Annotated in this window: 59 protein-coding genes and 2 tRNA genes (2 of these 61 cut by a window edge); 35 read left to right on the top strand and 26 right to left on the bottom strand. The window is 67.7% G+C overall.

Annotated features, from left to right (window positions below; all coding sequences use genetic code 11):
- On the top strand, window positions 1-755 hold the 3' portion of the coding sequence (locus ABZ382_RS09380) for a deoxyguanosinetriphosphate triphosphohydrolase (RefSeq protein WP_357086197.1). Its footprint begins 514 nt before the window's first position; 755 of the gene's 1,269 nt are visible here — the last part of the coding sequence; the start codon falls outside the window, past its left edge; it ends in the stop codon at window positions 753-755.
- Window positions 756-786: 31 nt separating this feature from the next.
- Complete coding sequence (locus ABZ382_RS09375; RefSeq protein ID WP_357086195.1) at window positions 787-1,491, top strand: hypothetical protein; 705 nt, start codon at window positions 787-789, stop codon at window positions 1,489-1,491.
- 81 nt (window positions 1,492-1,572) lie between these two features.
- Here the strand turns inward: ABZ382_RS09375 and ABZ382_RS09370 are convergent, their stop codons facing one another.
- From ABZ382_RS09370 to ABZ382_RS09360, 3 genes are read right to left on the bottom strand one after another with little or no spacing between them, the layout of a single operon-like run.
- Window positions 1,573-2,250: an ABC transporter ATP-binding protein gene (locus ABZ382_RS09370; RefSeq protein ID WP_357086193.1), complete on the bottom strand. Its 678-nt coding sequence runs from the start codon at window positions 2,248-2,250 to the stop codon at window positions 1,573-1,575.
- A complete protein-coding gene (locus ABZ382_RS09365) occupies window positions 2,247-2,795 on the bottom strand; it encodes a biotin transporter BioY (protein ID WP_357086191.1) in 549 nt (182 codons plus the stop codon). The genes ABZ382_RS09370 and ABZ382_RS09365 overlap by 4 nt, the downstream gene beginning before the upstream one ends.
- A 34-nt stretch (window positions 2,796-2,829) precedes the next feature.
- Entirely contained in the window at window positions 2,830-3,420 is a 591-nt protein-coding gene (locus ABZ382_RS09360) for an energy-coupling factor transporter transmembrane protein EcfT (protein ID WP_357086189.1), read from the bottom strand.
- A gap of 98 nt (window positions 3,421-3,518) precedes the next feature.
- Between ABZ382_RS09360 and dnaG the strand changes: the two genes are divergently transcribed.
- The gene (dnaG, locus tag ABZ382_RS09355; protein WP_357086187.1) at window positions 3,519-5,432 is read left to right on the top strand and encodes a DNA primase; all 1,914 of its coding nucleotides are present in this window, start codon (window positions 3,519-3,521) and stop codon (window positions 5,430-5,432) included.
- Between the two features lie 111 nt (window positions 5,433-5,543).
- On the opposite strand, the gene ABZ382_RS09350 is transcribed toward dnaG, so the two are convergent.
- A complete protein-coding gene (locus ABZ382_RS09350; RefSeq protein WP_213560124.1) occupies window positions 5,544-5,789 on the bottom strand; it encodes a hypothetical protein in 246 nt (81 codons plus the stop codon).
- Window positions 5,790-5,976: 187 nt separating this feature from the next.
- Here ABZ382_RS09350 and ABZ382_RS09345 point away from each other — a divergent pair.
- A tRNA-Asn gene (locus tag ABZ382_RS09345) sits at window positions 5,977-6,049 on the top strand.
- Window positions 6,050-6,119: 70 nt separating this feature from the next.
- On the opposite strand, the gene ABZ382_RS09340 is transcribed toward ABZ382_RS09345, so the two are convergent.
- Together ABZ382_RS09340 and ABZ382_RS09335 are read right to left on the bottom strand one after the other, a co-directional pair.
- Window positions 6,120-7,241 (bottom strand): tyrosine-type recombinase/integrase, encoded by a 1,122-nt coding sequence (locus ABZ382_RS09340; protein WP_357086185.1) that lies wholly within the window; start codon window positions 7,239-7,241, stop codon window positions 6,120-6,122.
- Between the two features lie 193 nt (window positions 7,242-7,434).
- A complete protein-coding gene (locus ABZ382_RS09335; RefSeq protein ID WP_357086183.1) occupies window positions 7,435-7,839 on the bottom strand; it encodes a hypothetical protein in 405 nt (134 codons plus the stop codon).
- Window positions 7,840-7,998: 159 nt separating this feature from the next.
- Between ABZ382_RS09335 and ABZ382_RS09330 the strand changes: the two genes are divergently transcribed.
- On the top strand, window positions 7,999-8,373 hold the full coding sequence (locus ABZ382_RS09330) for a hypothetical protein (protein ID WP_357086181.1): 375 nt from the start codon (window positions 7,999-8,001) through the stop codon (window positions 8,371-8,373).
- Window positions 8,374-8,807: 434 nt separating this feature from the next.
- On the opposite strand, the gene ABZ382_RS09325 is transcribed toward ABZ382_RS09330, so the two are convergent.
- The 5 genes from ABZ382_RS09325 to ABZ382_RS09305 all read right to left on the bottom strand — a co-directional run bounded on the left by ABZ382_RS09325 (window position 8,808) and on the right by ABZ382_RS09305 (window position 13,968).
- Window positions 8,808-11,144: an N-6 DNA methylase gene (locus ABZ382_RS09325; RefSeq protein WP_357086179.1), complete on the bottom strand. Its 2,337-nt coding sequence runs from the start codon at window positions 11,142-11,144 to the stop codon at window positions 8,808-8,810.
- Window positions 11,141-11,401 carry a hypothetical protein gene (locus tag ABZ382_RS09320; RefSeq protein ID WP_357086177.1) on the bottom strand — a complete coding sequence of 87 codons (261 nt, stop codon included), beginning with the start codon at window positions 11,399-11,401 and terminating at the stop codon, window positions 11,141-11,143. The genes ABZ382_RS09325 and ABZ382_RS09320 overlap by 4 nt, the downstream gene beginning before the upstream one ends.
- 222 nt (window positions 11,402-11,623) lie before the next feature.
- Entirely contained in the window at window positions 11,624-12,502 is an 879-nt protein-coding gene (locus tag ABZ382_RS09315; protein ID WP_357086175.1) for a cytochrome P450, read from the bottom strand.
- Between the two features lie 66 nt (window positions 12,503-12,568).
- Window positions 12,569-13,396, bottom strand: coding sequence for a hypothetical protein (locus ABZ382_RS09310; protein ID WP_357086173.1), 828 nt, complete (start codon window positions 13,394-13,396; stop codon window positions 12,569-12,571).
- Window positions 13,396-13,968 (bottom strand): YdcF family protein, encoded by a 573-nt coding sequence (locus ABZ382_RS09305; protein WP_357086171.1) that lies wholly within the window; start codon window positions 13,966-13,968, stop codon window positions 13,396-13,398. Before ABZ382_RS09305 ends, ABZ382_RS09310 begins: the two co-directional genes overlap by 1 nt.
- Window positions 13,969-14,113: 145 nt before the next feature.
- Between ABZ382_RS09305 and ABZ382_RS09300 the strand changes: the two genes are divergently transcribed.
- Entirely contained in the window at window positions 14,114-15,325 is a 1,212-nt protein-coding gene (locus ABZ382_RS09300) for an FAD-dependent monooxygenase (protein WP_357086169.1), read from the top strand.
- Window positions 15,326-15,391: 66 nt separating this feature from the next.
- On the opposite strand, the gene ABZ382_RS09295 is transcribed toward ABZ382_RS09300, so the two are convergent.
- Window positions 15,392-15,910, bottom strand: coding sequence for a hypothetical protein (locus ABZ382_RS09295; RefSeq protein ID WP_357086167.1), 519 nt, complete (start codon window positions 15,908-15,910; stop codon window positions 15,392-15,394).
- A 218-nt stretch (window positions 15,911-16,128) separates the two neighbouring features.
- On the opposite strand from ABZ382_RS09295, the gene ABZ382_RS09290 reads away from it, so the two are divergent.
- From ABZ382_RS09290 to ABZ382_RS09280, 3 genes are all read left to right on the top strand, one after another.
- Window positions 16,129-17,139 (top strand): GAF domain-containing protein, encoded by a 1,011-nt coding sequence (locus tag ABZ382_RS09290; RefSeq protein ID WP_357086165.1) that lies wholly within the window; start codon window positions 16,129-16,131, stop codon window positions 17,137-17,139.
- A 380-nt stretch (window positions 17,140-17,519) separates the two neighbouring features.
- Window positions 17,520-18,377 (top strand): ParB/RepB/Spo0J family partition protein, encoded by an 858-nt coding sequence (locus ABZ382_RS09285; protein ID WP_357086163.1) that lies wholly within the window; start codon window positions 17,520-17,522, stop codon window positions 18,375-18,377.
- A 110-nt stretch (window positions 18,378-18,487) separates the two neighbouring features.
- On the top strand, window positions 18,488-19,456 hold the full coding sequence (locus ABZ382_RS09280) for a helix-turn-helix domain-containing protein (RefSeq protein WP_357086161.1): 969 nt from the start codon (window positions 18,488-18,490) through the stop codon (window positions 19,454-19,456).
- 253 nt (window positions 19,457-19,709) lie between these two features.
- Here ABZ382_RS09280 and ABZ382_RS09275 read toward each other — a convergent pair whose 3' ends face one another.
- The 8 genes from ABZ382_RS09275 to ABZ382_RS09240 all read right to left on the bottom strand — a co-directional run bounded on the left by ABZ382_RS09275 (window position 19,710) and on the right by ABZ382_RS09240 (window position 26,721).
- A complete protein-coding gene (locus tag ABZ382_RS09275; RefSeq protein ID WP_357086159.1) occupies window positions 19,710-19,976 on the bottom strand; it encodes a GlsB/YeaQ/YmgE family stress response membrane protein in 267 nt (88 codons plus the stop codon).
- Between the two features lie 143 nt (window positions 19,977-20,119).
- The gene (locus ABZ382_RS09270; protein ID WP_357086157.1) at window positions 20,120-21,346 is read right to left on the bottom strand and encodes a cytochrome P450; all 1,227 of its coding nucleotides are present in this window, start codon (window positions 21,344-21,346) and stop codon (window positions 20,120-20,122) included.
- A complete protein-coding gene (locus ABZ382_RS09265) occupies window positions 21,343-22,626 on the bottom strand; it encodes a cytochrome P450 (protein WP_357086155.1) in 1,284 nt (427 codons plus the stop codon). Before ABZ382_RS09265 ends, ABZ382_RS09270 begins: the two co-directional genes overlap by 4 nt.
- Entirely contained in the window at window positions 22,623-23,177 is a 555-nt protein-coding gene (locus ABZ382_RS09260) for an ATP/GTP-binding protein (RefSeq protein ID WP_357087303.1), read from the bottom strand. The genes ABZ382_RS09265 and ABZ382_RS09260 overlap by 4 nt, the downstream gene beginning before the upstream one ends.
- 28 nt (window positions 23,178-23,205) lie before the next feature.
- Window positions 23,206-23,559, bottom strand: coding sequence for a DUF742 domain-containing protein (locus ABZ382_RS09255; RefSeq protein WP_357086153.1), 354 nt, complete (start codon window positions 23,557-23,559; stop codon window positions 23,206-23,208).
- Entirely contained in the window at window positions 23,556-23,969 is a 414-nt protein-coding gene (locus ABZ382_RS09250; RefSeq protein WP_357086151.1) for a roadblock/LC7 domain-containing protein, read from the bottom strand. The genes ABZ382_RS09255 and ABZ382_RS09250 overlap by 4 nt, the downstream gene beginning before the upstream one ends.
- Window positions 23,966-25,792 carry an ATP-binding protein gene (locus ABZ382_RS09245; RefSeq protein WP_357086149.1) on the bottom strand — a complete coding sequence of 609 codons (1,827 nt, stop codon included), beginning with the start codon at window positions 25,790-25,792 and terminating at the stop codon, window positions 23,966-23,968. Before ABZ382_RS09245 ends, ABZ382_RS09250 begins: the two co-directional genes overlap by 4 nt.
- A 215-nt stretch (window positions 25,793-26,007) precedes the next feature.
- On the bottom strand, window positions 26,008-26,721 hold the full coding sequence (locus tag ABZ382_RS09240) for a hypothetical protein (RefSeq protein WP_357086147.1): 714 nt from the start codon (window positions 26,719-26,721) through the stop codon (window positions 26,008-26,010).
- Between the two features lie 297 nt (window positions 26,722-27,018).
- Between ABZ382_RS09240 and ABZ382_RS09235 the strand changes: the two genes are divergently transcribed.
- Both ABZ382_RS09235 and ABZ382_RS09230 read left to right on the top strand, forming a co-directional pair.
- On the top strand, window positions 27,019-28,008 hold the full coding sequence (locus ABZ382_RS09235; protein ID WP_357086145.1) for a zinc-binding dehydrogenase: 990 nt from the start codon (window positions 27,019-27,021) through the stop codon (window positions 28,006-28,008).
- Between the two features lie 81 nt (window positions 28,009-28,089).
- Window positions 28,090-28,833 (top strand): hypothetical protein, encoded by a 744-nt coding sequence (locus ABZ382_RS09230; RefSeq protein WP_357086143.1) that lies wholly within the window; start codon window positions 28,090-28,092, stop codon window positions 28,831-28,833.
- Window positions 28,834-28,881: 48 nt separating this feature from the next.
- On the opposite strand, the gene ABZ382_RS09225 is transcribed toward ABZ382_RS09230, so the two are convergent.
- Complete coding sequence (locus ABZ382_RS09225; protein ID WP_357086141.1) at window positions 28,882-29,970, bottom strand: family 20 glycosylhydrolase; 1,089 nt, start codon at window positions 29,968-29,970, stop codon at window positions 28,882-28,884.
- A 148-nt stretch (window positions 29,971-30,118) separates the two neighbouring features.
- Between ABZ382_RS09225 and ABZ382_RS09220 the strand changes: the two genes are divergently transcribed.
- The 11 genes from ABZ382_RS09220 (at window position 30,119) to ABZ382_RS09170 (ending at window position 43,674) form a co-directional block, all read left to right on the top strand.
- Window positions 30,119-30,781: a TetR/AcrR family transcriptional regulator gene (locus ABZ382_RS09220; RefSeq protein ID WP_357086139.1), complete on the top strand. Its 663-nt coding sequence runs from the start codon at window positions 30,119-30,121 to the stop codon at window positions 30,779-30,781.
- A gap of 164 nt (window positions 30,782-30,945) precedes the next feature.
- Window positions 30,946-32,196, top strand: a complete 1,251-nt coding sequence (locus ABZ382_RS09215; RefSeq protein ID WP_357086137.1) for a helix-turn-helix domain-containing protein — start codon at window positions 30,946-30,948, stop codon at window positions 32,194-32,196.
- A 142-nt stretch (window positions 32,197-32,338) separates the two neighbouring features.
- Entirely contained in the window at window positions 32,339-34,030 is a 1,692-nt protein-coding gene (locus tag ABZ382_RS09210; RefSeq protein WP_357086135.1) for an alpha/beta fold hydrolase, read from the top strand.
- A gap of 11 nt (window positions 34,031-34,041) precedes the next feature.
- A complete protein-coding gene (locus ABZ382_RS09205; protein WP_357086133.1) occupies window positions 34,042-34,875 on the top strand; it encodes an alpha/beta fold hydrolase in 834 nt (277 codons plus the stop codon).
- A 184-nt stretch (window positions 34,876-35,059) separates the two neighbouring features.
- On the top strand, window positions 35,060-36,436 hold the full coding sequence (locus tag ABZ382_RS09200; RefSeq protein ID WP_357086131.1) for an MFS transporter: 1,377 nt from the start codon (window positions 35,060-35,062) through the stop codon (window positions 36,434-36,436).
- Window positions 36,426-36,845, top strand: coding sequence for a MarR family transcriptional regulator (locus ABZ382_RS09195; protein WP_357086129.1), 420 nt, complete (start codon window positions 36,426-36,428; stop codon window positions 36,843-36,845). Before ABZ382_RS09200 ends, ABZ382_RS09195 begins: the two co-directional genes overlap by 11 nt.
- A 60-nt stretch (window positions 36,846-36,905) precedes the next feature.
- Window positions 36,906-37,682: an N-acetylmuramoyl-L-alanine amidase gene (locus ABZ382_RS09190; protein WP_357086128.1), complete on the top strand. Its 777-nt coding sequence runs from the start codon at window positions 36,906-36,908 to the stop codon at window positions 37,680-37,682.
- Between the two features lie 212 nt (window positions 37,683-37,894).
- Complete coding sequence (locus ABZ382_RS09185; RefSeq protein ID WP_357087301.1) at window positions 37,895-39,760, top strand: amino acid transporter; 1,866 nt, start codon at window positions 37,895-37,897, stop codon at window positions 39,758-39,760.
- Between the two features lie 96 nt (window positions 39,761-39,856).
- The gene (locus tag ABZ382_RS09180; protein WP_357086126.1) at window positions 39,857-40,762 is read left to right on the top strand and encodes a metal-dependent hydrolase; all 906 of its coding nucleotides are present in this window, start codon (window positions 39,857-39,859) and stop codon (window positions 40,760-40,762) included.
- On the top strand, window positions 40,759-41,886 hold the full coding sequence (locus ABZ382_RS09175; protein ID WP_357086124.1) for a PDR/VanB family oxidoreductase: 1,128 nt from the start codon (window positions 40,759-40,761) through the stop codon (window positions 41,884-41,886). Before ABZ382_RS09180 ends, ABZ382_RS09175 begins: the two co-directional genes overlap by 4 nt.
- Before the next feature lie 24 nt (window positions 41,887-41,910).
- On the top strand, window positions 41,911-43,674 hold the full coding sequence (locus ABZ382_RS09170) for an SDR family oxidoreductase (protein ID WP_357086122.1): 1,764 nt from the start codon (window positions 41,911-41,913) through the stop codon (window positions 43,672-43,674).
- A gap of 383 nt (window positions 43,675-44,057) precedes the next feature.
- Here the strand turns inward: ABZ382_RS09170 and ABZ382_RS09165 are convergent, their stop codons facing one another.
- The 3 genes from ABZ382_RS09165 to ABZ382_RS09155 form a co-directional block, all read right to left on the bottom strand.
- The gene (locus ABZ382_RS09165; RefSeq protein WP_357086120.1) at window positions 44,058-44,543 is read right to left on the bottom strand and encodes a hypothetical protein; all 486 of its coding nucleotides are present in this window, start codon (window positions 44,541-44,543) and stop codon (window positions 44,058-44,060) included.
- 535 nt (window positions 44,544-45,078) lie between these two features.
- Window positions 45,079-46,116: a TerC/Alx family metal homeostasis membrane protein gene (locus tag ABZ382_RS09160; RefSeq protein WP_357086118.1), complete on the bottom strand. Its 1,038-nt coding sequence runs from the start codon at window positions 46,114-46,116 to the stop codon at window positions 45,079-45,081.
- Between the two features lie 179 nt (window positions 46,117-46,295).
- The gene (locus ABZ382_RS09155; protein ID WP_357086117.1) at window positions 46,296-46,724 is read right to left on the bottom strand and encodes a nitroreductase family deazaflavin-dependent oxidoreductase; all 429 of its coding nucleotides are present in this window, start codon (window positions 46,722-46,724) and stop codon (window positions 46,296-46,298) included.
- 132 nt (window positions 46,725-46,856) lie between these two features.
- Between ABZ382_RS09155 and ABZ382_RS09150 the strand changes: the two genes are divergently transcribed.
- The 4 genes from ABZ382_RS09150 to ABZ382_RS09135 all read left to right on the top strand — a co-directional run bounded on the left by ABZ382_RS09150 (window position 46,857) and on the right by ABZ382_RS09135 (window position 49,030).
- Window positions 46,857-47,234, top strand: a complete 378-nt coding sequence (locus ABZ382_RS09150; protein ID WP_357086115.1) for a DUF4234 domain-containing protein — start codon at window positions 46,857-46,859, stop codon at window positions 47,232-47,234.
- A gap of 72 nt (window positions 47,235-47,306) precedes the next feature.
- Window positions 47,307-47,380 (top strand) — tRNA-Ile (locus tag ABZ382_RS09145).
- 99 nt (window positions 47,381-47,479) lie between these two features.
- Window positions 47,480-48,415, top strand: coding sequence for a tyrosine-type recombinase/integrase (locus ABZ382_RS09140; protein WP_357086113.1), 936 nt, complete (start codon window positions 47,480-47,482; stop codon window positions 48,413-48,415).
- Window positions 48,416-48,481: 66 nt separating this feature from the next.
- Window positions 48,482-49,030: an HD domain-containing protein gene (locus tag ABZ382_RS09135; RefSeq protein ID WP_357086111.1), complete on the top strand. Its 549-nt coding sequence runs from the start codon at window positions 48,482-48,484 to the stop codon at window positions 49,028-49,030.
- Here the strand turns inward: ABZ382_RS09135 and ABZ382_RS09130 are convergent.
- Both ABZ382_RS09130 and ABZ382_RS09125 read right to left on the bottom strand, forming a co-directional pair.
- Window positions 49,021-49,491, bottom strand: coding sequence for an NUDIX domain-containing protein (locus tag ABZ382_RS09130; RefSeq protein ID WP_357086109.1), 471 nt, complete (start codon window positions 49,489-49,491; stop codon window positions 49,021-49,023). The genes ABZ382_RS09135 and ABZ382_RS09130 overlap by 10 nt on opposite strands.
- Window positions 49,488-50,246: an XRE family transcriptional regulator gene (locus ABZ382_RS09125; protein WP_357086107.1), complete on the bottom strand. Its 759-nt coding sequence runs from the start codon at window positions 50,244-50,246 to the stop codon at window positions 49,488-49,490. Before ABZ382_RS09125 ends, ABZ382_RS09130 begins: the two co-directional genes overlap by 4 nt.
- Before the next feature lie 169 nt (window positions 50,247-50,415).
- On the opposite strand from ABZ382_RS09125, the gene ABZ382_RS09120 reads away from it, so the two are divergent.
- The 9 genes from ABZ382_RS09120 to ABZ382_RS09080 all read left to right on the top strand — a co-directional run.
- Window positions 50,416-50,688, top strand: a complete 273-nt coding sequence (locus ABZ382_RS09120) for a hypothetical protein (RefSeq protein WP_357086105.1) — start codon at window positions 50,416-50,418, stop codon at window positions 50,686-50,688.
- Complete coding sequence (locus tag ABZ382_RS09115) at window positions 50,688-50,993, top strand: hypothetical protein (protein ID WP_357086103.1); 306 nt, start codon at window positions 50,688-50,690, stop codon at window positions 50,991-50,993. Before ABZ382_RS09120 ends, ABZ382_RS09115 begins: the two co-directional genes overlap by 1 nt.
- Window positions 50,990-51,331 (top strand): hypothetical protein, encoded by a 342-nt coding sequence (locus ABZ382_RS09110; RefSeq protein WP_357086101.1) that lies wholly within the window; start codon window positions 50,990-50,992, stop codon window positions 51,329-51,331. Before ABZ382_RS09115 ends, ABZ382_RS09110 begins: the two co-directional genes overlap by 4 nt.
- Window positions 51,328-51,726 (top strand): hypothetical protein, encoded by a 399-nt coding sequence (locus tag ABZ382_RS09105; protein WP_357086099.1) that lies wholly within the window; start codon window positions 51,328-51,330, stop codon window positions 51,724-51,726. Before ABZ382_RS09110 ends, ABZ382_RS09105 begins: the two co-directional genes overlap by 4 nt.
- A 215-nt stretch (window positions 51,727-51,941) precedes the next feature.
- A complete protein-coding gene (locus ABZ382_RS09100; protein ID WP_357086098.1) occupies window positions 51,942-52,667 on the top strand; it encodes a hypothetical protein in 726 nt (241 codons plus the stop codon).
- Window positions 52,664-53,746: a hypothetical protein gene (locus ABZ382_RS09095; RefSeq protein ID WP_357086096.1), complete on the top strand. Its 1,083-nt coding sequence runs from the start codon at window positions 52,664-52,666 to the stop codon at window positions 53,744-53,746. Before ABZ382_RS09100 ends, ABZ382_RS09095 begins: the two co-directional genes overlap by 4 nt.
- Window positions 53,743-55,737 (top strand): hypothetical protein, encoded by a 1,995-nt coding sequence (locus tag ABZ382_RS09090; RefSeq protein ID WP_357086094.1) that lies wholly within the window; start codon window positions 53,743-53,745, stop codon window positions 55,735-55,737. The genes ABZ382_RS09095 and ABZ382_RS09090 overlap by 4 nt, the downstream gene beginning before the upstream one ends.
- Window positions 55,738-55,777: 40 nt before the next feature.
- Window positions 55,778-56,275, top strand: a complete 498-nt coding sequence (locus tag ABZ382_RS09085; RefSeq protein WP_357086092.1) for a hypothetical protein — start codon at window positions 55,778-55,780, stop codon at window positions 56,273-56,275.
- A gap of 37 nt (window positions 56,276-56,312) precedes the next feature.
- A protein-coding gene (locus ABZ382_RS09080) for a hypothetical protein (protein WP_357086090.1) crosses the window boundary here: on the top strand, window positions 56,313-56,328 show its 5' end (the start). It continues 356 nt past the right edge of the window; the window shows 16 of its 372 coding nt (coding positions 1-16); it begins with the start codon at window positions 56,313-56,315; the stop codon falls past the right edge of the window.

The following is a 56,328-nucleotide window of genomic DNA, read 5'->3' as shown; positions in this document are numbered from 1 at the left end:
ATCCGTGGGGCAGAACGGGTCCCGGCTCCAAGTTCGGGGCCTACGGGGTGGACATGGACCGGCTGGACTGGGTCCGCAAGGACGCGCCCGAACGCCGACAATGCCTGGAATCCCAGATCATGGACTGGTCCGACGATGTCGCCTACTCGGTGCACGACGTCGAGGACGGTGTCATCGCCGGGCGCATCGACCTGCGCGCCCTGGCCGATCCGGCCGAACAGGTGGCGCTCGCCGAACTCGGCGCGCGACGGCACAGCTCGCACAGCGTGGACGATATGGTGGCCGCGGCGCAGCGGCTCTCCGAACTGCCCGTGGTGACCGCCGCCGCCGAATACGACGGCTCCCTGGCCGCCTCGGTCGCGCTCAAACGGCTGACCAGCGATCTGGTGGGCCGCTTCGCCACCGCCGCCGTCGAGGCCACCCGCGCCGCCTGGGGCGGCCGTCAATTGTCCCGCTACGCCGCCGATCTGGAGGTGCCGCGCATCGTGGCCGCCGAGGTCGCGGTCCTCAAGACCATGGCGTTGCGGTACGTGCTCTCCGACCCCATCCACCGGGTGCGGCAGGCCGGGCAGCGCGAACGCATCCTGCTCGTCGCCGACCGGCTGCTCACCGCCGCCCCGCACGGACTGGACCGGCTGCTGCTGCCGTGGTGGGAGGAAGCCGCCGACGACACCGCCCGGGTGCGGGTCATCGTCGACCAGATCGCCTCCTACACCGAGAGCCGCCTGGAACGCATCGCCGCCGCGATACCCTGATTCCGGTGAATCCGGCGGCAGGGGGCGCGCGATGACACGCGAGGTGGACGACCTGGTCGACCTCGAGCGATATCCGCTCGACCGGCGGTCCGTGACGCGGCTGCGCGAGGTGATCGAGCGGTCCCAGGCGGACTTCCTGGTCAGCGGAGTCACCGTGCTGCCCGAATTCCTGCGGCCCGCAGCGGTCACCGAGATGGCCGCCGACGTGCTCTCCGACGGACTCGGCGACGCCATGCGCTTCGAATACACCGTGGCCTGCGACCGGATCCCGGACTCCTCGCCGTTGAAGGCGCTCTACCACTGGGAACCCTTGCGGGAGTTCGTCTCCCACCTGGTGGGGGAGCAGGCCTACCGGTCCGCCGACGAACTGGGCGCGATGACGGTGCAGATCCACGAGAACGGGGACGCGCAGGACTGGCACTACGACATGTCCGATTACACGGTCATGCTGCACATCGTCGCCCCGGAGCGGGGTGGGGCGCTCGAATACATCCCGCTGCCCGGGGCTTTCATCGAGCGCGGGGGCGGGCTGCCGATGCGGCACCGGCACATGGTGAAGATGCTGCCGACCGTGCCGGGCACGCTGGTGCTGCACGCCGGGCGGCGGTCCCGGCACCGGGTGACGCCGGTGCAGGGCGAGATTCCGCGGGTGAGCGTGCACATGGCGTTCAACGCGCGGCCCGGGCAGCGGCTGAACGCGCACGTGCGGCGGCATCTGTTCGGGCGTGAGGACTGAGGACTTCGAGCGGCGACGGCCTCGGTCCGCTGGTGTGGGGGCGAGCCATGGGGCCAGGTGCCCGCGGCAATCGGCGCAGGCTCAGTCCGAGTGCATGGCCACGTAGCGCGGGATGGTCTCCGCAGGCGGGCCGTCGGCCACGACGCGGCCCTCGTCGAACACCAGCACCCGGTCGAAATCGGCGAGCAGGTCCAGGTCGTGGGAGACCACGACCAGTCGCTGCGGGAGGTCGCGGAGCATCCGGGTGATGCGGCGGGTGTTGCGCAGGTCGAGCAGGGTGGTCGGTTCGTCGAACACCACGTACTCGGGTCGCACCGACAGCACCGCGGCGATGGCGAGCAGCTGCTTCTGGCCGCCGCTGAGCAGATGCGCGGGATGGTCGCGGAACTCGGTGAGGCCGTAGGTCGCGAGGGTTTCGGTGACCCGGTGCGGGATGTCGGATTTGGCGACGCCGTGGTGTTTGAGCCCGAAGGCGAGGTCCTCGGCGACCGTCGGCATGACGATCTGGACGTCCGGATCCTGGAAGACGAATCCGACCCGTTTGCGCACGGCCCGGCCCTGTTTGCGGGTGTCGAGGCCGTCCACCCGGACCGTGCCCGAGGTCGGCACCTGCAGGCCGTTGAGCAGTCGCGCGAAGGTGGACTTGCCCGAACCGTTCGCGCCGACCACGGCGATGCGGCGTTCGCTCAAGCGCAGATCCAGGTCGCGCAGGACCTCGCGCTCGCCGAATCGGTGTGAGACGCCGTCGAGTTCGATCATGCCCGCGCCGGAATCATCGGATACGCCTTGCGCACCGCCACCGCGGCCAGCGACCCGATCACCGTCTTGACCACGTCGCCCGGCAGGAACGCCACCGAGGTCGTGACGGCCTTGCCCAGCGAGATGTGCGCGGCCGCGGCCATCCACGGAATCCCGATGGCGTACAGCACGATCGCGCCGCCGAGGAAGTTGATCAGCAGCGCCAGCGGCAGGTTGTAATGCTTCCACACCCGTTCGGTGAGCAGGCCGATCACCAGCGCGCCGATCGGGTAGGCGATCACGAAGCCACCCGTCGGGCCCATGATCACCGACAGGCCGCCGCGCCCGCCCGCCAGCACCGGCAGCCCCGCGAAGACCATGACGTCGAAGAGCAGCATGGCCAGCGCGCCGCGCTTGGCGCCCAGAATCGAGCCCGCCAGGATGACGCCCAGAGTTTGCGAGGTGAACGGTGCGAAGGCTCCCGGCAACTGGATCAGCGGGAAGAATCCCAGGACGACCATGATTGCCGCGAACAGCGCGATCTGCGCCAAATCCCTACTACGCACCCGAGGCATCCTAAATGGCCGCCGGACCGACCGGTCAGTCCAGGCCGCGAGCGTCCAGGGCCTCGCCGACCCCGTCGGCCATGCGCAGTGTGCGGATCAGTAGCGGGACCAGGAAGACCGTGCTGCGCTCGATGCCACGAGCCCGCTGCGCCGCGCGCACGAGTTCGGCCTGCTCACGGATGACCGGGATGAATCGGATGGTCATGGCGACCAGCAGGCCGACCCGTTCGGGGCGGACGCCGAGCGGGCGCAGCGGGGTGAGCGCGCGCTCGATGGTGTCGACCATGGCCGAGGTGCGGGTGGTCAAGGTCACCAGATTGGCCAGCAGGACCAGGGTGAGCAGGCGTTCCCCGACCAGGACCGCCGTGCGCGCGTCGGTGAAGATCACCTGCGCGATCACGATCAACGCCAGGAACGGCAGCAGCGCGAGGACCTGCCGCCCGGTCGTCCGCCACGGAATCCGCGCGAGCGCGTACAGGCCGAGTACGACGATCAGCGCGCCGGTCAGCACGGTGATCGACGACACGAAGAACAGCGCCGTCCCCGCGACCGCGAGCCCGGCCAGCTTCACCCCCGCGGGCACGACGTGCACCGGCGTCCGGACGTCGTGGTAGAGGCTGAGCACGGATCGATCCTGGCACGTGCCGGAAAGGCCATTCGGTCCGGCGTCCAGCCGTGCGTCCCGGTCGAGCGTGTCGGCTGCCCGGGGCTAGACTCGCTGGCGTGGCTGGCCGACTTCCGGACCGCGATATCGCGGCGATTCGTGAACGTGTCCGGATCGAGGATGTCGTGGGGGAGTACGTCGCCCTCCGCCGGGCCGGCGCCGACTCCATGAAGGGCCTGTGCCCGTTCCACGACGAGAAGTCGCCGTCGTTCCACGTGCGGCCCAATCACGGCGTGTTCCACTGCTTCGGCTGCGGTGAGGGCGGCGACGTCTTCGCGTTCCTGCAGAAGATCGAGCACGTCGGTTTCGTCGAGGCCGTCGAGCAGATGGCCGACCGGCTCAACTACAAGATCAACTACGAGGGCGGCGGCACCTCGGTCCGCGTCGACCGCGGCACCCGCGCCCGCCTGGTCGCCGCCAACGCGGCCGCGCACGAGTTCTACATCTCACAGCTCGGCGAGCCCGGGGCCGAGGCGGCCCGCAAGTACCTCACCGACCGCAATTTCGACCACAATGCCGCCCACCAGTTCGGCTGCGGCTACGCCCCCGGCGGCTGGGACACTCTCACGAAACACCTGCTGCGCAAGGGTTTCGAGTTCAAGGAGCTGGAGGCCGCGGGCCTGTCCAAGCAGGGCCAGCGCGGCCCCATGGACCGCTTCAACCGCCGCCTGCTGTGGCCGATCCGCAATCTCGGCGGCGAGGTGATCGGCTTCGGCGCGCGCCGCCTCTACGACGACGACACCATGACCGCCAAGTACATCAACACCTCGGAGACGTTGCTGTACAAGAAGTCCCAGGTGCTGTTCGGGCTCGACCACGCCAAGCGAGAGATCGCCAAGGGCCACCAGGCGGTGGTCGTGGAGGGCTACACCGACGTCATGGCCATGCACCTGGCCGGCGTCAAGACCGCGGTCGCCTCCTGCGGCACCGCCTTCGGCGACGACCACCTCGCGATCCTGCGCCGCCTGCTCATGGACGACAACTTCTGGCGCGGCGAGATCATCTACACCTTCGACGGCGACGCCGCCGGCCAGGCCGCCGCCCTCAAGGCCTTCTCCGGCGACCAGAAGCTCGCGGGCCAGACCTACATCGCCGTGGCCCCCGACGGCCTCGACCCCTGCGAACTGCGCCAGCGCAACGGCGACGGCGCGGTCCGCGACCTGGTCGCCCGCCGAGTCCCGTTGTACGAGTTCGTCATCCGCGGCCTGCTCGCCGAACACAACCTCGACGCCCCCGAAGGCCAGGTCGAGGCCCTGCGCCGCGCCGTCCCCGTGGTCTCCCAGATCAAGGACTTCGCCCTCCGCAAGGCCTACGCCACCAAACTGGCCGGTTGGGTCGGCTGGGACGACATCCAGCAGGTGGTCCGCCGCGTCGGCGAGGAGGCCCGCAAGGGCGCCCGCACCGGCGCCAAGCCCGGCATCCCCGAACGCCAACCCCACCACGAGGTTTCACCCGGCCCCGCCGCCCGTCCCAACCCCACGGACCCGGCCCTGCTGCCCCAACGCCAAACCCTCGCCGCCGCCCTGCAATACCCCGCCTTCGCGGGCGCGGTCTTCGACTCCCTCGAGCCCGAAGCCTTCACCCACCCCGCCTTCGTCGCCGTCCGCGCCGCCATCGCCGAAGCCGGCGGCACCGCCGCGGGCCTCACCGGCGCCGAATGGGTCACCGCCGTCGCCGACAACACCGACGACCTCACCCTGCGCGCCATGGTCTCCGAACTGGCCGCCGAACCCCTCCCGGTGAAATCCGCCGACGACATCCCCCGCTTCGTCGCCGGCGTCCTGGCCCGCACCCAGGAATCCTGGGTCGGCCGCCAGATCGCCGAACTGAAGTCCAAACTCCAGCGCATCTCCTCCACCGAACAGCCCGACGCCTACATGGCCCTGTTCGGCGACCTGGTAGCCCTGGAGCAATACCGCAAGAGCCTCCTCACCCAGGCCATGGGCAACTCAGGCGACTTCGCAGGCGTCTGACCCCCACCCCACGCACACATCACCGACCTGGCAGGCGGCGAAGCTCGCCGCCCCAAGGCAGGGGTGTGGGGGCGCAGCCCCCAAGGGGGCAAGGGGCAAAGCCCCAATCCCTCAGCGCCGCAGCTGGTCCTGCGGCACCAGGATCGTGGTCCGCTCGTCGAGCGGCACCATCGGCTCCAGCTTCGGCTGGGTGTTCAGCTTGTCCGCGAGCTTCTGCCGCCCCATCAACACGACCTTCCGCGTGACAGGGCTCTCGCTGATCGCGCGGGTCGTCTTACTGATCTGCTCATACCGAACCCGCCCGGCCTTGGCGCCCAGCACATACCCAGCCGCCACACCGATGATCAACCGCAGCATCCCGAGAAGCTCCTCCCATAGACCAGTCCGCCCCCACATCCTGCCCGACCCCACCCCACCCTGTCGATCCGGCACCCCGTCCCCTCCCCACCCATATTCCCGCAGGTAGAGCCGCGATTTGGGAACTGTACAACCGATACGCTAAAGTTTTCTCCGGCCGGTCCGGAAGGGCCAGCCAGGGAAACAATCCCCTATAGCTCAATTGGCAGAGCAGCCGACTGTTAATCGGCAGGTTTCTGGTTCGAGTCCAGATGGGGGAGCAAAAGGCCCCTGACCAGCGGTTCGCCCCGCAAGGTCAGGGGCTTTTCCCGTTTCAATGGGCCAAAAGTCTCAACTAAATCGCGCAAAAGTCGGGGCCCGTCCATTTCCGTCATCGTCGGCATTCGGCCCCGTGACGACCTTGTGCAAAATCGCCGCGGCGTTGTGATGGACTCGGCCGCGGGCCATGTACTTGCGCTGGGTCATTGCCGGATCGGCATGTTGGAGGATGTCGGCAACCACCCGAGCCGACAGCCCCGCATCATCGAGCACCACCGCCATGAACTTCCGGAATGTGTACGGCACCAAGTTGTCCGGAAGCTCCAGCGCTTCCCGCACCCGTTGCCATTGATGATTCACGTTGACCGGATCGCGCAAAGTCCAGTCGAACGACGGGAAGATCAGATCGACCGGGTACTCTTCGGGCGGCGGATTGTCGCGCTTGCGGTCCTGCAACCGCTCCCAGCGGCGATCGAGGACATCCACAGCGAACTGCGGCAGCGCAAGGGTGCCCTGCGGGTTTTTCGGATCGCCTTCTTTCGCCACTCGGACCAGACCCTCACCCGGGACCCGGACGACCTTGCCGACCGTGCGGATCTCCTTCTTGGTGCGGTTGTAGTCGGGCCAGGCCAACCCGAGTACCTGACTGGGACGCTGGCCCGTGGCCACTTCCAGGACAACCAGGTCAGCGAGATCGGCATCGTCGCAGTACTCGGCCACCGTCGGCGGTGTGTAGGAACGGATTCCGTGCGCCTTCTCGGCCTTGGTGAGCTTGCGCGGGCCCGGCACCGTCGACCAGTACACCGAGGACAGCACGAACCGCAGATACTCGGTCTCGATGTGGGCAGCGCCGCCAGTACGGGCCTTGGGCGCCACATTCTCTGGAATCTCGGCTTCCCGTACGGGATTCACGCCGAGCGGTCCTTTGCGCACCGCGTAACGGAACATGCCCGACAACATCGATCGCGCATTCAGCATCGCCGCCCGGCCGTGTTCCTCGGCGACCCACTCCAAGAGCTCCTCGGCATCCCCGGTGGCAAACTCGGCCGGCATATGGCGTCGGAAGCCGTACTTCTCGACGAGCAACGCCGCCCAGCGATCGTAGAGCCGCAGGGTGTTCGGAGCGCGTCCCTTCTTCACCAGGTGAACGCGGTACAGCTTCCACAGCTGTGCAAGAGTCGTCGCCCCGGTCACTTCGCTGCGTGTATCGGGAGCCAACTCGGCCGCCGCGGCCCTCACCGCCGCCTCAGCGCGACTCCCATCCCGGTCGGGAATCCGGCGCCGATGCTGTCAAACCGATCGGGTGAGACCCGCAGGACGCGCCGCCGCTTCCCGCTACGATCACGGACCACGGTGTCAGCCTCCCAATGCCCGGGACGCAACTCCTTCAGCCGCACCGATCCGGGGGCGCCCAAAGGGTTCGGCGGTCGTCCGGTCCTAGCCACGATGTCCCCTGATGTGATCGGGCTCGATTTCCTCCATAGCACGCATCAACTCCTCGACATCCCACAGGAATTCGCGTCCCCGCCGCTTCGGCTCCGGCAGCCGGAAGGGTGCCGTTTTTGCTGATCAGCCCGACCGTGGTCAGGTAGTCCGGCTCCTGCCCCATTTGCTCGCGCCACTGATTCAGAGCCCGAGGCTGGCTCGCCACGATCCGGCGGTCGATCTCGCTGCTGATCGTGGCCGTCGCCGTCGCCAGGAAGCTCTCGATTTGACTGCTGGTCCACTCCGTCGGCAGCCCGATGTGTTCGCGCCAGGCGACCTCGACGATCGTGCGTATCTGCTGGGACATCGGATTCCTCCTCGTCGATTATTTTCTGCGATGGCGGCACGCAGCCGAAGGGCATGAACTGTCCCTCGCCGAATTTCTTGCTATGGAGTTCCATTTCGCCTCCGATCGTGTGCTGGAGAAGTTGTCAGGTCGTGGACGGCCTTCCGGATCGATATGCACGTGTCGGATGGCCACGATGGTGCGGAAGGTGATGGCGTCGGCGAACCGCACCTCGTCCGCCTCCGGATCCGTATGCGGGCAGGCGCTTTCGATGGAGCGACGCACCCCTCAACCGGACGAGGCGGCCACTGCGAGCTACCAGGGCAGCAGTGCGTTCGGGAAGCACTCGATCTGCACATTGCCAAGATCTGTGCGGAATCCGCGGCCAAAGTCGCCGACAACGCAAAATCTCTGTCTGACAGTGCCTTTCGGGCACTTGTCGAAGCGGCAGGCGAAAACGAGATCGTCGGCCCTCAGGATGTCGAAAGCGCGCGGCTCGTCGCCGACGACCTCGACCTCACCGAGCTTCGCCAGGCCCGCTTCCGCTATCAGTAGAAGCTCGGACAACTACAGCGCCTCGGGATCGAACCAGCCTTGTCGACCGCAAACACGACCGAAACCGTCCGAACGAGCCATGCGGCCATGGAGTTCGAACCATCGGCACTCCATCATGATTCAGGTAGCGGTAAGGATCTGAGGCATTTGACCGCCGCTGAACTCGACGAGCGAATCCGACACCTTCGAACAGTCGTCGGGATCGGAGACCAGGCCGATGCTGTCCTATTCCGGTGGGCCCGTGTGGGTCCGAATGACTTCGCCCGCGACTGCAACGACACCGCCGCGCCGCCGAAAAACGCCGCCAGAATGCGGAACTCAATGCGGCACAGCATGAGTGGGAGCGTCGCGAACGCCTCGATCCCGGAGGAGCTTGCCGCCGAGGATCACCTCCGGGCCCGGAATGCACAGGAGTCCGAACAGGATCGGCCCGCTCACGCCGACCCGACAGCAGGAGCGGAGCCGGTGGAGCTCGACCCTGAAGTTGGCTTGTAAGGCCCGACCGCGCCTGCCGTCAGTCCCTCGGTCAAGGAATTCTGCAGCCTCTCCTCGGCCAGCATCGCCTCTCTCAACGCGGCCGTCCGGCGCTCCTGCTCCACAAGGATCTCCACTATCTCCGCTTGCTCGGTGAGCGGAGGCAGTGTGACGACGAAGTCGGCGAGCTTGCTACCGCTCATCGATGGGGCGACGTTGACCGTGGCGGCTGCTCGGATCTGGTTGATACTCGTACCGCGCAGCAGGAATTCCAGGAGGAACCGAGGCACGATGGTTTTGGGATCCACTCGTAGTCGGGTGAGGTTGGAATCGATCAACCAGCCGTGATGTTCCGGACTGGCAATTGCTGCCCTTTCTACCGGGCCGACGCGAACGAGCAGCAGGTCATCTGCTTCTACCCGCCAATCCGAGAAGATTGCCGCCTTCTCGGATGGCGTCCGCAACATCTCGTCGGTGATGATCCGGCGCGGTTGAAGATTGCTGGGCCGCAGTACCGGGACGACTCCGTCGTCGCCGTGGGTGAGATCGGATTTCTTGAGCTTGGATGGCCCGACCTTGATGTCGCAGAAATCCCCGAGACGCACCGCTTCCCAGCCCGCGGGCAGACCCGCGGAGACGAGCTCCCTCTTCACCATGGTTATGGGGTTGGTCGGTAGTTCGATCACCCGCTTCCGGGCATCCTCCGCGGCGTGGGAATCACTCTGGATCCGCCGTAGATGCGCATCACCTTTTTCAACGACCGGACCAAGGTAGGTATGGGGTGCAAGCAGATATCCCTGTGCAACAACCTCACTCACGGGTACCGCTACCGCCCGACCAGTCGCCCTACGGTTTCCGACTTCGACGGACAACTCGCGGATCTCGCCCGGCACTAGGCTGCCGGAAGTCCGAATCAAGTTGGCCATCACCGACATTCCAACGAGCCGTGGCCGGAATCGTTCGCTTTCCTTATGTTTGAGCTGGGTCGCATCGACGAAAACGATGGGCGCGATGCCGCTGCGATCGGTACGCGGACGCTCGAGCACCCATACGGTTGTGTCGACGGAAGACGCTGGGAACAGATCGCTCGACAATCGAACGATCGCCCGCAACGCGCCGCTGTCGACCAACTTCCTACGAGGTTCCTCGCTCCTTCGGTCGGCTCGGTCGCCGCCCTCGGAGACCGGCATCAGCACCACGGCCCGCCCGTGTTCCGAAGTGGCGGCCAGCGCTGCTTGCACCCAGGCCATGTTGCTGTTGTGCGGTGGTGGGCTGCCGTATTCCCAGCGGAAGTGCTTCTGGACGAACCCCAACGCTCGGTTGAAGGGTGGATTGGTCACCACGGCGTCGAAAGTCTCCGCCCGCTGCCGGGAACGCCAGGGTACGCCGCCTGGCACTGCTGTCCCGGCCCGCCCACGCACGATGAGGTGCATTTGGGTTCGCCATGCCGCAGCCGGATCGTTGCCGACCGCGTAAACCACGGGCGGCTCCTCACCGGGCGTGGTCGGCACCGCCAGCACGAGCTCTCCGTGCCTGTTGTGCAGGTCGGCCACCGACTTCAGCGGCGTCGCGATCGGCACCGCACACGCGCCCATGAGCTCGGCGACCTCGCGGGGAGTCCGGTAGGTCTCCGAAGTCCCACCGAAGTCTCCGGCGAACACGGTCAAGATCGCCTCGAATCCCTTGATACCGAGGCAATTACACTGGCCGACCAGCCGCTTCAACGAGTCACCGTTCCCCGACCACAACGGCCGGAGCACCGCGCCGGCGCTGATGACGAAACCGAACCGGCGCAACACCTGATCGACCTTGACGGTGATGGTGTCCAGACGTCCATTGGCGGACTCGATTGCTTTCCACTCGTCTTGTGAGGTGATCCATGTGAAGGTCAATACGAGAGCGGCGTCGAGCACGTCTGCTCTCGTGACACCGATCGGTCCAAAATGCCTGCCGTACAACGAGTCCAACTGGCTCATCGCCCCCAATGGCAGTTCATCGACATCACGCAACACGACCTGGGACGCCGCTGCGGACAAAAAATGACTCAGGCGTGCACCGTAGGTGTTCGTGGGCCCGTCCGAGGCTCGGCGTTGACGCTTTGGAATCTCGCGCGCACTCAACCAGGTGAGCACCTCACCGAACGAATAGGTGAGCACGCCGCCGGCCCTTCGACCACGGGGGAATCCGACCTTCCGCCGACGCCAATTGCTGATCGTTGAGGCGTCGACACCGATCGCGTTGGCCAGCTCGTCCGTCGTCATCCGCATGCCGAGCTGACTGGCTACCACCGGGTTCACCGCGCCAACCACAGGTGGCTCACCAGTGGCACGGTCGCGAGGGTCGCGATCGTGACCACCACGATGATCACCAGACGAGCCGTTCTGGCCCAATCCAATCGGCCGTCGATTACCGCGTCGATGACGGTACCGACGAGGCTGAGGATGGTTCGCGGACGTTCAGGCTGGTTCGGCGTCGGTCGTTTGGAGCTGGGCATGGTCCCCTCGAAGCTTCGATGTGGCGTCGTGTTGATGAGATCAGATTGCCAGCGCAACACCGACAATCCTAGATGTCACATGTCAGCTATCGCGCCTTCCTGTCACGACCACACGCAGCGGTGGTTACCCAATACATGCGTCTGAGCTGCACTTTGGTTCGTTCTAGAGTCATGATCCGAACTCTCTCCGACGTCAGGCTGTTCCGTACGTAGTATCTGTACGCACTGCTCTTCCGTCCAAAATATACTCTCCCACAACGACATCGGGAGTGCAGCGTCAACTCAGCGCGGTCCGCACCGTCTCACGTGTGAGGGACACCGGCAGTGACTCCAGCCGCCGAAAGAAGATGCTGCGTCGCCACCGAAGGGACTCGGATGGGACTGCCAAGCCGATGTGCGGAAACCGGTGGAGCAGCCCGCTGACGCTGTCATCGCTTCGGCCCTCGCGAGCCGCGCTCCCAGACAGTGATGGATGCCTACACCGAAGGACATGTGGTGAGCGGTACGATCAGCGTCGAATATGTATGGGGTATCAACTGTTTCGGGATCCTGATTCGCCGCGAGCGGCAAAACCATCAGCAGTTCGCCACGTTTGACGCCTTGCCCTACGAGATCGAGATCGGTATGCGCCTGGCGCAGCGTCGTCACTGGCAACGGTGGGTCGGTGCGCAAGGTTTCATCGATGACCGCCGTGATCCTGGCGGGATCCGTTCGTGCGCGATCGAGTTCGTCGGGATCGCGCAGCAACGAAAGCGGTGTCCCCAGGATCGGATTCGATGTGGTCTCGTGCCCTGCGATCAACAGCAGGGCCACTGTCGACAGGGTCTCCTTGAGGTTCATGTCCCCGGTGGCCATCTGCCGCGTCAAGGACGTGATCAAGTCGTCACGCGGCAGCATCCGTCGAGCCGCGATGTACGGCAGAAATAATCGGGCGAAATCAATGCTCGCCTTGCGTAACTCACGAGCTTCCGCGACTGTGACGTCGGACAGTATGGCCGACGACCTTTCGATGCGCTGCCGGTATCCGCTCGGGATTCCGGTGATGTGACAGATGACGGCGACTGGCTGCGGACAGGCCAGCGCGGGCACGAGATCGACTGGTGCGGTCGGATTCATCGCATCGAGGAACTCTGTCGTGAAATCTCGGGCGGAGGATGACATGGATCGGCATTACGGGGTGAGGCATTCTCATCTGCCGCCGGGCGGGACGATGGTGATCCGGATGAACTAGTGGCGGATCCAGGATTGGGCGGCGTCGGTGAGGTTCCACCATGAAACGTGTTGGGGGTCGGTGGATTCCAGCTTCCAGTGGGCGTGGATGAGGTCGAAGAAGGGGTCGTCGCCGGTCTTGCCGCCCTGGGGTTCGCCGATGAAGACGAGGTGTTGGCCGCCGTGGTCGGCGAACCGCTCCAGTGCGCGGGAAGCCATGGGATCGCCCCAGCCCGGCGGCCAGCACAGGAGTAGTACGTGATCGGTTCGGTCGGCGGCGAGTTCGTAGCGGCTGAGGTCGGCGACCTCGAACCAGGTGTCCGGTTGGCCGACGGCGGTGGGGAACGAGGTGTTGTCGGTGGTGTGCGGGGGATGTGAATCGTAGGCCCGCACGGTCACGCCGGCTCGGGCGAGCTGGGCGGCCCAGTAGCCGCGGCCCGCGCCGAGTTCCACCACCGTTCTGGTTCCGCAGAACTCGCGCATCCACGCGATCGTCTGTGGTGAGGGAATCGCGTACGCGTAGGCCGCTTGCAGGATCGTCTGCGCGTAGGCGAGACGTCCGCTGCCGGAGGGACTGCCGCCGTTCACCACTCGGTGGCCGTCGTCCTCGCCGACGGATGCCGCGACGATGTCCCAGTACGGGTTCTGGGACTCGCCGCCGGTGAGGTAATGCACCAGGCGAAGGTCGAAGGCGGCGTCCGCGGTGTCGTCGCCGGTGCCCGACAGCATCGGCGCTGTCGTCAAATATTCGGCGACCCGAGGGAATTGCGTTCGCAGCCGACGTTCGTCGCCGAGGAGGGCGGCTAGCTGGTCGCGCCGTTCCGGCGTGAGAACGAGATCGGCCATCACACCAGTTTTCCCCGGCCGTACAGGGCGAGTAGGGGTTTCAGTGGCATCCATTCGCCGAAGCGGTACTCGGCGCCGCGCACGAGCCGCTCGGCGAGGTCCGGGCGCTGGCGGACTAGGTAGGACCGGCCTCGCTCGGCGTGGTAGGGGAGCGAGACGATTTTGATCCGGTCGACAGTCTCCAGGTAGGGGAGGGCGAAAGCGATGTTCTCCCAGGTGCTTCGGCTCTGCCGTTCGACCGTGAGGGGCCCGCGATAGCCGTTCGCGGTGGCGTAGTCGGCCATCAGCGCGGCTTCGGGGGTCGGGCCCGCGCACGCGCCGCCGCACAGGACGAGCCGGCTGCTGACCGCGGCCGGGTCGACGGACCGCAGTCCCGCTCGCACCCGCCAACGGTTCATCACATTGGCCCGGGTGCCCGCGTTGCGATAGCCCAGCACGACGATCGCCTCCGTGGTGCCGGGAGCGGACCCCACGAATCTGCGTGAGGCACGCCAGTTTTCCCACTCGCCCCAGAGGCTCACTGCCACGACTGCCCCGATCGACAGTCCGATCCGTCCCTTACGGGTCGTCACGTTCACGTCCTCCCACCTGCGTCGATTCCCGTTCGAGCCTACGCTCGCCACCTGTGTTAGACATTTGTTCTAGACAAACGTGTCAGACCTCGTGTAGACATATGTCTTAGACAAACGTTCTTCACCACGAACCGGGAGACACCCCATGAGCACCACCGCCAACACCCTCCGCGTCCTGGTCGCCGGCGGCGGCATCGCCGGCAATGCCGTTGCCCTGCAGTTGCTTCGGGCCGGTATCGCGGTCACCGTGGTCGAGCGGGCGGCCGAGCCGCGGCCCGGTGGGCAGGCGGTCGACCTGCGTGGGCCCAGCCGCGAGGTGGCCGAGCGGATGGGGCTGATGGAGGGGATCAAGAAGAGCCTGCTGCACGAGAAGGGGATGGCCCTGGTCAAGGCGGACGGGTCGTCGGTGTACCGGATGTCGATGGAGATGTTCGACGGTAAGGGTCCGGTGGCCGACATCGAGATCAGCCGGGGCGACCTCAACAATGTGCTGCTCACCGAACTCGCCGGTGCCGCAGGCGAACTCGACTACCGCTACGGCGACTGGATCGAGACCATCGACCAGGATGCCGACGGCGCCACGGTCGGATTCGCCTCGGGCCGCGAGGAGCGCTACGACCTGGTGATCGGCGCGGACGGCGTGCACTCGCGGACCCGCAAGCTGGTGTTCGGCCCGGAGGAGGAGTTCACCACCTACCTGGGCGGCTACATGTCCTTCTACACCATCCCCACCCCGGCGGGCGTCGAGAAGGACTGGATGTCCATGCACGTGGTGCCGCGCGCCTCCCTCGGCCTGCGCCCCGATTTCGACCCGGCCACCTCGAAGGCCATCATCACCCTGCGCACCGACGCCGACCCGACCCTGCGCCGCGATGTCGCCGCCCAGCGCACGCTGATCCGCGACATGCTGGCCGAGGCGGGCTGGCTGGTCCCCGAGGCGCTCGAGCACTTGGAGACCACCGAGGACTTCTACTTCGACGAGCTGGTCCGCGTCGACATGCCCACCCTGTCCAAGGGCCGCGTCACCCTGCTCGGCGACTCCGGTTTCTGTGGCTCCCCGATGACCGGCATGGGTACTGCGATGGCCATCGTCGGCGCCTACCTGCTGGCCGGCGAAATCGCCGCAACCCCCACCGATATCGACGGCGCCCTGGCCCGCTACGAGGAGCAGGTCACCCCGTTCCTGGAGAAGGCCAAGGAACTCCCCGGCGGCGGCATCCAGATGATGCTCCCCACCTCGAAGCTCGGTCTGAAGATGATGCAGCAGGTCGGAAAGCTCATGACCACCAAGCTGTTCCGCCCCATCATGATGAAGATGCTGGACCAGACCCAGGACTACGTGCTCCCGACCTACTGATCCGCCGCGGCGAAAGGCCTTCATCGACCGACCTGGTCGATGAAGGCCTTTCGCGTGCCCGGCCTGTTAGCTCGAGCCGCTGGTCGCCGCGCCGAGCAGTCCCGACAGGATGCTGGATATCACCGCACCCGGCAGGTCGCTGGTAGCCGAGCCGGAAGCGGACCCGGCGGCGGAGCCGGTCAGGTATCCGCGGCCCGGACCGGTCGTCGAGCCGAGGAAGGCGTCGCCGCCCCCATTGGCCAGCTCGTCGAGGGCACAGGTGGCGAGTCCGCCGCCGGAGCCGCTGGCCAGCGCAGTGATGATGCCGTTGGCCAGGCCCGCCGCGGATCCGCTTTCGGGTCCGGCGGCGGACCCGCCGAGGAATCCGAGCGCGAAGCCGGTGACCGAGCCGGTGGCCGCCGAACTGGCCCAGCCTTTGAGAAACCCTTCCAGGCAGGGCATTCCGGGTGGAGCCGCCCCGGTGGCGGTGGGATCGGCCTGGACGACTCCCGGGTCTTCCACGGTGACCGGGTCAGCGGCCGCCGGCCCGGTCGCGATGGCGAATGAGATGCCGATTGAAGCGGTGATCAGAATGAATTTTCGCATCGAAGTACTGCTTTCCCCGAAAACTTGGACGCACGACCAAGTTAACTCCGCCGCCGATCCTTCGCGGGCTGATCGTGAAACTTGGCGGGAACGGCTCAACACCGGCGGTTCAGTGAAAAGCCTTGGGGGAAAACTCAACTCGAGTTAACGATCCGCTACGGTGTCGCGCTGGGGAAGACTCGTGTACTCATGGTCAGGGGACGAGAGGGGAGTATGCGGTGAGCGGTACACGGTGGCTGTTGATCGAGACGTTCGGCGGCGGGGAGCCGACCGTGATCGGACTCGGGAGCGCACCGAGGAAATTCGTCCCGCTCACCCAGATGTTCCGGCAGCGCGAGACCCTCTCGGCCATTCGCGGCGCGGTGGCGTCGACGCTGGCCCGCCTGGAACCGGTGGATGTCGTGAGCGAGGACGGGCGGCGCCGGACGGTGACGATCCCGCTGCACATCACCTCGGAGCGGGTGCACGCGGTGCTGCTGTGGTCGGGGCCGGTCGAGGAGCAGATCCCGCCGCGCGATCGGGTGGGGGCGTGGTACTTCAACCTCTCGACGTCGAAGTCCACGCGATCGGACGATCTGCTCGATCTGTACGGGGTCGCGCCGGAGAACCGGGCGCGGGAGCATGCCATCGCCGGGGTGTTCGCCCGGGTCATCACCAACAGCGACGAGTCCGATGCGCTCGCGAAGATCGTGCGGTCGGCGCCGGGGACCGAGCATCAGGCGGTGTGGACCGTGCGGCGCGATGACGGGGCGTTGCGGGCGGCGCACTTCTCCTGCCGGATTCTGGAGGAGCGCAGCTCCGCGGACGGGTGCGAGATCTTCATGCGAGGGGTCACCCATGACATCGGGGATGCGACGGAGGTGAGTTCGGCGCCGCCGCCGGTGATTCTGGAGCATCGGGTCTTGGACGCGGCCGCGGCGGCGGGGGATTATCGGGCGATCGTGGATCTGCGGAACCTGCGGTTGTTGCGATGGATGGGTCCGGCGATGCCGGGGATCGCGTGGCAGTCGCTGGCGGGGGAGCCGGAGCCGGGGATCCATCCGGAGGATCTGGGGATCGCGAAGGCCATGAGCCGGGATCTGGCGCAGTCGCGGACGTCGGGGGTGTTGCGGTTGCGGACGCTGGACGGCGGGTGGAAGGTGGTGCGGGCGCGGGCGGTGTTGATGGCGCTGGATCAGTACACGACGGCCGCGTTGGTGACGGTGCGGGACCCCGACCTGGTGGATTAGTCGGCCAGCAAACAAACCATCAGTAATGTTTGTTGGGTATATAACAGCGGTTGACCGCGCGTCGCGGGTTTGCGGCAGGTCAGCGTGATCAAGGGGGAAATACGCAGGTGGGCGGGGGATTTGCTCAATTGATCACGGAATGTCCGGATCGCTACACTGCCGCCAGTACGCACCCGCGCAAGCGGGAATCTTGCCGGTTCTCCCCGTGAGACCGCCTGGCGCGTCGTTGACAGGCCCTGCCCGGAAACGCTTCTGCGGCTCCGGCGGTCGTGGCTGCTCGGCGTAGGGAGGCGGCAACAGTGCTCGGACCGAACAATGTGTGGTGGCTGCGTCTTCTCACCGGCATCCGGCTGTGGTTGGCGGCTCGAATGGTGCGATCGATGGGGTTGCGCACCTCTCGGGGCGCGAATGTCCGCGGGCTCGAACCGAATCCCGCCGAGATCGTCCGAATCCCCCTGGACCGCGTGCACATCAGCGCGACGTTGCGGCAATCCGGGGAGAACGCACGGCATGTGGCCGCGCTGTCGGAGGTCGCCGCGGCGCTGCCGCCGATCGTGGTGCACCGGCCGAGCATGACTGTCATCGACGGCGCCCATCGTGTGCGGGCCGCGCAGTGCAGTGGGTCGCAGTGGATCGACGCGGTCTACTTCGACGGCGACGACGGGCAAGCCCTGCTGCTCGCCATCCGGCTGAACTCCGCGCACGGCCTGCCGCTGTCCGCCGCCGATCGCAAGGCCGCCGCCGAGCAGGCGCTGATGTACTACCCGGACTGGTCGGATCGCCGCCTGGCCACGACGCTCGGCCTGTCCGAGCGCACGATCGCGGCCATCCGGCGCAGAACCGCAGTGCTCCCGGCCTGCGCACCGCGCCCGTGCCCGACCCCGGCGGCCGCGCCGGACGAGGTCCTTCGCCGCCCGGAGCGCGTCCACCTCACCGATCCCCGTCCGATGCAACGCCGTTCGGACTCGGCCGCCGGTGACCGCGCCCAGCAGGCCGCCGCCTTGCGCACCCTGTGCCCGGACCCCGCGTTGCAACGCACCGAATCCGGCAGGCAGCTGCTGGCCCTGCTGGCCGCCCTCCCCGCCGATCCCGCCGCCTGGGCCGATCTCGCCTGCGAGCTCTCGCCCTGTCACGCCGCGCTGATCGCCGAACTGGCCGCCGAACAGGCCGAGAACTGGGCGACCCTGGCGCGTGCCGCGACTCGGCACGTGGTGACGGAGGAGAACACCGCGGCGTGATCGGCGCCGCCCGCGGCGAGCCGGACGGCGTCGAAGGGCTTGGCGCGCTTCGGGGCTCGAATCGGGGCCCATGAGAAAATGGCGGGTACCGCGGTGGTGGATCGATCGGAGTGGGTGTTTTGCAGGGGGTTCGGCGGGTCGAGGTCCGCGGCGGCGAGGGGGTCAAGGCGGGGGAGTTGTTCGAACAGTGGGAAGCGGGTCTCAGCGAAGCGTATGTGCCGCTGGCGGTGTCGCCCGGCGAGCAGGAGCGCTTCGAGGGCTGGATCGTGCACGGACGCTACAACGAGGTCGAGTTGTCGACGCTGGGCGCGAGCAAACAGCGGGTGCATCGCACCCGCACCCTGATCGCCCGCACCGATGACGAGTTCCTGCACACCAGTATTCAGATCGCGGGCCGCGGCTGGTTGCATCAGGACGGCCGGGTCGCGGAGGTGGGTCCGGGCGAGATGGTGTTCTACGACAGCACCCGCCCGTACCACTGGGAATTCGAGGGCGCGTGGGAGATGTCCGCGGTGCAGGTGCCACTGAGCCGACTGCGGCAGCGTTCCGGCATCGCCCCTTCGGAGATCCCGACCGCGACCACGGTGGTGGGGAAGAGTCCCGCCGGCGTGGTCACCAGCTTCCTGCGTGAGCTGACCGAATTGCAGAACATCGATCCCGCGCAGGCCGCGGTGCTGGCCGGTTCGACGGTGGATCTGCTGTCCTCCGCCATCGCCCTGACCTCCGGTCGCACGATCCCGGGCGAGGCGTCGGAGAGCCTCACCCGCCGTCAGGTGCTGGATTTCCTCCGGAAGCACTGCCTCGACGCGACACTCACCGTGGCGGCGATCGCGGCGGGCTGCGGGGTGTCGCGGCGCACGCTGTACCGCGTGCTCGAGGAGTTCGAGGAGGGCCCGGCGACGCTACTGCGCCGGATGCGGGTCGAGTACGCGTGCGGATTGCTCACCGCGCGAAGGGATCTCCCGGTGGCGGCGGTCGCGCACAGTTCCGGCTTCACCAATGAGCGGCAGTTCTATCGCGCGTTCCGGGTCGAGATGGGCACCACCCCGGCCGCCTTTCGCGAGACCGGCTGCGGTTGATCGCAACCCGCCCGCGGACGAAATCCGCCCGTTGATCCGGTCGCAACCTTCTGCTAACTTCTACGTATCTACTAAGTAGGTACGTAGAAAGCTTGGGGCGTAGACCACCTGCGACCCGGGGGCGCCGTGGGGACGGCGTCGTGGCGGCGGCGGCCTTGTGCGGACCCCTCATCGCGTGCAACGCCGCCGAAACCACAAGGGGCGGGACCGCGTTCCAGCGGCCCCGCCCCGAGCGGTGGTCTTCGATATGCGCTCAGACGCGTGCGCGGATCCACTTGTAGATCGCCAGCACCACGATCGCGCCGACGATCGCGCCCAGGAAGGCGTGCTTGACCGGCGGATGCACGCTGAATTCGTGCGGCGAGAACAGCAGACTGCCGAGCGTGCCGCCGACATAGCCGCCGACGATGCCGAGCACCGCGGTCCAGATGATGCCGAAGTCCTCCTTGCCGGGGACGATCAGCCGGGCGATCGCGCCCGCGATCAGGCCGATGATGATCATCGTGATGATGCCGCCCATGACATTCTCCTTGTCGTTGGGTTCCGCTGCATCGACGGTAGCAGGGCGAAGGTCGGTGATGAGCGAGCCGAAACACCCCAATTCGCCCGTGGCGGACACGGCCGCACGCGCCGGAAACGGGGTTCCGGCGCGTGCGCGAGCGGTCAGACCAGGTGCAGCGGCAGCGCCGCGATGTCGTTCTGCGTCATGACCGGAAGGTTCACGATATCCGAATCCGCGCCGGCCAGCCGCAGCGCCGGGAAGCGGTCGAACAGCGCGGGCAGCGCGATGGCCGCCTCCAGCCGCGCCAGCGCCGCGCCGGGGCAGATGTGCGGGCCGTATCCGAAGGAGATATTGCGGTGCGCGGTCGGCCGGGTGATGTCGAATTCGTCGGCGTCGTCGCCGAATACGGCGGTGTCGCGTCCGATCGCGCGGTACGACATCACCACGCCCTCGCCCTGCTCGATCACGGTGTCGCCGACCGTGATGTCCTCGGTGGCGAACCGCATCAGCAGGTGGGTGACCGGGCCGTCGAAGCGCAGCGACTCCTCGATGACCTGCTTCCACTCCACTTCCTCGGACCGCACCCGGGCCAGCTGCTCGGGCCGGGCCAGCAAGGCGCGCACCGTGTTCAGGATCAGGCTGACGGTGGTCTCGTGCCCGGCGGCGACCAGCGCCTTGAGGTTGCCGACCACCTCTTCCTCGGTGAGCGGCTCGCCGCCCTCGTCGGCCAGGATGAGCGCGCTGGTGAGATCGTCGGTGGGGGCGGCGGTCTTGCGGCGGACCATCTCGGTGAAGTAGACGTCCATGTCGTCGATGACCCGCAGCCGCTCGTCCTGCGGGGTCATCATGGAGAAGAACTTCTTGTACCAGTCCAGCAGCATGGGGTGGTCCTCGCGCGGCACGCCCATCAGCTCGGAGATCACGCGCATGGGCAGCGGGTAGGCGAAGACCTGCTTGAGGTCGACCACCGCGCCCTCGCCGCCCGCCACGTCCAGGTCGTCGAGCAGTTCCTTGGTGAGCCGTTCGACGGTGGGGCGCAGCTCTTCCAGGCGCCGCGGGGTCAGTGCCTGGGTGGTCTTGATGCGCAGGCGGCGATGTTCGGGGCCGTCCACGGTGAACATGGACCGCCCGGCGTCGATCATGCCGATCAGCGGCCACTGCCGGGTGATCACGCCCTCGCTGAACAATTTCCAGGCGTTGATGTCCTTGACCAGCCGGGCGTCGGTGAGCAGCTGCCGCGCCACGGTGTGATCGGTGATGGTCCAGGCGGGTGCGCCCAGCAGGTCGATGCGGGTGATCGGTCCGGCGGCGCGCAGACGGGTGGTCTCACCGGCGAGGTCGCCGACCATCGGATCGATGGCCATGGCATGCGGGCAGGGGGAACTCACTGGAAACCTCCGAGAGCACGAACAGGTGTGAAAACAACGGGCAGAGAAGTCATTCCGCACAGGAACGGGGAGGGCCGGCGCACCAGGCTCGCGGCCGGCACCGCCAGATCGATGTCGGGCAGCCGGTCCAGCAGCACCTCGATGCCGGTGCGCGCCACCGTCTCCGCGATCTGCTGCGCAGGGAACGGGCACCGGTACTCGCCGTGACTGAACGCGAAGTGGGCGTTGTTGCCGCTGTTGATGCCGTCGCCGACCGATTGGCGCACATGCGGATCGGTGTTGGCGGCGGCCAGCCCGAGCAGCACCAGGTCGCCGGCGCGAATCTGGGTGTCGGCCAGCCGGGTGTCGCGGGCGGCCCAGCGTCCGGCCAGGATCGAGTTGGGGGAGTCCTCCCACAGCACCTCGTTCATGGCCTGGTCCACGCTGCGCCGGCCACCGCCGAGCGCGGCCGCGAACCGGTCGTCGGTGAGCATCAGCCGCACCGAGTTGATCAGCCAGTCCGCGGTGGGCAGATGCCCGGCGGCGGTGACGGCCATCAGGTCGTTGACGTATTCCTCGTCGGTGAACTGCCCCGGCTGCGCGAGCATGCGCGAGACCAGATCGTCGCCGGGCGCGGCCTTCTTCATGGCCAGCAGGTGCTGCATGTACTGCATGAATTGCAGGTGCGCGGTCTGGGCGTCGGCGCCGCCGTCGGCCATCACCTTCATGGCGCGCGCGAGTCCGGGGCCCTCGACCTCGGGGATGCCCAGGAGTCCGGCGAGCACCAGTACCGGCAGCGGTTCGGCGAAGTCGGCGACCAGGTCGGCGGTGCCGCGCCCGCAGAAGGCGTCGATCAGCTGGTCGGCCAAACCCTCGGCGACCCTGCGCAATTCGAAGTTGTCCACCGATTCCAGCGCCGGTTCCACCATGGCCAGGTGGCGGCGGTGCTCGGCGCCCGCGGTGAAGTAGATCGAGGGCATCGGCGTGCCGACCATGGGCAGCAGCGGCCAGTCCGGGGGAATGTTGGGCCACTGGTTCCACAGGCTCACGTCGCGCGGGAACAGTTCGGGCGAGCTGGTGACCTGGTGCATCTCCCGGTAGCCGAGCACCAGCCAGGCCGGGATCCCGCCGATCAGCTCGACGGCGGCGACCGGGCCGTGGTCGCGGCGGATCTCGCGGTAGAGGGAGTTGCGGTCGGTGTGGAAGCGGGGGCCGCTCAGCGGCACCACCGCTGAGCGGTTGAACGGCGCCGCCGCGGTGGCGTGGGGCACCGGGCAGCTGCCCTGCGCGGGCGAGGTCATGAGACGGTCTCCGGGTGGTAGAGGTACTCGACCAGGGTGATCAGGACGTTCTTGCAGGAATCGCGCAGGCGGGCATCGCATTCGACCAGCGGGATGTGCGGGCCCAGATCCAGCGCCTCCCGCACCTCCGCCATGGACAGTCCGGGCCCGAAGCTGTTGCAGGCCACGATGAACGGCGTGCCCTGATGTTCGAGCCGGTCGATGGCGTACCAGGAGTCGGCGATCCGGCGCTGATCCACCAGCACGATCGCGCCGAGCGCGCCCGTGAACAGCCGGTCCCACAGGAACCAGAAGCGTTCCTGGCCGGGCGCGCCGAACAGGTAGAGCACGTGTTCGTTGTCGATGGTGATGCGGCCGAAGTCGAAAGCCACCGTGGTGGTGGACTTTCCGGGTATCCCGGCCGGATCGTCGACGTCCTGGCCGACCTGGGTCATGGTGGCCTCGGTGTCGAGCGGGCGGATCTCGCTGATCGAGCGCACCATGGTGGTCTTGCCGACGCCGAAGCCGCCGACGATGACGATCTTCAGGCCCTGACGGGCGTCGGCGGGCAGCGGAGCCTCGGCCCGGGAGGGGCGGAGGTCAGAGTTTGCGGAGTCCAACGAGCACCTTTTCCAGCGTGTCGGTAGTGGGCAGCCAATTCCATTGCCGCGACGCGTGATCCGGATGACGCACCGTGATCTTGCCCGCGTGCAGCAGGTCCGACAGGAGGATGACGGTGATGCCCACCGGCAGGCGCAGCTCGGCCGCGATCTCCACCACCGCGGTCGGCGCGCGGCACATATCGAGGATGGCGGCGTGCTCGGACTGCATGCCGCGCACCGGAGCGCTCTCGCTGACCACCAGGGTGACCAGGTCGAAGGCGTCCGAATCCGGTTGGCTGCGACCGCCGGTCAGTGTGTACAGCCGATCCGGATCCTCGTCTGGCCTGGTCACGGCACGCTCGCCCCCGGTACTCGCGGGGCGGCGGCCAGATGCTCGCCGAGCTGCTCGACCAGCTCGCGCATATTGTGGCCGACCAGTCCGGCGTCGGCGTCCTCGGCGGCGACCACCGCGATGTGTGCGCCCACCCCGGCTTCCACGATGAACAGGATGCCCCCGTAGAACTCGGTCATCGACTGCCGTACGCCGCCGCGCCCGTCTCCGAACTCCACCGAGGCCCCGTGCGACAGGCTCTGGATCCCGGCCGCGATCGCCGCCAGCTGATCGGCGCTGTCGTTCCCCAGTCCGGGCGTATGACAGATCTTCAAACCGTCCCCGGACAGCAGCAGTGCGTGCCGCGCCCGCGGCGTGCGCACCAGCAACTGCTCCAACAGCCAGCCCAGATGTGTGGCGGACGGTGTCATCGATCGGTCTCCCAGGGGTTCGCAGGGGCAGGGTAAGCGCCGGTGCCGGGCTCGCGGCCGCTCTCGCCGTCCGGGAGCTGCGCGGTCCGGCCGGTGGAATGCGATGCCGCGGTGGCGTTGTCGCGCAGATCGATTCCGCGCCGGACCGCGTCCATCAGTGACCTCGGCAGCAGGGAGGCGTCGCTCGAACCGTCGAGGCCGAGCGGATCCGGCCGGGTCGAGACGGTGGGGATGCGGCCGCCCGGGGGCGGATCGAGATTGGTGAGCGGCGAAGACCCGGCGTCGGCGGGGGTCTCCCGACCGGAGACGGCACGCTGGAAGGCGGCCATCGACGACGGCGCGGCCGGAGGGCGCGGCGGGGGCGGGGCCGCCGGGACGGCCAGGCCCTCGGGGTGGACGGCGGCGAGGGTGCTGCCGCGCTGCCGCTTCGGCAGGCCGCTGGAAGTCGCTGCGTGCGTGCTGGATTCGTCCTGCTGACGACCCTGGCCGCTGTCGTCGGCAGCGAACTGCGCCGGACCGCTCGGGGCGGTGCGGGCCGACCCGGCGCGCTCGGTTCCGCGCGCTCGGTCGGCGGCGGCGTCGGAAGTCGTGAGCTCGGGTCCGCGTCCCGGCGTGGTGGCCGAGCCCGCCCACGCGGGTTCGGCGACCGAGTCATCCGACCGCGGTGGAACGCGGGCGATCTGGGGTTCGGCTGTTTCGGCGGCCGCACCGGCAGTCACCGGGGTGAGGTGGGACAGGGTGCCGGACTGGCGTTCCAGGCGGGTGGTCAGTTCGCGGGGGATGACCACCACGACGGCGGTGCCGCCGATGGCGGACGGCCGGTAGCTGACGGTCAGGTCGTGCTTGCGGGCCAGGTGCCCGACCACGGCCAGGCCCAGTCGGGTGCCGGAGAGGGAGGAGAGGTCGGTGTCGGCGCGCGGGCCCGCCACCGCGGATTCGGCTCTGCGGAGGGCGGATTCGCTCATGACGAGGCCGCTGTCCTCGATGGTGATCACCACCCCCGCCGGGACCTCGGCGGCGTAGACGTGCACCTCGGTCGTGGGCGGGGAGAAGTTGCAGGCGTTGTCGAGCAGCTCGGCCAGCGCGTGCATGACGCCCTCGGCGGCGTGGCCCGCGACGGCGATCTCGGTGACCGCGCGCAGCCGCACCCGCTGGTATCCGGCGACGCGGCCCATGGCCCCGCGCAGGATCGACTCCATGGCAATGGGTTTCGCCCAGCGGCGGCCGGACCGGGCGCCGCTGAGCACCGCGATGCTGTCGGCCAGTCGTCCGGCCTGGGCGGTGCGGTGGTCGAGTTCGAGCAGGTCGGCCAGCACCTTGGGGTCGGCGTGGCGGTGTTCCATCTCGCGCAGCTCGGCCAGCATGGAGGTGCTCATGGCCTGCATGCGTCCCGCGGCTCCGGCGAAGGCGGCCATGGCCGCGGCCCGGCGGTGCTCGTTGTCCTTGGCGGCGCGGGCCTGTTCGGCGGCGTGTTCACGGATGTCGTGGACCCGGGCCTCGGACTCGGTGATTCGCGCCTGGGCGGCCGACATGGTCGCGGCCACATGGGCATCGGCCTGCGCGGTGTAGGCCAGGGCCTCGCGGCGTACCGCGTGCACCCGGTCCCGGTAGTAGGCGGCCGCGGTCAGCGCGCCGGTCAGCAACAACGCCGCCACACTCGCTCCGGCGGCCAGCGGTATCCGGAATCCGGTGGGGGACAGCAGGACCGCGACCGCGACCACGATCGCGGTGGCTACCAGTGAGACGGCCGTCGTCACATACGGCGGGCGCTGACTCCGAACGGTGTGCTGTTCCCCGTTCGGCGGATTGACTGATTCCGACACGCTCCGCACTTCCGAACTACGTCCATCAGGGCGGACGCCCCGATGCCCCCGACCGCGCCCGCCTCGCGAAATACCGTGCCAAATGCCCGGACCGCCAAGCGGATTCGGTTCTGCCGGACGCAGCATAAGCGCCCCCGGTCAGCGGCGCTACCCGAGCGCGTACCCACGGGCAAACATCCGTCCCACCCGCTGGGACGGCGGATCGACAGTGCAGGTCAGAGGTCGAGGTCGTCGAATTCCTGTCGGCGCAGCCGGGTGCCGGCGAGGAGCGACCCCAGGGCGAATCCGAAGATGGGAATACTGACCATCGGCGACCACGAATGCACCTGCGGCCCGGCCGGTCGCACCAGGGTGATCACCCGCAGCAGCGCCAGCGCCGCACCACTCAGCCCGCCGAACATGAACAGCCACAACGGCAGCCGGAACGGCTCGGGTGCGATGCGCTGGCTGCGCGCCACCGCGGCCACCACCGCCGCGTTCACCACGACGCCCGACAGGGCCAGGATCCATTTGTGCGTCTCGATGGTCATGTACGACGGGTGCAACGGGTCGTAGGTGAACAGCAGCGCCGCCGCGAGGGCGCCGAGCCCGACGTAGAACGCGCGCTTCAACAGCGCCCGCCCCCAGAGGTCGGCCACCGTCACCCCGATCAGCGCGCCCGCGCCGACCAGCGCCAGATCCGCGGCCAGTCCGGGGAAGCCCTCGAAATGCCCGCTCGGCAGCGCCAATTCGTCGGCCGAGCTGTTGACGGCGGGCGTGCGTAGCAGTGCCCACAGCGCGAGCAGCGCCAAAGCGATGGTGAACGGCCGGGATTCGGCGGAACGCCAGCGCGGTAGCCGGGCGATCGCTGCCACGAGCGCACACGCTGCGGCCAGTAGCGGCACGAGATTGCCCGCCGCGGCGATACCGCTCGCCGCTGTCTCGCTCACCGACCCGGGGATCCTCATCGACGCGATAGCGCTCACCTGAACAGCCTGGCCCGGCCATGCCGCGCGTGTGTTTTGTTCCGCGGCGTGTCTCCGGGTTCATTTTTCCCGGCGCAGCAGTTCGCCGGGCAATTGCGGTGCAGGTCAGGGCTCGCCGCGTGTCTCGAATACCGAACTCCCTTGTTCGCCCCGAGCGAACGTTCTTCACCTGGCCTTGACCTCAACATAAGTCGAGGTTCGATGCTGGGTGCAGCGACGGCCGGTCGAAGCGGTCGTCGGAAGTGAGAGGGAGGCAACGAGATGCGTGCAGTGCAGGTCGAAGAGTTCGGCGGGCCCGAGGTGCTGAAGGTCGACGAGGTTCCCGACCCCGTCGCCGGACCCGGCGAAGCGGTGGTGCGGGTCGCCGCCGCCGACGTCATGTTCCTGGACACGATGCTGCGCAGCGGCGCGGCGCGTGACTACTTCCCGGCCGAACCGCCGTTCATCCCCGGCGGCGCGGTCACCGGCACCGTCGAATCCGTCGGCCCCGATGTCGACGCCGCGTGGGTGGGCACGCGGGTGGCCACCCCCACCGCGGCCAGCGGCGTCGGCGGCGGCCTGCCCATCGGCGGCTACGCCGAACGAGCCCTGGCCAAGGCCGACACTCTCGTGGCCATCCCCGCGGAGCTGAGTTTCGAGCAGGCCGCCGCCCTGGTCCACGACGGACGCACCGTGCTCGCCATCGCGGACCGGGCCGCCATCGAACCGGGGCAGTGGGTGCTGGTCACCGCCGCCGCGGGCGGATTGGGCACGCTGCTGGTCCAATTGGCCCGCACCGCCGGAGCCCGGGTCATCGCCGCCGCCCGTGGTGCGGCGAAACTGGCGCTGGCGCAACGACTCGGCGCGCACGAGGTGATCGACTACTCCGAGCCCGGCTGGGCCGAGCGGGTGCGCGAACGCACCGGCGGCGTCTCGGTGGTCCTCGACGGCGCGGGCGGCGAGATCGGCCGCGACGCGCTGGCCGCCGTCGCGCCGGGCGGCCTGCTCATCGCCTACGGCAATGCCGCCGGCGGCTTCGCCGCGGTGGACGCGGAATCCGCTGCGGCCCAGCGGGTCACCGTCGTGACGCTGTTCGAGCTCACCACCCCCGACACCGACTGGCTCGCGCTGCACCAGCGCGCGCACGCCGAAGTCGCCGCCGGACGCCTGGAAGTCGTGATCGGCCAGACCTTCCCGCTCGACCGGGCAGCCGCGGCGCACACCGCCATCGGATCGCGCGCCGCGCTGGGCCGCACCCTGCTCACGGTCTGACCGTCATCGGCGTGTCGTGAGCATCCGCCCAGCTCCGCGGAGCAAGGTGACACCGGGTGCAACGCGACGCGGAGGTGGGCGATGGGCAGGCGGGCAGGTGTGGTCGAGACCGTGGCGACCGGAGTCGGACTGGCACTGGGCGTCTGCGCCGGCGGAGCCGCGAGCGCGCAACCCGCGCTCGACCCCGGCGCCTTCGACCCGTCCCGCGTCCCGCCCCGCACCTCGCTCTCGGTGCGCACCCTGGTCCCCGGCGCGGGCTGGGGCACCGCCAACCAGCACGAGGAGCGCGCGGCCCTGTCCCTCGCCAAGCTCTACCTCGCCGACTACGCGCTCAAACACGGCGACGGCTCCGCGGAGGACCGCGACCTGGGCGAACGCATGATCCGCAAATCCGACGACGGCGCCGCCGACCGGATCGAAGCCAAATACCCCTACGCCATCGACGCCGAGGCCGCCGAATACCACCTGCGGTCCACCCACAGCCAGGGCGACTGGGAATTCTCGACCACCAGCACCGCCGACGTGGCCGACTTCCTCGCCGCCAAGATCCGCGACGAACCCGACAGCCCCATCCTGGCGTGGATGGAACAGCCCGCCGACCGCGCCGTCGACGGCACCCGCCAGGACTGGGGCACGGCTCGACTACCGCAGGTGTACGGAACCAAGTGGGGCTGGGCCGATGTCGGCGATCCGGAGGTGTCGTCGGTGTCCTTCGGCCCCGGTTTCACCGTCGCCGCCCACACCTACGGCACCCCCGAACAACAGACCGAGGACGTACTCGCGGCCTGGTCGGCGCTGCTGCCCGAGGTCTCGCCGAAGCACTGACTTCGGGTCCGCATCGCCTGAATTCCGGTGTCGGGCAGGCGGGCCCGGCTACTGCCCGCGCAGCTTGGCGGCCATGATGGCCAGGCGTTCCGACAGGGGAGTGGTGATCTCGTCCGGGGTCATGGCCGTGGGGTCGTCGCACCAGACGAAGACGCCGGAGCCGATCAGTTGGGATCGGGTCGCGGCGGGCAGCGTGCTGAGGTCGACGAAGACGCCGGGGTTCCACAGTTTCAGCAGGGCGGGCGGAGTGTTCAGGCCCGCGGCGGGGCCGCCGGTGACGAAGTAGGTGGGGGTGAAACCGGCGTTGACCAAGCGGTTTCCATTGGCGGCGAGTTCGGCGGGGCCGCGGCCGGTGCGGATCCAGGGCGCGGTGCCGGCGGACCAGTAGTCGATGATGATCGACGGGTCGAGGCCGAGGGCGCCGGGCCAGTCGAGACCGTCGTTCCAGACGATCGGCGTCTTGCCGGTCTCGGCCAGAATGGTTGCGGCCCAGGTGATGTAGTCGCGCACCGCGTACGGACTCAATTGGGGATACCGGCCGAAGTCGCTGACGTATTCGTCCGCGCCGAGATGCCAGTACGGGCCGGGGAACAGCGGGAGGAACTCGCGCAGTAGGTCGCCCATGAGCTGATACGCCGCCGGATTCGACAGGTCGATCTTGGTCTCCGGTCCGCCGAGCAGCGCATCCTGCTGGGCCTCGGCCGGTGTGGTGTGCGCGGGGACCAGCTGGAGTTCGGGGTGGTGGGCGAGGATCTGCCCCATGTGGCTGGGCATGTCGATCTCCGGCACCACGGTGATGCCGTAGCCCCCGGCGTAGGACACCAGCGCGCGGATCTCGTCCTTGGAATAGGTCTGCGCCGAGTTCACCTCCGGATGGGTGTCGCTGCGCAGCCGGAAGCCCTGGTTGTCGGACAGGTGCAGGTGCAGCGTGTTCATTCCCAGCGCCGACAGCTCCCGCACCCGCGCCTCGAGCCAGTCGATCGGGAAGTACTCGCGCCCGGTGTCGACCATGAGCTGACGCCACGGGTACTCGGTGGCCGCGGCGGGTGCGGGCCGCGCCGCGGCCGGTGTCGCGGTGACCAGTCCGGCGGTGAGCAGCGCGGTGATGACCACCCGTCGCTTCACGTTTCCCGTCATGGGTGTCGAGTGTGCAGACAATCCGGAACCTCGGCGTGCGAATCGACCGGATTGAGTTAGTGTTAACGAACATTCGTTCGTTCAGGTGAGAGGGAAGGTCGAGTTGCCCGACGTGACCAGCGGGGCGGTCGCTGACCATGCTTCGGATATGGACGACGCGGCCGTGGAACGCCTTCAGGTCTTGATCGGGGAGATGGATCGGCGGGTTGTGGAGACCTCGCCGGCGTCCGGGCGATCGGACACCCGCGAACGGATTCTGGAGACGGCGATCGGCCTGTTCGCGCAGCGCGGGTTCGAGGCGTGCACGGTTCGCGATCTGGCGGACGCGGTCGGGATCAAACCTCCCGGCCTGTACAGCCATTTCAAGTCGAAAGAGGACATCCTGTCCGAGGCGATGCTGAGGGCGTTACGCGGTTTCCTCGTCCACGTCTGCGCCCCCGCCACGACCGTCGGAGCGGCGGCGAGGCTTCGCGAGACAGTGCGTCGCCACATCGCCTACCAGCTCGAGAACGCGCAACTCGCTCGCGCCCATGATTTGCTGTTGAACTCGGACTCGGTCGGACGGTTCCTCTCCGAAGCGGAGCGTCGGCTCCTGTACGACGCGCGACGGGCGTACTACGAACTGATCAAAGCTCGCGTCGCCGCCGCATCCGGCATCGCGAGCGACCCCGATCTCGCCACCGGCACATTCGCGGTACTGACGCTGTGCGACGGCGTTGTGAACTGGTACCGGCCGGAACGTGAGCTCACGGTCGCCCAAGTCGCCGACCGCTACTGGGACCTGATCCGCCTGATGCTTCAGATCGCCTGAATTTCCGCCACGGCCGAGGCCGGGGCGGGCCCGCGGGGACAGTCCACGCAAACGACATCCGACGCCAAAGGTGTTGCCGGAGAACAATTCACACGCAACCGCGGCCGAGACGCGGTTGCCCGGCGTTGGGAGGTGACGACATTTTCCGTCACGACGACTTGGATGTGGGCAACCGCGTCGCATCGATCGCCGCCCGGATGGCCGAGCGGGCATCGGAGATCAGCGGGCTCATCGAGGATGGTCTGGAGTGTGAGATCCCGGAGCTGGGATCGGATATTCGCACCACCGAACTGCTCGGCGCGAGCGTGCGCGGCAGTGTCACGACCATCCTCCACGCACTGCGCGACGGCGCCGCGGTAGGTCGGGTCCGGGTTCCGGACGCCGTCGCCGAGTTCACCAGACGCCTCGCCCGGCAAGGGTTTCCGCTGCATGCCATGATCCGCGCGTATTGGCTCGGTCAGCGCCGTCTGAACGAACTGCTCTTCGCTGAACTGCACGCGACCGACATCACGCCCGCCGCCCGGATCGCGGTCATGGAAGCCGCGGCGAAGACCCTGTTCGACGGCGTCGACTCGGTCACCAGGCAGGTGGTGGTGGTCTACGAGCAGGAGCGCAAGCGGTGGCTGGTGGATCAGGACAGCCGGCGCGCGGCGGGGGTACGGGCGGTCCTGGAGAACCAGGGGCGCGTGGACGCGGCCGCGGCGACCGAATGCCTCCGCTACCCGCTGCGCTGGCATCATCTCGCGCTGATCCTGTGGCATCCCGAATGCAGTGCCGAGGATACGAAGCTCCCTCGCCTGCAGCGATTCGTCCGCGAACTCGCCGAGGCCGTCGGCGCCGACGCCCAACCACTGTTCGCCGTCGACGCGGGGACAGGCTGGGCATGGTTGCCGTTCCGGGCGGCCCACCTGGAAGCGGTGGCCCAGGTCCGGAAGTTCGCGCGGTCCCGGCCCGACGGCCCGAGCGTGGCGATCGGCGCGATGGCGGAGGGGGTCGCCGGATTCCGCCGTTCGCATCGATCGGCGCTGGCCGCGCACTCGGTCGCGGTCACCGGCGACAGCATCGGACCGAAGACCGTCGCTGCCACCGATCCTGGACTGACCGCGGCGGCACTGCTGAGTGGCCGGGTCGACGAAGCGGGTGAATGGGTGGGCGAGGTCCTGCGCGATCTGGCCACCGACAGTGAGAACGACGAGCTACTGCGCGAAACGCTGCGCGTGTTCCTGCGGGCGGGGTCCAGTTACAAGGCCGCCGCCGCTGAACTCGATCTGCACTTCAACTCGGTGCGATACCGGGTGGGGCGTGCGGTTTCCCGTCGGGGCGTGCCCATCGGAGACGATCGGATCGATGTGGAACTCGCCCTGCTCCTGTGTCACTGGTTCGGCTCGACAGTCCTTCGGCCACGCCAGGCGTAGTCACACGCCGACACAAACCGGACCAAGAATTTCGTGCTCCGCGAACAATGGCGCGGCGGTGCCGCCGGATTACGGTTACAGGGATCAATTCTGTTGTAGCGCAACGTAACTCGCATTCCCGATTCCGCCGAGGGGAACAGCAATGACATCCACCATCGAGGGCGCCGACGAACTCGGCGCCCCGCTCGATCTGATCCTGACCAGTTCCGCGCTCGGCATCGGCAAACGACTGCTGCCCAATGTCTCCTGGACCAGGCTCGCACTCGACCTCGCCCGCAAACCACACGCTGTCGCGGGACGAGCCAGTGTTCTCGCACTCGAACTGGGGGACATCGTGCGCGGCCGCTCCGAACGCGCGCCCGCCCGCGGCGACCGCCGATTCGACGATCCGGCGTGGCAGGGAAATCCGTTGTTCAAGCGGTCGATGCAGGCGTATCTCGCCGCTCAGGACACCGTCAAGGGGCTGTTCGACGACGCCGATCTGGACTGGCGAGACGCCGAATGGATGGGATTCCTCCTGGACAACCTGATGGAGGGCCTCTCGCCCAGCAACAACCCGCTACTGAGCCCCCTGGCATGGAAAGCCCTGGTAGACACCGGCGGGCTGAGCGCGGTACGCGGGCTGCGGCACTTCATCGACGACATGTCCGAGGCGCCGCGAGTGCCCTCCATGGTCGCGCCCGACGCCTTCACGGTCGGTGAAACCCTGGCCACCACACCGGGTTTCGTCGTCCTGCGGACGGAGATGTTCGAACTGATCCAGTACACGCCGAACACCGAACAGGTCCACCGGGTGCCGTTGCTGATGGTGCCGCCGGTGATCAACAAGTTCTACATCATGGACATCGCACCCGGACGCAGCATGATCGAGTACCTGGTGGGATCCGGACAGCAGGTCTTCGTGCTCTCCTGGCGTAATCCCACTGCCGCGCAGAAGGATTGGGACCTCGATGCCTATGGTCAGGCGATCATCGACGCGCTCGGCACGGTCGAGCGGATCACCGGCTCCGTCCGCACCCATCTGCAGGGTTCCTGCTCGGGCGGCATCCTCGCCGCGATGACCGCGACCCATCTGACCGCCATCGGCCAGGCGGAGCGGGTGGCCGGGCTGTCGTTGATGGTGACGGTGCTCGATCAGACCCGAGCCGGATTCGCCGTTGCCGCGATCGACGAGGACATCGCGAAGATCGTCATCGCGCTCTCCGCCCGCAAGGGCTACCTCGACGGGCGCTCGCTGGCCGAAGTGTTCGCCTGGCTGCGCCCCACCGATCTCATCTGGCGGTACTGGGTCAACAACTACCTACAGGGCCGCACCCCCGCGCCGTTCGACGTGCTGTTCTGGAATTCCGACACCACGCGCATGCCGGCCGCGCTGCACCGCGACATGGTGCTCATGGGCGTGCACAACGCGCTGGCCACTCCCGGCGCGACGCGACTGCTCGGCACCTCGATCGACCTGTCCCAGCTGACCATCGACACCTATGTCGTCGCCGGAATCGCCGACCACATCTCACCGTGGCAGGCCTGCTACCGCAGTGCCCGGCTGCTGGGATCCAAGGACCAGCGATTCGTGCTGTCCACCAGCGGACACATCGCGGCACTGGTGAACCCGCCGGGCAATCCCAAGGCCTCCTTCCGCACCGACACCGCCGAACAGGCCGACCCCGCCGACTGGTTCGAAGGCGCCACCCTGGAAAAGGGCTCGTGGTGGCCCGATTACGCGACGTGGCTCGCCGAACGCGGCGGCCCGGACATCGACGCGCCGTCCGAAGCCGGCGTCACCCGGCTGCGCCCGCTGGCGGCAGCACCCGGCACGTACGTGCTCGAACCGTGAAAGACCAGGCGATGCCCGCGCGGCGGGGACGGTCGCCGGGCACCGTGGAAGAACGGCTGGTATCGGTGCTCGGACAGCGGATCTGGGTGCGGGTACGGTGGGGCGAGGGAGCGCCGCTCGTGCTGTGCAACGGTATCGGCGCCGCCCTGGATGAACTCGATCCCCTTGTCGCACAGCTGAACCCGATGACCACAGTCGTGCGCTTCGACGCTCCCGGCAGCGGGCTGTCTCCGAAATCGGCGATTCCCTACGGGTTCCCGTACCTGGCGGTGACGCTCATGCGGCTGCTGCGCAAACTGGAGATCCCCGAACCGGTGGACATCCTCGGATTCTCCTGGGGCGGCGCCCTGGCTCAGCAATTCGCCTTCCAGTATCCCCGGCGCTGCCGCAAACTCATCCTGGCCGCCACCGCCACCGGGGCGATCATGGTCCCGGCCCGCCCCGCCGTCCTCCGGAAGATGCTGACCCCGCGTCGTTTCCGGGACCGCCGCTACGCCGCCGAGATCGTCGGCGACCTCTACGGCGGTCGCGCCCGCACCGACCCGGCCGTCGTCACGAACCGCTTCGACCGGCAGCCGGTCGAGCGATCCGGGGCCGGCTACCTGCACCAGTTGCTCGCCGGCTCGGTCTGGACCAGCATCTTCGCGCTGCCATTGATCCGGCAGCCGACGCTGATCCTCGCGGGCACCGACGACCCGATCATCCCCACCATCAACGCCCGCATCATGCACCGCAGATTCCCCCACTCGACCCTCCACCTGCACAGCGGCGGACACATCGACCTCATCACCAACGCCGGAGAACTGGCTCCCGTCATCGAGAGATTCAGGCAGGACCGGCCCTGACGGAGATCGAACCCCGGCGGGAGCTACCAGGACTCCCCGGCGACCCACACTGCGATCTGCGCCCGAGAATGCGCTCACCGACGAGCGGGACCGCTGGGTGACGGCTACGACTTGCTGTCACATGTGACCGGGGCCACAGTCTGAGTTCTTGCGTCCGGAACAGTTGTGAACACACAATGATTGTGTGCTTACAACTGTTGAGGAGCTCGACGCGCGGCGTAAGAAGATCATCCTGGTCACCTGCTGCCTGAGCCTGCTGATCTCGTCCATGGACGCCACGATCGTGAATGTCGCCATCCCGACAATTCGCGACGATCTCGGCGCGCCGCTGTCGCGGCTGCAGTGGATCGTCGACGTCTACACGCTGACGCTGGCCAGCCTGCTCATGCTCTCGGGCGCGGCGGCGGACCGGTTCGGGCGCAAGCGGGTGTTCCGGATCGGGCTGCTCACCTTCGCGGCCGGATCGCTGCTGTGCAGCCTGGCGCCCAGCATCGAGGTTCTCATCGGCGCGCGGTTCGTGCAGGCCGTCGGTGGATCCATGCTGAATCCCGTTGCCATGTCGATCATTACGACCACCTTCACCGGGCGGATGGAGCGGGCGCGGGCGGTCGGGGTGTGGGGCGCGGTGGTCGGCATCTCGACCGCGCTCGGGCCCATGGTCGGCGGCGTGCTCATCGACAGTCTGGGCTGGCAGTCGGTGTTCTGGATCAATCTGCCGATCGTGGCGGTGGCCTTCGCGCTCACCACGATCTTCGTGCCCGAGTCGAAGTCGGCGAACCCGCGCGGCATGGATCCGATCGGGCAGGTGCTCGCGATCGCCGTGCTGTTCACCCTGGTGTTCGGGCTGATCGAGGGCAAGCCCGCGGTGTTCGTGATCGCGGCGGCGGCACTGGCCGGATTCCTGTGGCACGAGTCGCGGCACCGGTCGCCGTTCATCGACCTGCGCTTCTTCCGCAGCTTCCCGTTCTCCTCGGCCACCGTGATCGCGGTCTGCTCGTTCGCCGCGCTGGGCGCGTTCCTGTTCAGCATGTCGATGTATCTGCAAGGGACGCGGCACTTCTCGGCCGTGCACACCGGGCTGCTGTACCTGCCGATGGCGCTGGGCATGCTGTTCTTCTCGCCGCTGTCGGGACGACTGGTGGGCCGCTACGGCACCCGGCCGTCACTGCTGGCCTCCGGATCCCTGATGGGCGTGGCCGCGGTCCTGCTCACCCTGCTGCGCGCCGACACCCCGATCTGGCAGCTGGTCGTCACGTTCACGCTGTTCGGCATCGGATTCGGCATGGTCAACGCGCCCATCACCACCACCGCGGTCAGTGGGATGCCGCTCGATCGGGCCGGGGCCGCCGCGGCGGTGGCCTCCACCAGCCGCCAGGTCGGCGTGAGTCTCGGTGTGGCACTGTGTGGTGCGCTCACCGGCGCGGGATTGTGGTGGACCATCAGCGGATTCGCCGTGGCCGTCACCGCGCTCGGCGTCGCCGCCAATACCGACTGGGCGTACCGTTCGCGAGATCGGATCGCGCCCCTGCTGGAACAGAAGGTCCCCGTTCATGCCGGATGACACGCCCACCACCGACCAGGTCTGGCGGCAGCTCACCCACCTGGTGATGGACACCCGTGACGGCTGGAAGCGCGCGGTGACCGAGCGAACCGGCATGCCCTTCAGCCGGATTCGGGTACTGCGGCGGCTGCGGCCCGGACCGCTCAGCGCCAAGGACCTGGCCCGTGCCGCCGCCATGGACGCGCCCGCCACCACCGTCGTGGTCAACGACCTCGAGGAGCGCGGACTGGTGACCCGCGAGATCGATCCGACCAACCGGCGCAGCAAGCTGATCTCGCTCACCGACGCCGGCGAGCGGGTGGTGGCCGAAGCGCTCGCCACACCCGACCCCGCGCCCGCGGAATTGGCCGGCCTCACCCCGGCCGACCTGCGCACCCTCCACGAGATCCTGCGCAAACTCGAACACTGACTTACGGGTTCGTGATTCAACCGTTATCGTCGAAGTGTGCGACACCGACACTGGAAGTCCATGGCGGCACTCTGCGGCGCGCTGCTGCTCGCGGGCTGCGTGCAGAGCCAAGCCGTCCCGGTCTCGCAGTCGCGCCCGGCGCAGGACGCCCCCGCGAAAGCGGATCTGCCTGCCCTCCCGATCTTTCCGATCGCCAACCGGACCGTGGTGATCGACCCCGGCCACAATGGCGGCGGCGCGTCCCACGCCGACGAGATCAATGCCAAGGTGCCCGACGGGCGCGGCGGCATGAAGCCCTGCAACACCACCGGCACCAGCGGTGACGACGGCTACACCGAGCACGAATTCAATTGGGCGGTGGCCCAGCTGGTGCGTGATCAGCTCGCCGCCCGCGGCTTCCAGGTGATCATGAGCCGCGACAGCGACACCGGCGTCGGCCCGTGCGTGAACGATCGCGGCACCCTCGGCAATCGGGTCGGGGCGGCGGCCGTGGTGTCGATCCACGCCGACGGCGCGCCCGCCGGGGCGCACGGCTTCCACGTCGCCTACTCCTCGCCCGCGCTCAACGACGCCCAGTCCGGGCCGTCGGTGCAGCTGGCCACCCGCTTGCGCGACACCTTGTCCGGGGCGGGCTTCACGCCCTCGACCTACGTCGGCTCCGACGGTATGAACCCGCGTCCCGACCTCGCCGGGCTGAACTTCTCCGAGCGGCCGACGGCTCTCGTCGAATGCGGCAATATGCGAGATCCCGGCGATGCCGCCCTGATCGAATCCCCGGACGGCCGTGCCCGATTCGCGCGGGCCATCGCCGACGCCATCGCGGCCTATCTCGGCTAGCACATTCGTTCATCTCACTCACGGCGCGGGGTCGCTCTGTGCCCGGTTTGCCGTGAGTACATTCATCACGTCATTTCGGAAGATTTACGGGAAACCGGACGCTGCGTTCCGGGGAGGACTCCTTGACCACGACCGATGTACGGCCGCGCTCGCGCTTCGCGAACTGGCTATTGGAAGACGCGGGGGAGCACCACTCGCAGATTCCGGGCCCGATGGCGAAGAAGCCGCCCAAGGAGCATCAGCACTCCTGGTGGAAGGTGATGTGCCTGACCGGTGTCGACTACTTCTCGACACTCGGATATCAGCCGGGCATCGCGGCGCTGGCCGCGGGCGTGCTGTCCCCGCTCGCGACGATCGTGCTGGTCGCGCTCACCCTGCTGGGCGCGCTGCCGGTCTACCGGCGGGTGGCCAAGGAGAGTTTCGACGGCGGCGGCTCGATCGCCATGTTCGCCAAGTTCATGCCGAACTGGTGGGGCAAGGTCTTCATTCTGGTGCTGCTGGGCTTCGCGGCGACCGACTTCACCATCACCATGACGCTCTCGGCCGCCGACGGCGCGGCCCACATCGTCGAGAACCCGTACGTGCCCGAGTTCCTGCACGGCCAGAACATGGCCATCACGCTGGTGCTGCTGGCCCTGCTGGCGGCGGTGTTCCTGAAGGGATTCAGTGAGGCCATCGGCATCGCGGTCGGACTGGTCGGCGCGTACCTGGCGCTGAACCTGGTGGTCGCCGTGGTCGGCATCGCGAAGGTGCTGCAGGCGCCGCACCTGGTGACCGACTGGCAGCACCTGCTGACGGCCAAGCACGGCAACATCTTCGCGATGATCGGCGTCGCGCTGCTGGTCTTCCCCAAGCTGGCGCTGGGTCTGTCCGGATTCGAGACCGGTGTCGCGGTCATGCCGCAGATCAAGGGCAATCCGGCCGACCCCAAGGAATTCCCGCGCACGCGGATCATCGGCGCTCGCAAGCTGCTGACCACGGCCGCGCTCATCATGAGCGGGTTCCTCATCATCACCAGCTTCATCACCACCATCCTGATTCCGGAGAAGGAGTTCCAGGAGGGCGGGCAGGCCAACGGTCGGGCACTGGCGTATCTGGCGCACGAGTATCTCGGCAACGCCTTCGGCACCGTCTACGACATCAGCACCATCGCGATCCTGTGGTTCGCGGGCGCCTCGGCCATGGCGGGCCTGCTGAACCTGGTCCCGCGTTATCTCCCGCGCTTCGGCATGGCCCCCGAGTGGGCGCGCCAGATCCGGCCGCTGACCTTGGTTTTCGCGCTCATCGCCTTCGGGATCACCTGGTATTTCGACGCGAGCGTGGACGCGCAGGGCGCGGCGTACGCGACCGGTGTGCTGGTGCTGATCACCTCGGCGGCCGTGGCGGTGGCGATCTCGGCGTGGCGCAAGCAGCAGTACTCGCGGGTGCTGGGGTTCGGCGTGGTGTCGCTGATCTTCGTCTACACCACCATCGACAACATCATCGAGAAGCCCGAGGGCCTGCACCTGGCCATCCTGTTCGTGATCGCGACGCTGGTGGTGTCGTTCGCCTCCCGCATCCGCCGGGCGTTCGAGCTGCGGGCCGTCGAGGTGATCTTCGACGAGAAGGCCTGCGCGGTGATCGACCAGCTGGCCGAGCGCGGCGAGATCCGCATCGTCACCCACGACATCACCGACGGGCGCTCGCCGCAGGAGTACGCGGAGAAGGAGGCCGACCAGCGCCGGGAGAGCCACATTCCCGACAGCGAGCCCATCCTCTTCCTCGAGGTCATCGTGAAGGACCCCTCGGAGTTCAGCACCACGCTGCACGTGACCGAGGTGGATGTGGAGGACTACCACATCCTCACCGTCGAGGCCGCGGCCGTGCCGAACTGCATCGCGTCTATCCTGATCGCCATCCGGGACCGGACCGGTGAGTGCCCGCACGTCTACTTCGAATGGACCGAGGGCAATCCGCTGACCAACCTGGTCCGGTTCATGTTCTTCGGTGAGGGCGAGGTCGCGCCGGTGACCCGGGAGATCCTGCGCCGGGCCATCCCGCGGCGTTCGCAGCGCCCGCACGTGCACGTCGATAGCTGATCGGGGCGGAAAAATCTAGGTGTAACTCCTGGTTTCATACATAGGTAGAATGTTGCTACGCTCACGCAGCAAATCGCTACGAGACCAGGAGTACCGATGAAGCTACTTCCGAAGCTGGGCCGCCGAGAGGTGACCGAACCCGGAGAGGTAGCCCTGCACGCCCGCAATGTCCGGTTCGATTGGTCACAGACCGAACCGGTCTGGATGAAGCAGGAACCGATCGCCTCACACGTCCTCAATGCCCTGAGCATGCTGCTGCCCGAAGGCGAGCGCATGTTCCTGGTGACCTTCGGCGAAGCCCTCGAACTGGTCAAGGACGAGAAGCTGCGCGAGGCCATGATCGGGTTCATCGGCCAGGAGTCCATGCACGCCGAGAGCCACCACGGCGCGCTCGAAGAGGTGCTGGCCGCGCACGGCATCGATGTCGAGCCGTACGTGCGGCAGGCCGAATTCCTGTTCCGCAAGACCCTGGGCCCGCGGGAACTGGGCACCACGGCCGCCCAGCAGCAGCAACTCGTCGAGCGGCTCGGCGTGATCGCCGCGCTCGAGCACTTCTTCGCCTTCCTCGGCGACTGGGTGATCAACGCCGACCTCGAGCAGTTCGACGCCGACCCGCAGATGCTGGACCTGTTCCGCTGGCACGGCGCCGAAGAGGTCGAGCACCGCATGGTCGCCCACGACGTCGCCGAGTACTTCGAGATCGGCTACGTGCGCCGCGGCGCGCTCATGCTGATGGTCTTCCCGATCTTCATCGCGCTGCTGCTGCGCGGCACCAAGTTCCTGGTGCACGCCGACCCCGCGCTGCCCAACCACCGCTATCCGATCCTGGTCGCCCGGATCTTCGCGGCCATGTGGCGCGGCTCGGTGCCCGGCATCCCGTCGCTGCTGATCAGCGCGCTGTCCACGTTCAAGCCCGGCTACAGCCCCGAAGGGGTCGGGTCCACCGCGCAGGCCGTGGCCTACCTGGCGCAGTCCCCGGCCGCGCGCGTGATGGCCTCGTGAGCGCGGCCATCCGACCCGTCCCCGTCACACCGCCGCAGGACCTGTTCGGCAAGGGACGCGCCGACCGCACCACCCGGCTCCTGGACTTCATCGCCGAGAGTCGTTTGCGCTGGAGCACTTTCGTCAACCGGTACGAACCCGATGTGCGGGTCGACGCCTGGCGGATTCCGCTGGTCGTCGTCGAACGCCGCGTCGAGGCGCACGACACCGACGTGATCAGCCTGCTGATGACCGCCCCCGACGGGCGCGAACTGCCCGCCTGGCGGCCGGGTGCGCACCTGGATCTGGAACTGCCCTCGGGCAAGGTCCGCCAGTACTCGCTGTGCGGCGACCCGGCCGACCGGCACGCGTATCGCGTTGCGGTGCGGCGCATTCCGGACGGCAACGGCGGCTCCCTCGAGGTGCACGACGAGGTGCGGGTCGGCACCACGATCACCGTGCGCGGGCCCCGCAACGCCTTCCCGTTCGTGCTGCCCGGCTACGGATCCTCCGCCGCGCGCGTGCATTTCGTGGCGGGCGGCATCGGGATCACGCCGATCCTGCCGATGATCCGGATGGCCGATCGGCTCGGCGTCGACTGGACCATGGTGTATGCCGGGCGGTCCCGCGACACCATTCCGTTCCTGTCCGAGGTGGAGTCGTTCGGGTCGCGGGTCACCGTGCGCACCGACGACGAGCACGGCGTCCCCACCGCCGCGGACCTGCTGCCCGGCGTCGGGCCCGACACCTCCGTCTACTGCTGCGGACCGGTCGTCATGACCCAGGTCATCGCCGACACCGTGCGCGCGATGACCTTCAACGGCGTGCGCGGCGTGGAACTGTATTCCGAACGGTTCTCGCCGCCGCCGGTGGTGAACGGCACCGCCTTCCAGGTGGAGTTGGCCCGCACCGGCGAGGTGCTCGACGTGCCCGCCGACAAGTCGGTGCTCGAGGAAGTGCTGAAAGCCCGGCCGGACAGCTCGTACTCGTGCCGTCAGGGCTTCTGCCGCACCTGCGTGGTGCGGGTGCGCTCCGGCGAGGTCGACCACCGCGACACCGTGCTCACCGACGCCGAACGTGCGGCCGGCGACATGCTCATCTGTGTATCCCGTTGCGGCGGGGACCGTTTGGTGCTGGACCTCTAGCACCGTCTCAACGAGGAGAAGATCGTGACCGAAGCCACCGTCATCCCCGCCGCCGAGCGCCGGGTGCGCTCGGGCGAATTCGATATCGCCGTCTACGAATACGGCGAGCCGTCCGCTGAAACCGTTGTGCTGGTGCACGGTTGGCCCGACGACAACCACCTGTGGGACCGGGTCGTGCCGCTGCTCGCCGACCGCTTCCACGTCGTCACCTACGACACCCGCGGCCACGGCCGCTCCACCCGCACCGACCGCACCGAGGACTTCCGGCTCGAGCACTTCGCGGCCGACTTCTTCGCCGTCGCCGACGCCGTGAGTCCCGATGCGCCCGTGCACATCCTGGCCCACGACTGGGGTTCGGTGCAGATGTGGGAGGCCGTGTGCGAGCCGCAGGCAGCCGGCCGGGTCGCGTCCTTCACCTCGGTGTCCGGACCCAACCTCGACCACCTGGGCGCGTGGGTGCGCTCGCGCATGTCGCAGGGCAAGGTGTGGGGGCCGTTCACCCAGCTGCTGTCCTCGCTCTACACCGGTCTGTTCATGACGCCGGGCGTGCCGCGGGTGGTGCTCAAGCCGCTGGGCACCGAGAAGATGTGGTCGCGCTTCGTCGGCCTGATGAACGAGACCTCGCCGGAGAACATCAAACTGGGCCCGGAATTCCGGCGCGACTTCTTCGACGGCATGCGCATCTACCGCGCCAATATCCTGCAGCGCCTGGGGGATCCGCGCGAACGCCGCACCGAGGTGCCGGTGCAGCTGGTCATCGCGCGCCGCGATGTGGCGGTGCGACCCGCCGGCTACGACGACACCAAGGAGTACGCGCCCAACCTGTACCGCCGCGAGGTCGGCGGCGGGCACTGGCTGCCGTTCTCGCACCCGGAACTGCTGGCCACCTCCACCATCGAGCTCATCGATTCGCTCCGCACCGGGGACACCCCGCGCACCCTGCGCCGGGCCGAGGTCGGTTCGGAGCAGCGGCCTTTCGATCACCAGCTGCTGGTGATCACCGGCGGCGGCAGCGGTATTGGTCGTGAGACGGCTCTCGCCTTCGCTCGTAAGGGCGCCGAGGTCGTGCTGTCCGATATCAACCTGGACTCCGCCAAGGAGACCGCGGACCTCATCGCCGGGATCGGTGGCGTCGCGCACGCCTATCAGCTCGACGTGTCCGACGCCGAAGCCGTCGCCGAGCACGCGAACGCGGTCATCGCCGCGCACGGCGTGCCCGACATCCTGATCAACAACGCCGGCATCGGCGCCGCGGGCGACTTCTTCGACACCTCCGCGGCGGAATTCAACCGGGTTCTCGATATCAACCTGCACGGTGTCATCAACGGCTGCCGCGCGTTCGGCAAGGCCATGGCCGACCGTGGCCTGGGCGGCAATATCGTCAACCTCTCGTCGATGGCCGCCTACACCCCGCAGCGGGGCTTCGCCGCGTACTCCACCTCCAAGTCCGCGGTCTTCATGTTCTCCGACTGCCTGCGCGCCGAACTGGCGGGCCAGGGGATCGGTGTTCAGACCATCTGCCCGGGAATCGTGCATACGAATATCGTTGCCAACACCCGGTTCTCGGGTGTTTCCGCCGAGGAGGAAGCCGCCAAGCAGCAGCGCTACGACAAGCTGTACGCGGCCCGCCGCTACGGCCCGGAGAAGGTCGCCGACCAGATCGTCAAGGCCGTCGAGAACGGTCGCGACGTGGTGCCGGTGACGCCGGAGGCGTGGCTGCAGTACCGCTTCAACCGCTTCGCTCCCGCCGTCGCCCGCTTCTTCGCGGCGCGCGTCAAGCTGACGTAGGGAGTACCCATCTTCGAGGGGCTCACACCGGTGCTGAGCCCCTCGAAAATGCGCTTGTCGCACCCGCCGTCCCCGCGTAGCTTTCGGCTCAGCCTCGTAGCCACAGGGGCCGCGAGACGGGGGAGGAGGCCGACGATGTTCGCGCTCGGATTCGTCGTTGTCATCATCGTTTTGACGCTGGTCACTGTGGCGGTGCTCACCAACCGGGCTGACCGCGACCCAGCGCGGGGCAGGCGCAGCAGGAGCTGGGACTCCGGCTCCGGCGGCGACGGGGGTGGCTCGGGCGACAGCGGGGGCGGCCACCACGGGTGCGGGGGCGGGCACAGCGGGTGCGGCGGCGGCAGCAGCTGCGGTGGCGGTGGGTGCGGCGGAGGCGGTGGCGACTAGCCCGCCCGCAACGACGCCTCGATCGAGTGGACCCGCTCGGTGGGGATACCCCACGGATGGTCCACTCCCACAACGCTGTCCAGATCCCACAGCACGCATTCCTCGCCCGGTCGCGCCACGAACGACCAGGCGACCACCGTGCGCCCCAGCTGATCCGCCATCGGGTCGCCGGAACCGGTGCCCTCGCCGTCCGGGAAGTGATGCAGGAAGCGGCCGTACGCGTCCTCGCACAACCGCGCGTACCGCTTCGTGCACAGGATGAGCCCGTGCCACGCCTCATCCACCGCGTGCGAGGGCATTCCGATGACCCGATCGTCGCGCATCGCCGCCCCGCAACACCGCAACCATTGCCGCAGACCGGTTTCCACCAACTCCCGTGGCTGCCACGGGCAGGTCTTGAACACCGCCTCCGGGAGCTCCAGCGCGTCCACCACCCGATTGACCTGCTCGATGCTCGGACGCCGAGAACGGTTCAGCCACATGGCTACACGCTACGTCGAATCCCGTGCCCGGGCGGGGCGCGGAAAATGGTTGGCCGAAGCGATTCTCCCGGCGTATTTTCCGGTCATATCTCGCGGTCGCGGCTGCCGCGAGACGGGGGGGAGGCCGGCGATGATCGGCACGATAGTTTCCGTGATCCTGTGCATCGGGTTCGTGAGCGCGCTGAGCTACGGGGTGATAGCCGGCATCCGGGCTGATCTCGAGGTCAAACGCCGGCGGGAACGATGGCGGGCCGGGGGAGGCTGGTCCGGTGGCTCGATCTACGGCGGCGGGGGTGTGATCAATGGCGGCCCGAGCGGGGACGGTGGTGGGTGCGGCGGCGGGCACAGCGGGTGCTCGAGCGGCTGCGGTGGCGGAGGTTGTGGCGGTGGGGGTTGTGGTGGAGGCGGCGGGGGATGCGGTGGCGGAGGCGGCGGGTGTGGTGGCGGCGGCGGATAGACCGACGCCCACCGATCGAGCGGATCGAGCGGTGGGCGCCGGAAACGTCTCAGCGGCATCGGCTTCCGCGGGGTCGGCTCACTGTGGGTCGGCTACGGGTTCCTTCTCCTCGTCGCGAGTGGAGTAGATGCTGGTGAGGGTGACGGTCGTCAGCACCACCACGATCACCACCAGGGAGGCGGCGGTCGGGATGGTCGGGACGCCGCTCCAGATGCCGTGGGCCCAGTGCAGGACCAGCTTCACGCCGATGAAGGCGAGGATGGCGGCCAGGCCGTAGGCCAGGTGCACCAGGCGGGACAGCGCGGCGTGCAGGACGAAATACAGTGCGCGCAGGCCGAGTAGCGCGAAGGCGTTGGTGGCGAACACCAGGAACGGGTCGCCGGTGACGCCGTACACCGCGGGGACCGAGTCGACGGCGAAGACGATGTCGGTGGCCATGACCGCGGCCACGACCAGGGCGAGCGGGGTGAGGACGCGGCGGAAAATGCCGGGCTTGTCCGGGTCGGCTTCCTTCACCGTCATCTTGGTGCCGCGGTAGTCGTCGGTGACCGGCCAGATGCGGCGCAGCAGCTGCACCGACTTCATGTTGGCGACGTCGAGCTCCTGCTCGTGTCCGCCGGCCGCGTCGGCCAGCAGCTTGAGCGCGGTGACCAGCAGGATCAGGCCGAACAGCAGGAACGCCCAGTCCAAGGTGGCCAGGGCGGCCGCGCCCAGGGCGATGAAGATGCCGCGCAGCACCAGTGCGCCCGCGATGCCGTACAGCAGCACCCGCTGCGCCAGCGCCGCCGGGACCGCGAACGCCGACAGCAGCAGCATGAAGATGAACAGGTTGTCCACCGACAACGACTTCTCCAGCAGATAGCCGGTGAAGAACTCCACCGCCGGGGTGCCGCCGTTGTTGAACCACAGGAACACGCCGAACGCGACCGGCAGAGCGATGTAGAAGACCGTCCAGCCGATGGCCTCCCGCATGGACACCTCGTGCGGGCGGCGGGTGAGCGTGAAATCGAGAACCAGCAGCGCCAGCACCGCGGCGATCGTTCCACCCCACAACCAGGGGGTTCCGATGCTGTCGATGACGGGGGTAGCGGCTAGGAGAGTGGGGGTAGCACTCATGGGACCTCCTCGGACATGGCAAACCAGCCGAGGTCTCCTTCACCCGCGGATACCGTGGGCAACCACCCGGGGGACGCGACGGCGCGGCCCGTACTGACCGGAATGGTTCGTGGGAAGTACTCCCCTCTAGCCAGCAGGGTAGCCGACCCTAAGCCGCCAGGTCCACCCCGCCGGGTGTGTCAGCGGGGTGTGAGGACCACCACGGCGATCGGCCGTGAGGTCTTCATCTGGTACTGCGTGTACCGGCCCTTGTTGACCTTGTCGACCAGCTGGAACCGCCGCGTGTACTCCGGATTCTCCGGATAGGTGGCGGTGGCGGTGACCGGGATCCGCTGGGTCCCGATCTGGATCACGCACTGCGGCCGAGCCTTCAGATTCGCCAGCCAGCCCGGCGGCCGCGGCGACCCGCCGTTGGACGCCGTCACCAGGTAGTTCTTGCCGTCCTTGGCGTAGGTCAGCGCATTCGTGCGCTCCTGACCGGTCTTCCGCCCCACCGTCCGCAGCAGCAGCGTGGGATTGCCGAACAACAACTTGTGCCCGATCGCCCCGTGGCTGTTCTCGTAGAGCCACTGATGCGCCTTCAACACGTTCCCGAACAGACTCGACATCCTGTGCCTCCCTGCCGTTGGTGGTCGCCTCAGATTAACGCTTCACGATCAGGTCACGATCCTGTGGATACGTTCCGGGAGCCGGTTCCCGCCGGGACACGAAAATCGCACCACGACAAAAGGATTCATTCCATGACCACAGCCCTCGCCACACCGATCAAACCCCGCAACCCCGTGCTGGTGTGGCTGGTCTGGCCGCTGTTGACCCTCGGCATCTACTTCCTGGTCTGGTACTACAAGATCCACAAGGAGATGGCCGAACTCCGCCGCGACCCCGAAGCCCCCGTCGCCGGCCCTCTCCTGGTCATGATCCTGCTCTCCTGGACCGGCATCGCCGCCCTGATCAGCTTCTGGCGCACCGGCACCCGGATCAGCCAGTCCCAGCAAGCCGCAGGCCTCGAACCCACCTGCAACCCCCTCTTCGGCTTCCTCCTCAACTTCGTCTTCGGCCTCGGCATCCTCTACTACCAGCTCGAGCTCAACAAGATCGCCGACGGCCCCGCCGCCTGAAAGGTCCGACTGGGCATCGCCCCCACCGAAGCGGTAGCATCTCGCGCAGCCCGCGGTGATCTCCAGCGGTCTGGGGCGGTAGCTCAGTCGGTTAGAGCCGTGGACTCATAATCCATTGGTCGCGGGTTCGAGCCCCGCCCGCCCCACAAACCCGCTTTCACCTGCGGATACTCCGCCTCATTCTGTCGAGCCGTTCCAGTACAAAGCACCTCCAGCCTTGTATTCTGCGCGTAGAATCGGCTCGTATGGGGGCGCTAGAACTGGACAATCTCCGGGAACTGAAGGACGACTTCGCCACCGAGCTGCGGCGAAGGAACCGCAGCAAGAACACGATCGACGGCTATCTGGTCCGGATCGACTACTTCATCGAGTTCCTCGATGAGAACGAACTTCCGACCGTCGCGCCGGAGGTCACCCGCGACCACGTCGGCGCCTTCATCGAGTCGCTGCTGACCCGACCGAACAAGCGCACCGGCAAGCCACTCTCCGCGGAGTACGCTCGCAGCCACTACCGAGCCCTGCAGCAGTTCTTCAAATATCTTGCCGCTGAAGACATCATCAACGGCGACCCCTTCGACAGGATGACACTGCCCGATGCTCCGGAGCGGCTCGTGCCGGTCCCGGCCGATGACGCGTTGCGTGCACTGCTCTCCGAGTGCGCCGGCGCCGACTTCTACGACCTTCGCGATACTGCGATCATCCGCTTCTTCACCGATACAGGTTGTCGGGCAGGGGAAGTCGCGGCTCTCAGCATCGATGATCTCGACTTCGTGGAGAACACCGCACTGGTTGTTGGAAAGGGCCGGCGCCCACGGGTAGTGCCGTTCGGAGACAAGACAAGAACGGCCCTTCGCAAGTACTTGCGGGCGCGCGCCAAGCATCCGAAGGCAAAGACCGACGAAACCGCGGTCTGGCTGGGAAACCTCGGTCGTGTGACCGACCACGGCATCCGGCAGATGCTCGAACGCCGAGCTGCTGCGGCCGGAATCGACCACGTCCACCCGCACCTGTTCCGTCATTGGTTTGCCCACACATGGCTTGCAAACGGCGGACAGGAGCAGGACCTGATGATGCTCGCTGGCTGGCGTTCCCGTCAGATGCTTGATCGATATGGCAAGTCAGTCGCGGACGAACGTGCCAAGGCTGCTCACCGTCGTGCACGTCTCGGCGACAAGCTGTAGGAGTTTTGCGCAGGTGCCTACTCCTCGGAGCAGCAGAAAGGGCGGCTGGCCACTAGGCTTTGGAGCGTGAGTAGAACCGTCGACCTGTGCGATTGGGCAGCTGACCTTGCGCGTGTGCAGCTTGTCGGGCTTCCTCAGCGCTGGAAGCACACTCAGGCGGTCGCCCGACAAGCTGCCCATGCACGCAGCATTGTCGACGACCCTGATTTGCTTGTCGCGGCAGCATGGTTGCACGACATCGGATACGCGCCGAACCTGGTCCGTACCGGAGTTCACGCTGTCGACGGCGCGATGTTCCTAGCTGGTCTTGGTGCAGAAGACCGGCTGTGCGGGCTGGTGGCACACCACTCATGTGCGTGCATTGAGGCGCGACACCAGGCAGTCCCAATCGAGTGGACGGACGAGCGCACCACCCTGCGGGACGCACTCTGGTGGGCTGATATGACAACCACGCCAACCGGAGGAGTCACCGAAGTCCGTAAGCGTATCGACGAGGTACTCGATCGGTACGGACCGGACCATGTCGTGGCTCGCTCAGTTTCCGAGTCGTCAGCCGAGCTGATCTCTGCGGCCGAGAGGACAGAGCGGCTTCTCGCTGACCTCGTTCAGGTGTAGTAGGGCTCGGCGGGCCCCTCGAGCCCGCGCCTGATGCGAAGCATGATCGATGGGTGGATATCGCGAGTCTCCAGGTCGTTCAGCGCCAGCCACTCGACGGCTTTCGACTCGGTGCTTGTCCGAGGTTGCCCGCCAACCGGATCGGCCGTGAAGCAGATCGAGAATTCCTGGCGGATTTCACCGTCGTCGTAAGCGATCACATGCTCAGGGTTTGAGAAGACCCCGATCATGCCGGTCACGATGACGTCAATTCCGGTCTCCTCCTCGACCTCACGGATGACGGCCTGTGCCGGCGTCTCGCCAACTTCCATCCCACCGCCGGGAATCGAGTACTTGCCGTTGTCAGTTCGATGAATCATCAAGATTTGTCCACGCTCATTCCGGACGAGCGCACTCACGGCCACCTTGATGGTGTTGGCTCTTGGGGCCTTCGGATCATGGTAGAAGTCGGTTCGGCTCATGCCCTGATCCTGGAGAAATCGGCAGTCTCGGAGAGAGACCAAACGTGTTCGAAACTGCTCATGTAAGTCTCGAAGAGGTCACCCGTTGGCAGCCGACGCAAGTGCATTGCAGGTGCGTAGGCGCCAGGCTGGCCGAAGACGTGCATGTTGACGATCATTTCATCATCGAACCGAAAGATCGAGTTATAGAGCGTCGTGCCGTGGAACCGCATCTCGACGCCCTCAATGCTGGTCAAGGGCTCAACGAGGGCAAGCGCGTTCTTGATGCGCGCCGGGACTGTACTGACTGCCAGTCGTTCCTCGCCGCTCCGCTTCACCGCTTCGTCGGCTAGGGGATCGCCGAATAGCATCCGCGCTGAAAGACCTTGGTTGGCTTTGGTTTTGATTGTCCTTGCGAATGTCGGCTCCTCGGCTAGAAAGAGTCCCGCGAGCACCAGGATGTCGATGCGCTCGCAACAGTCCCGGAGTAGCCGAGACCATAGCTCTGCCGGGATCAGGCTTCGATGCGGGAAGATCTTGACCACTTCGGCTTCGGCCAGCTCGGTCCGGCGTTCGGGACCGATCGCATTGGGCCACAGGTAGTTCTCGGTCTCCTGGACGAGGGCTGCAAGTGCGCGGCGATGCTTGGGGAATGGCGTCCTGTCCTTGCTGATCCATCGTTCAACGGTTTTCACGTCGACGCCGAGGGACTCCGCTGCAGAGTTCGGGCTAAAGCCGTTGCGCAGCAATGATTCAAGTAGACGGTCGTTTGGCACTGACCCACCCCCATCGAGGACTTCTAGGGACGAGTTTACGCCTCCGGGACGTCCTGAGAAGTCCTTTTCGCGAATGATGCCGTCCACCTTGCATCCAGTTTCCTTGTGGCACAGGTGAGTACAGAGCTCGCCCATTGATCACACAAGAAGCTGATGGGAGGCATGCAGCGTGGCATCGAACAAAGGTGATCGTGTGTTGCAAGCGAGGATTGCGGCACACGCATCGTGGGCGAAGACGGAAGATCGAGCCGCCCGGACAGCGAAAGCGCGCCGGGCATTGATGGACAAATTCGAGCGTGCCGTCGACCCTGACGGGCTGCTCAGCCCTGAAGAACGGGCATTTCGTGCGGAGCATGCGAGGAAGGCGCACTACCTGCGGTTGAGCCGGAAGTCGGCGCAGGCGCGCCGCCGGCGCAATATGCACAACGGTGGTGAAGCGTGATGCGTGATTTCATGGGCGATCACGTGTCGCAGGTGGACAAGTACGGTCACGCCGCTGGTGACGACGGGGTCTTCATGTCCACGTCGGTGCGGGGTTCGTTTCGGGTGAACTACGCCGCCCACATCGGCAAGGTCTGCGTAAGCGTTGAGGATGTGCTCCGCGGCGGCGGTCGGATGTCGATGCAGCTGACGCTGGAGCAGGCGATGTTGCTGCGTGAACTGGTGGACGCCGGTATCGCGGATGCGTTGGCGGCGACCACGGTCGAGCCGCTGGCCGAGTTGCCTACCGGTGGTGATCCAGCGTGAACTGGGCGGCTTTGTTCGGGTCGAAGGCTGTGCTGGAGGCCGAGAATCAACGGCTGCGTCGTGTCCTGGCCGATCGCGACGCCCGCGTCGCCGAGCTGTCGACCGCCTTGGACGACGTTCTCGACCGGGAGCAGATGCACGCCTTGTCGGCCCCGCACGAGCAGTTGACGTCGGCGGCGTGGATCGATCGGGTCGGGCAGGCCCGCGCCCAGCATCCCGGACAGCCGCGTCCAGTCCGGGGTGGCGCGGAGCGTCCCGGCGCGCGGGAGTTGATGACGTCGCTGGAGGCCACTGCGGCCGGTGCGGCGGTCGGGGTTGATCGGCGGCGGTCGCGATGAACGCCCGGTTCCATGATCCCGATGGTGAGCGGTACGGGATTCCGACCTATCCGTGGCGGATGGCGCCGCAGCATCTGAGGACCAAACGTCAACTGGCCCAGCGCAATCAGCGTCCGGGTGACGAGGCGCAGGCGCAGGTGATGGCCAACACCCGGCGTGGGGTGGTGCGCGGTTACCTCTACGACGAGGCCACCGCGGTCCCGAAGCGGGAGTGCAGTCCGGCGCAACAGGAGTCGTTGCAGATCGCGCGGTGGGTCCGTTCGGCGAACGCGTGCGAGGACCGCGGCATCGATGCCACCGACATGCGGGAGCTAATCGCGGAAGCCCGCGCGAAGCTGGCAGCCCGACGGTCCGCGCGGTCTGGTGTGGAGCCCGATCGGAGGCGGTCGCGGTGAGCTGCGCATGCGGTACCGATCAGGCCAAGGGCCGCGGGTTGTGCTCGACGCACTATGCCGAGTACCGGCGGCGTCAGATCGCTTACGGGCGTTGGAATCCGAGGGTGCCCGCGGACGCGGTGCGCGAACACGTCGCGGCAATGCGTGCTGCCGGGGTGAACCAGAATCAGCTGGCCAAGCTGACTGGTGTCGCTCAGCCTTCTCTGTCTCGGATTATGACGGCCGGGCCGGACACGCGGGTCGCGGCGTGGGTGGAAGCGGCGGTGCTCGCGGTGCCGGTGCCTGACCGGGCCGCGGAGGTGACCACCGAGAACGCGCTGGTGCCGATCCTGGGTGCTCGCCGGCGTTTTCAAGCCTTGGTGGCGTCGGGGTATCCGGCGGCGCATCTGGCGCGGGAGATGGGTGTGGCCCGCACCAATCGCACGGTGTGTTCGCTGATGGGTCACCGCGCCGACAGCGACGGGCGTGTCACGCAGGAGATTTCGGCCGAGCGTGAGCGTGAGGTCAAAGCCCTGTTCGACCGGCTACAGATGACGCCGGGCCCGTCCCGGCAGGCCCGGGCACTCGGGCAGCTGCGTGGGTGGCCGTTGCCGCTGGAGTGGGACGAATCGGCGATCGATGACCCGAACGGTCGCCCCGAAAGGGCGCGCTGGACGCCTGAGTCCGCGCGTGAGGAACGCCGTGAGCACGTCGACCGGCTGACCGCTCAGGGCTTGACCGCTCCGGAGATCGCCGAGCGGCTCGGGATCAATACCCGGCTCGTCGAGCGTGACCGCGCCCGCCACCGCGGGTCGACGGACACCGAATCGACTGCCCCGGAACCGTCTTCGACCGCCGAGGTGGACGCGATGCGGGAGCTGGCCGTGAAGGCCCGCGCCGATATCGCCGCCCGCCGCCGCCAGCCCGCGCGTCGACGTGGGGGATTGGAGCGAACCCGATGAACCACAACACGAGGACCAACCACTACGCGGGGTTGGAGCGCCGGTACCGGACCCAGATCATCGGCGGCCTGCGTGACGCCGGACTGACCTACAGCCAGATCCGCACCCTTCTCGGGACCAGTCTGCACCAGATTGAAACCGTTCTCAGAGAAGGACAAGACCTGCGGGCCAGTGGATTCCGCGCCAAGGAGATCGCGGACGAACTGGGCGTGCCCGCCGGATCGCTGGGCCGGATCCTGCCGCCGGCGCGGCGCGGAACGATCACCGAACGCCAATCCCAAGTACTGCGGGCGGTGTCGGACATGCGCGGCATGCAGGTCGACGTGCTGGCGCAGTACCTCAACGTCCTCGAATCGAGCGCGTACGCAATTGTTCGGGAGCTGATCGCCAAGGGCTTGTTGTGCCAGCTGGAGAAGGTGCAGCGCGGCCGGGCTTGGGTGTACGCACCGCCGAAGGTCGAGGCCCGCTACCTGGGCTGGCGGCCTGCGGCATGGACCCCGCCGCTGATGTACGCCGAGCACTACCGCGCGGTCGCACAAGCCAGGATCATGCTGGTCGGCAACGATCCAACCGCGTTCATCTCCGAACGCGCCCTGCACCGCGAAGCCACCGTCGCCGCCCGCATCGCCGCCGAGAAGCGGCGCGGCACCGCGGTGTTGGAGTTCTCCACCGGCATCAACCCGCTACCGGGACGCCCGCACCTGCACGACGGCCGGTTCCTGGGCGTGGTGGGCGGCAACTACGGCTGGTGGGCGCTGGAGGTCGAGCTCAGCGTCAAGGACAAGGCCCACATGGATACCGCGTTGCAGGGCGCGATCCGCGCCGCCCGCGACGCGCACCCCTACACCATGGTCGGCCTGCTCTACCTGTGCCGCACCGACGCGGTCCTCAACAACGTCGAGGCCGCCGCGGCGCGGCTGCCCGCTGAATTCGATTCTCTGCCCCTGCACTTGCGAATCCGGGACTTCGACAAGGAATGGCAGGCCTTCCGGGACCGCCGCCAGAGCATCCGTGACGCCGACCGCACGGCAAAACGCGAGCGCCACACCATCTTCGAAATCTCCAAGGAAGCATCATGAGCACCCCCGACTGCATTCCACTGATCACCCCCGCCGACTGCGGCCCCGTCGCCGCCCTGGACACGCCCGCGGCCCCGATCGCGCCGATCACCGCCGAGGCCCCGCCCGGAACCCCGCCCGTCGTGCGGGAGGCGACCGACCCGCTCACCCACTGGTCGAACCCGGACCTGTCCCACGCCGGCGCGACCGTGGAGACCGCGCTGGTGTGCGGGGCCGCGTTGACCGCGATGCTCGTGCTGATCGTGGCCGTGGCCGCGACCAAACCCGTTGAGCCGCACCGGCTGCGGAATTTCGCTGCCGCCGCGTGGGCGCTGCCGCTGACGTCGGTGCTGGCGGGCGGTTCGTGGTCGACGCCGTTGAGCCTGTTGTGGGACGGCGCCGAGCATCTCGCTCACGGGCAGCTGGGCGGATTGTCGATGATGCTGGTTCTGGGCTTGCCGTCGACGATGTTGGTGGCGTCGCTGTGGTGGGCGCATTTCCTGATCAAGACCGAGACCGTCGGGTTGAAGTCGCTGCGCACCACCAAACGCGTGCAGGACTCGCTGACCGCGCGCCGCCAGCAGGCCGCGGCGAAGGCCGCCAAACGCGGTGCGCCCCTGCACCGCGGGCACGACATCGTCCTGGGCACCCTGTCCGACACCGCCACCCATAAGGCGCCGGGGGTGTGGCGGAAGCTGGCCAAGCGGCACGAACCGTGGCTGGCGATCGCCCACTCCGATGCCCGCAAGCAGCAGGCCATGTTCGGCACGACCGGTAGCGGCAAGACCGTGGCGATGGAACGCTACGCCGCCGCCCTGTTCGACTACGAGTGGCGGGCCTGGCAGAAATGGGCCGCCGTCCCCGCTATGGCGGGCAAGCACTCCCGTCCCCTGCTGGTGATGATCTCCTGCAAGGGCGGCGAAGACGACCGCGAACTGGGGTCGAGCTTGCGCGCGGCGATGCTCGCCCGCGGCGTCGCCCCCGAACGCATCGCGCTGGTCGGTGCGGGGATGGAAACCCTCGACATCTGGGAGAAAACCCCCGCCCGGCAGCTGCGTGCCATGATCGCGGCCCTGCTCGCGGCGACCGCCGAGGCCAGCACCGCCGAGGGCCAGCATTTCGAGGGCATGCAGACGCGTATCGCGTCGCTGGTGGTCGATGCCCCGGTGGGGCCGCCGCGCAACCACATCGAGCTGTTGGAGCGGCTCAATCCGGTCAAGCTCAAGGACATCTGGAACAACGCGCCCGACGTGGTGCGCCAGATCGATGCGATGCAGGCCGAGAAGGTCGCGCAGCTCGACGACGCGTTGATCAAGTGCACCAACGTGTTCGAAGACCTCAAGGACACCAGCGGCCGCATGGTGTTCGACGGCGGCCACGACATCGGCGACCTCGACGTGCTGTTCATGACCGTCCCAGCTCTCGACAAGGACGCCGCCCGCGCCCAGGTCGCCACCACGCTGCGGCTGCTGATGGAACGGGCCGGGCGGACCGCGAAAGACCTGCGGCGCAGCGTGATCCTGTTCATCGACGAGCTGTCGGCGTTGACCACGAAGAAGGGGTCACTCGGGGTCGAGGACATCGCCGAGCGGGGCCGCTCGCAGAAGGTCGCGATGGTCTTCTGTGGCCAGAGCCCCGAATCGGTCGCCCCCGACGCGTGGTCGTTGGGACGGCTGTTGAAGACCTGCGCCGGCGGTGTGCTTCTCGGCTACATGGAAAACGCCGGTGAACTGTGCAAACACGCCGGATCGGTTCCGGTGATGCTGCCGTCGCGGCACCTGATCAAGGGCCAGCGCCACGGCGACGAGGGCCAGGTGTCGGTGGGGGAGAAGTGGCTCGTCGACCCCGACCGGGTCCGCCAGTTCGACACCGGTGACTTCGTGTTCTTCAAGAAGGGCCACGCCCGATTCGGCCGCATCGTGCCGCTGGACAAGTCCGAACTGTCGCGGCTGCCCGGCACCAGCCCCGCTGTCGCACTGACCGGTGAGGACCCCGCCCCCGCCACTGCGTAACCCCCTTCGCCTTCTCGAATCCGATTGGAGCACAACAACTATGCGTATCTTCCGCGACCACGACGATCACGACGATCACGACGACGAGCAGCCCCGCAAGAACCTCAGCCGCGACGACCTCGCCGAGCAGGCCGACGAGATGGTCGACGCGATCGCCGACTACCTGACCGAGATCGCCGACCAGAACCCGCACGCAACGCCGACCCCGCACCCGGTTCCCCAGAGCGCTCCGGTCCAGGCCGCGGCGCCCGCGCTCACGCCCACCGAGACCGTCGAACCCGCGTCGATCCCGCCGACGAAACCCCATGCCCGCGGCCGGATCTGGCGTGCGGGCGCGGCGGGCTCCTTCGTTGTGGTCGGTCTCGCCGCGGTAGCGGCGTGGGGCCAACCCGCCGAGGTCGGTGTCCCCATCGCCGTCTACGGGCTGGGCTGGATCGCCTACCTGAGCTGGGACGGCGCCCGCCGCCCGTCCCCCTCGCTGGCGTTGGCCGCATTCACCGAACGCCGCGCCGCCCGCACCCTCCGCAACACCCACTGACCCCGCAATTTCACCACCACCACAAGGAAGGAAACCAATGTTCAAGAACCGGA

Source organism: Nocardia sp. NPDC005825 (assembly GCF_040630175.1).
Classification (GTDB): domain Bacteria; phylum Actinomycetota; class Actinomycetes; order Mycobacteriales; family Mycobacteriaceae; genus Nocardia.
This window is presented reverse-complemented; position numbering and strand designations above follow the sequence as displayed.

Coding starts and splice junctions, on each gene's coding strand:
- ABZ382_RS09370 (WP_357086193.1), bottom strand. CDS start 2,250: ATGATCGAACTCGACGGCGTCTCACACCGATTCGGCGAGCGCGAGGTC.
- ABZ382_RS09140 (WP_357086113.1), top strand. CDS start 47,480: ATGGGGGCGCTAGAACTGGACAATCTCCGGGAACTGAAGGACGACTTC.
- ABZ382_RS09375 (WP_357086195.1), top strand. CDS start 787: ATGACACGCGAGGTGGACGACCTGGTCGACCTCGAGCGATATCCGCTC.
- ABZ382_RS09190 (WP_357086128.1), top strand. CDS start 36,906: ATGGCGGCACTCTGCGGCGCGCTGCTGCTCGCGGGCTGCGTGCAGAGC.
- ABZ382_RS09150 (WP_357086115.1), top strand. CDS start 46,857: ATGACCACAGCCCTCGCCACACCGATCAAACCCCGCAACCCCGTGCTG.
- ABZ382_RS09195 (WP_357086129.1), top strand. CDS start 36,426: ATGCCGGATGACACGCCCACCACCGACCAGGTCTGGCGGCAGCTCACC.
- ABZ382_RS09165 (WP_357086120.1), bottom strand. CDS start 44,543: ATGTGGCTGAACCGTTCTCGGCGTCCGAGCATCGAGCAGGTCAATCGG.
- ABZ382_RS09285 (WP_357086163.1), top strand. CDS start 17,520: ATGGGGTTGCGCACCTCTCGGGGCGCGAATGTCCGCGGGCTCGAACCG.
- ABZ382_RS09155 (WP_357086117.1), bottom strand. CDS start 46,724: ATGTCGAGTCTGTTCGGGAACGTGTTGAAGGCGCATCAGTGGCTCTAC.
- ABZ382_RS09275 (WP_357086159.1), bottom strand. CDS start 19,976: ATGGGCGGCATCATCACGATGATCATCATCGGCCTGATCGCGGGCGCG.
- ABZ382_RS09115 (WP_357086103.1), top strand. CDS start 50,688: ATGCGTGATTTCATGGGCGATCACGTGTCGCAGGTGGACAAGTACGGT.
- ABZ382_RS09310 (WP_357086173.1), bottom strand. CDS start 13,396: ATGGCCGATCTCGTTCTCACGCCGGAACGGCGCGACCAGCTAGCCGCC.
- ABZ382_RS09090 (WP_357086094.1), top strand. CDS start 53,743: ATGAGCACCCCCGACTGCATTCCACTGATCACCCCCGCCGACTGCGGC.
- ABZ382_RS09220 (WP_357086139.1), top strand. CDS start 30,119: ATGGACGACGCGGCCGTGGAACGCCTTCAGGTCTTGATCGGGGAGATG.
- ABZ382_RS09205 (WP_357086133.1), top strand. CDS start 34,042: ATGCCCGCGCGGCGGGGACGGTCGCCGGGCACCGTGGAAGAACGGCTG.
- ABZ382_RS09295 (WP_357086167.1), bottom strand. CDS start 15,910: ATGCGAAAATTCATTCTGATCACCGCTTCAATCGGCATCTCATTCGCC.
- ABZ382_RS09100 (WP_357086098.1), top strand. CDS start 51,942: ATGACGGCCGGGCCGGACACGCGGGTCGCGGCGTGGGTGGAAGCGGCG.
- ABZ382_RS09230 (WP_357086143.1), top strand. CDS start 28,090: ATGGGCAGGCGGGCAGGTGTGGTCGAGACCGTGGCGACCGGAGTCGGA.
- ABZ382_RS09185 (WP_357087301.1), top strand. CDS start 37,895: ATGGCGAAGAAGCCGCCCAAGGAGCATCAGCACTCCTGGTGGAAGGTG.
- ABZ382_RS09210 (WP_357086135.1), top strand. CDS start 32,339: ATGACATCCACCATCGAGGGCGCCGACGAACTCGGCGCCCCGCTCGAT.
- ABZ382_RS09225 (WP_357086141.1), bottom strand. CDS start 29,970: ATGACGGGAAACGTGAAGCGACGGGTGGTCATCACCGCGCTGCTCACC.
- ABZ382_RS09235 (WP_357086145.1), top strand. CDS start 27,019: ATGCGTGCAGTGCAGGTCGAAGAGTTCGGCGGGCCCGAGGTGCTGAAG.
- ABZ382_RS09350 (WP_213560124.1), bottom strand. CDS start 5,789: ATGCTGCGGTTGATCATCGGTGTGGCGGCTGGGTATGTGCTGGGCGCC.
- ABZ382_RS09300 (WP_357086169.1), top strand. CDS start 14,114: ATGAGCACCACCGCCAACACCCTCCGCGTCCTGGTCGCCGGCGGCGGC.
- ABZ382_RS09160 (WP_357086118.1), bottom strand. CDS start 46,116: ATGAGTGCTACCCCCACTCTCCTAGCCGCTACCCCCGTCATCGACAGC.
- ABZ382_RS09315 (WP_357086175.1), bottom strand. CDS start 12,502: ATGTCATCCTCCGCCCGAGATTTCACGACAGAGTTCCTCGATGCGATG.
- ABZ382_RS09085 (WP_357086092.1), top strand. CDS start 55,778: ATGCGTATCTTCCGCGACCACGACGATCACGACGATCACGACGACGAG.
- ABZ382_RS09095 (WP_357086096.1), top strand. CDS start 52,664: ATGAACCACAACACGAGGACCAACCACTACGCGGGGTTGGAGCGCCGG.
- ABZ382_RS09105 (WP_357086099.1), top strand. CDS start 51,328: ATGAACGCCCGGTTCCATGATCCCGATGGTGAGCGGTACGGGATTCCG.
- ABZ382_RS09265 (WP_357086155.1), bottom strand. CDS start 22,626: ATGACCTCGCCCGCGCAGGGCAGCTGCCCGGTGCCCCACGCCACCGCG.
- ABZ382_RS09250 (WP_357086151.1), bottom strand. CDS start 23,969: ATGACACCGTCCGCCACACATCTGGGCTGGCTGTTGGAGCAGTTGCTG.
- ABZ382_RS09130 (WP_357086109.1), bottom strand. CDS start 49,491: ATGAGCCGAACCGACTTCTACCATGATCCGAAGGCCCCAAGAGCCAAC.
- ABZ382_RS09335 (WP_357086183.1), bottom strand. CDS start 7,839: ATGTCCCAGCAGATACGCACGATCGTCGAGGTCGCCTGGCGCGAACAC.
- ABZ382_RS09180 (WP_357086126.1), top strand. CDS start 39,857: ATGAAGCTACTTCCGAAGCTGGGCCGCCGAGAGGTGACCGAACCCGGA.